The sequence below is a fragment of the Rhodoferax sp. genome (assembly GCF_023700745.1).
Taxonomy (GTDB): Bacteria; Pseudomonadota; Gammaproteobacteria; order Burkholderiales; family Burkholderiaceae_C; genus Rhodoferax.
This window is the reverse complement of the sequence record NZ_JAMPYG010000006.1, coordinates 1-55706: the sequence shown is the minus strand read 5'-3', so window position 1 is coordinate 55706 and position 55706 is coordinate 1. Positions and strand designations below refer to the sequence as shown.

Annotated in this window: 57 protein-coding genes, 1 tRNA gene and 1 riboswitch (1 of these 59 running past the window's edge); of the genes, 35 read left to right on the top strand and 23 right to left on the bottom strand. The window is 60.4% G+C overall.

Annotated features, from left to right (window positions below; genetic code table 11):
* Both aroD and NDJ10_RS07125 read left to right on the top strand, forming a co-directional pair.
* Positions 1-469, top strand: partial view of a type I 3-dehydroquinate dehydratase gene (gene aroD / locus NDJ10_RS07130; RefSeq protein ID WP_296160565.1) — the 3' portion only. Its footprint begins 314 nt before the window's first position; only the last 469 of its 783 coding nucleotides appear in the window; its start codon lies beyond the left edge, outside the window; its stop codon occupies positions 467-469.
* Between the two features lie 92 nt (positions 470-561).
* A riboswitch (yybP-ykoY riboswitch) is annotated at positions 562-741 on the top strand.
* 4 nt (positions 742-745) lie between these two features.
* A complete protein-coding gene (locus NDJ10_RS07125; RefSeq protein WP_296160563.1) occupies positions 746-1321 on the top strand; it encodes a TMEM165/GDT1 family protein in 576 nt (191 codons plus the stop codon).
* Positions 1322-1379: 58 nt separating this feature from the next.
* Here the strand turns inward: NDJ10_RS07125 and aroE are convergent, their stop codons facing one another.
* Genes aroE through NDJ10_RS07105 form a run of 4 tightly spaced genes read right to left on the bottom strand, consistent with a single transcriptional unit; the run spans position 1380 to position 6094 of the window.
* The gene (gene aroE / locus NDJ10_RS07120; RefSeq protein WP_296160558.1) at positions 1380-2207 is read right to left on the bottom strand and encodes a shikimate dehydrogenase; all 828 of its coding nucleotides are present in this window, start codon (positions 2205-2207) and stop codon (positions 1380-1382) included.
* The gene (locus NDJ10_RS07115; RefSeq protein ID WP_296160557.1) at positions 2204-3796 is read right to left on the bottom strand and encodes a CoA-transferase; all 1593 of its coding nucleotides are present in this window, start codon (positions 3794-3796) and stop codon (positions 2204-2206) included. The genes aroE and NDJ10_RS07115 overlap by 4 nt, the downstream gene beginning before the upstream one ends.
* A gap of 18 nt (positions 3797-3814) precedes the next feature.
* Positions 3815-4975, bottom strand: a complete 1161-nt coding sequence (locus NDJ10_RS07110) for an acyl-CoA dehydrogenase family protein (protein ID WP_296160555.1) — start codon at positions 4973-4975, stop codon at positions 3815-3817.
* A gap of 36 nt (positions 4976-5011) precedes the next feature.
* Positions 5012-6094 carry a Gfo/Idh/MocA family oxidoreductase gene (locus tag NDJ10_RS07105; RefSeq protein WP_296160553.1) on the bottom strand — a complete coding sequence of 361 codons (1083 nt, stop codon included), beginning with the start codon at positions 6092-6094 and terminating at the stop codon, positions 5012-5014.
* Between the two features lie 88 nt (positions 6095-6182).
* Here NDJ10_RS07105 and NDJ10_RS07100 point away from each other — a divergent pair, with 88 nt between their 5' ends.
* Positions 6183-7106, top strand: a complete 924-nt coding sequence (locus tag NDJ10_RS07100; RefSeq protein ID WP_296160747.1) for a LysR substrate-binding domain-containing protein — start codon at positions 6183-6185, stop codon at positions 7104-7106.
* A 3-nt stretch (positions 7107-7109) separates the two neighbouring features.
* Here the strand turns inward: NDJ10_RS07100 and NDJ10_RS07095 are convergent, their stop codons facing one another.
* The 3 genes from NDJ10_RS07095 to NDJ10_RS07085 are packed head-to-tail and all read right to left on the bottom strand — an operon-like array spanning position 7110 to position 10980.
* Positions 7110-7907 carry an SDR family oxidoreductase gene (locus NDJ10_RS07095; RefSeq protein ID WP_296160551.1) on the bottom strand — a complete coding sequence of 266 codons (798 nt, stop codon included), beginning with the start codon at positions 7905-7907 and terminating at the stop codon, positions 7110-7112.
* 25 nt (positions 7908-7932) lie between these two features.
* Positions 7933-10146, bottom strand: coding sequence for an FUSC family membrane protein (locus NDJ10_RS07090; RefSeq protein ID WP_296160548.1), 2214 nt, complete (start codon positions 10144-10146; stop codon positions 7933-7935).
* Between the two features lie 36 nt (positions 10147-10182).
* Positions 10183-10980, bottom strand: coding sequence for an IclR family transcriptional regulator C-terminal domain-containing protein (locus tag NDJ10_RS07085; protein WP_296160546.1), 798 nt, complete (start codon positions 10978-10980; stop codon positions 10183-10185).
* A gap of 197 nt (positions 10981-11177) precedes the next feature.
* On the opposite strand from NDJ10_RS07085, the gene NDJ10_RS07080 reads away from it, so the two are divergent.
* From NDJ10_RS07080 to NDJ10_RS07040, 9 genes are all read left to right on the top strand, one after another.
* Positions 11178-12095, top strand: a complete 918-nt coding sequence (locus NDJ10_RS07080) for a shikimate dehydrogenase (protein WP_296160544.1) — start codon at positions 11178-11180, stop codon at positions 12093-12095.
* A gap of 39 nt (positions 12096-12134) precedes the next feature.
* Positions 12135-13124, top strand: a complete 990-nt coding sequence (locus tag NDJ10_RS07075) for a tripartite tricarboxylate transporter substrate binding protein (RefSeq protein WP_296160540.1) — start codon at positions 12135-12137, stop codon at positions 13122-13124.
* A 66-nt stretch (positions 13125-13190) separates the two neighbouring features.
* A complete protein-coding gene (locus NDJ10_RS07070; protein ID WP_296160538.1) occupies positions 13191-13691 on the top strand; it encodes a tripartite tricarboxylate transporter TctB family protein in 501 nt (166 codons plus the stop codon).
* Positions 13688-15187, top strand: a complete 1500-nt coding sequence (locus NDJ10_RS07065) for a tripartite tricarboxylate transporter permease (RefSeq protein ID WP_296160537.1) — start codon at positions 13688-13690, stop codon at positions 15185-15187. The genes NDJ10_RS07070 and NDJ10_RS07065 overlap by 4 nt, the downstream gene beginning before the upstream one ends.
* A gap of 31 nt (positions 15188-15218) precedes the next feature.
* Positions 15219-16115: a VOC family protein gene (locus tag NDJ10_RS07060; RefSeq protein WP_296160536.1), complete on the top strand. Its 897-nt coding sequence runs from the start codon at positions 15219-15221 to the stop codon at positions 16113-16115.
* Between the two features lie 5 nt (positions 16116-16120).
* Positions 16121-17011, top strand: coding sequence for a TIM barrel protein (locus NDJ10_RS07055; protein ID WP_296160534.1), 891 nt, complete (start codon positions 16121-16123; stop codon positions 17009-17011).
* A gap of 14 nt (positions 17012-17025) precedes the next feature.
* Positions 17026-18225, top strand: a complete 1200-nt coding sequence (locus NDJ10_RS07050) for a lyase family protein (RefSeq protein ID WP_296160532.1) — start codon at positions 17026-17028, stop codon at positions 18223-18225.
* A complete protein-coding gene (locus NDJ10_RS07045) occupies positions 18225-19163 on the top strand; it encodes an AEC family transporter (protein WP_363318691.1) in 939 nt (312 codons plus the stop codon). Before NDJ10_RS07050 ends, NDJ10_RS07045 begins: the two co-directional genes overlap by 1 nt.
* Positions 19164-19260: 97 nt before the next feature.
* On the top strand, positions 19261-20790 hold the full coding sequence (locus NDJ10_RS07040) for a potassium/proton antiporter (protein WP_296160528.1): 1530 nt from the start codon (positions 19261-19263) through the stop codon (positions 20788-20790).
* Here NDJ10_RS07040 and NDJ10_RS07035 read toward each other — a convergent pair.
* The 12 genes from NDJ10_RS07035 to NDJ10_RS06980 form a co-directional block, all read right to left on the bottom strand.
* Entirely contained in the window at positions 20750-21508 is a 759-nt protein-coding gene (locus NDJ10_RS07035) for a sulfite exporter TauE/SafE family protein (protein WP_296160527.1), read from the bottom strand. The two genes, NDJ10_RS07040 and NDJ10_RS07035, sit on opposite strands and share 41 nt — an antisense overlap.
* Entirely contained in the window at positions 21505-22164 is a 660-nt protein-coding gene (locus NDJ10_RS07030; protein ID WP_296160525.1) for an HAD-IA family hydrolase, read from the bottom strand. The genes NDJ10_RS07035 and NDJ10_RS07030 overlap by 4 nt, the downstream gene beginning before the upstream one ends.
* 36 nt (positions 22165-22200) lie before the next feature.
* Positions 22201-23037, bottom strand: coding sequence for an amidohydrolase family protein (locus NDJ10_RS07025; protein ID WP_296160523.1), 837 nt, complete (start codon positions 23035-23037; stop codon positions 22201-22203).
* Between the two features lie 11 nt (positions 23038-23048).
* On the bottom strand, positions 23049-23540 hold the full coding sequence (locus NDJ10_RS07020; protein ID WP_296160521.1) for an acyl-CoA thioesterase: 492 nt from the start codon (positions 23538-23540) through the stop codon (positions 23049-23051).
* Positions 23541-23555: 15 nt separating this feature from the next.
* On the bottom strand, positions 23556-24428 hold the full coding sequence (locus tag NDJ10_RS07015) for an AEC family transporter (protein ID WP_296160520.1): 873 nt from the start codon (positions 24426-24428) through the stop codon (positions 23556-23558).
* A 95-nt stretch (positions 24429-24523) separates the two neighbouring features.
* Positions 24524-25456, bottom strand: coding sequence for a hydroxymethylglutaryl-CoA lyase (locus tag NDJ10_RS07010; protein WP_296160518.1), 933 nt, complete (start codon positions 25454-25456; stop codon positions 24524-24526).
* A 103-nt stretch (positions 25457-25559) separates the two neighbouring features.
* Positions 25560-26390, bottom strand: coding sequence for a shikimate dehydrogenase (locus NDJ10_RS07005; protein WP_296160517.1), 831 nt, complete (start codon positions 26388-26390; stop codon positions 25560-25562).
* Complete coding sequence (gene aroQ / locus NDJ10_RS07000; RefSeq protein WP_296160516.1) at positions 26387-26833, bottom strand: type II 3-dehydroquinate dehydratase; 447 nt, start codon at positions 26831-26833, stop codon at positions 26387-26389. The genes NDJ10_RS07005 and aroQ overlap by 4 nt, the downstream gene beginning before the upstream one ends.
* Before the next feature lie 75 nt (positions 26834-26908).
* Positions 26909-27916 carry a TRAP transporter substrate-binding protein gene (locus NDJ10_RS06995; protein WP_296160515.1) on the bottom strand — a complete coding sequence of 336 codons (1008 nt, stop codon included), beginning with the start codon at positions 27914-27916 and terminating at the stop codon, positions 26909-26911.
* 85 nt (positions 27917-28001) lie between these two features.
* Entirely contained in the window at positions 28002-29282 is a 1281-nt protein-coding gene (locus NDJ10_RS06990) for a TRAP transporter large permease subunit (RefSeq protein WP_296160514.1), read from the bottom strand.
* Positions 29283-29295: 13 nt separating this feature from the next.
* On the bottom strand, positions 29296-29871 hold the full coding sequence (locus NDJ10_RS06985; protein WP_296160512.1) for a TRAP transporter small permease: 576 nt from the start codon (positions 29869-29871) through the stop codon (positions 29296-29298).
* Positions 29872-29987: 116 nt separating this feature from the next.
* Positions 29988-30638, bottom strand: coding sequence for a TetR/AcrR family transcriptional regulator (locus NDJ10_RS06980; RefSeq protein ID WP_296160511.1), 651 nt, complete (start codon positions 30636-30638; stop codon positions 29988-29990).
* 304 nt (positions 30639-30942) lie between these two features.
* Between NDJ10_RS06980 and NDJ10_RS06975 the strand changes: the two genes are divergently transcribed.
* The 8 genes from NDJ10_RS06975 (at position 30943) to NDJ10_RS06940 (ending at position 40045) form a co-directional block, all read left to right on the top strand.
* On the top strand, positions 30943-31149 hold the full coding sequence (locus tag NDJ10_RS06975; protein WP_296160510.1) for a formate dehydrogenase: 207 nt from the start codon (positions 30943-30945) through the stop codon (positions 31147-31149).
* Between the two features lie 73 nt (positions 31150-31222).
* Entirely contained in the window at positions 31223-34180 is a 2958-nt protein-coding gene (locus tag NDJ10_RS06970) for a formate dehydrogenase subunit alpha (protein WP_296160509.1), read from the top strand.
* A gap of 10 nt (positions 34181-34190) precedes the next feature.
* A complete protein-coding gene (gene fdh3B / locus NDJ10_RS06965; RefSeq protein ID WP_296160508.1) occupies positions 34191-34823 on the top strand; it encodes a formate dehydrogenase FDH3 subunit beta in 633 nt (210 codons plus the stop codon).
* Positions 34820-35041 carry a hypothetical protein gene (locus NDJ10_RS06960; protein WP_296160507.1) on the top strand — a complete coding sequence of 74 codons (222 nt, stop codon included), beginning with the start codon at positions 34820-34822 and terminating at the stop codon, positions 35039-35041. The genes fdh3B and NDJ10_RS06960 overlap by 4 nt, the downstream gene beginning before the upstream one ends.
* 14 nt (positions 35042-35055) lie before the next feature.
* Positions 35056-36234 carry a formate dehydrogenase subunit gamma gene (locus tag NDJ10_RS06955; protein WP_296160505.1) on the top strand — a complete coding sequence of 393 codons (1179 nt, stop codon included), beginning with the start codon at positions 35056-35058 and terminating at the stop codon, positions 36232-36234.
* 31 nt (positions 36235-36265) lie between these two features.
* Positions 36266-36541 (top strand): hypothetical protein, encoded by a 276-nt coding sequence (locus tag NDJ10_RS06950; protein ID WP_296160746.1) that lies wholly within the window; start codon positions 36266-36268, stop codon positions 36539-36541.
* 2 nt (positions 36542-36543) lie between these two features.
* Positions 36544-37389 carry a formate dehydrogenase accessory sulfurtransferase FdhD gene (locus tag NDJ10_RS06945; protein ID WP_296160504.1) on the top strand — a complete coding sequence of 282 codons (846 nt, stop codon included), beginning with the start codon at positions 36544-36546 and terminating at the stop codon, positions 37387-37389.
* 136 nt (positions 37390-37525) lie between these two features.
* On the top strand, positions 37526-40045 hold the full coding sequence (locus NDJ10_RS06940) for an FtsX-like permease family protein (protein WP_296160503.1): 2520 nt from the start codon (positions 37526-37528) through the stop codon (positions 40043-40045).
* 199 nt (positions 40046-40244) lie between these two features.
* Here the strand turns inward: NDJ10_RS06940 and NDJ10_RS06935 are convergent, their stop codons facing one another.
* Positions 40245-40463, bottom strand: a complete 219-nt coding sequence (locus tag NDJ10_RS06935) for a DUF1059 domain-containing protein (RefSeq protein ID WP_296160502.1) — start codon at positions 40461-40463, stop codon at positions 40245-40247.
* Positions 40464-40730: 267 nt separating this feature from the next.
* On the opposite strand from NDJ10_RS06935, the gene NDJ10_RS15265 reads away from it, so the two are divergent.
* The 6 genes from NDJ10_RS15265 (at position 40731) to queE (ending at position 44584) form a co-directional block, all read left to right on the top strand.
* Positions 40731-41369, top strand: a complete 639-nt coding sequence (locus tag NDJ10_RS15265; RefSeq protein ID WP_363318689.1) for a helix-turn-helix transcriptional regulator — start codon at positions 40731-40733, stop codon at positions 41367-41369.
* 96 nt (positions 41370-41465) lie between these two features.
* Positions 41466-41900 carry a group II truncated hemoglobin gene (locus tag NDJ10_RS06925; protein ID WP_296160501.1) on the top strand — a complete coding sequence of 145 codons (435 nt, stop codon included), beginning with the start codon at positions 41466-41468 and terminating at the stop codon, positions 41898-41900.
* Positions 41901-41950: 50 nt separating this feature from the next.
* Positions 41951-42027 (top strand) — tRNA-Arg (locus tag NDJ10_RS06920).
* A gap of 104 nt (positions 42028-42131) precedes the next feature.
* The gene (queC, locus tag NDJ10_RS06915; protein WP_296160500.1) at positions 42132-42848 is read left to right on the top strand and encodes a 7-cyano-7-deazaguanine synthase QueC; all 717 of its coding nucleotides are present in this window, start codon (positions 42132-42134) and stop codon (positions 42846-42848) included.
* Between the two features lie 2 nt (positions 42849-42850).
* Positions 42851-43945 carry a 6-carboxytetrahydropterin synthase gene (locus NDJ10_RS06910; protein WP_296160499.1) on the top strand — a complete coding sequence of 365 codons (1095 nt, stop codon included), beginning with the start codon at positions 42851-42853 and terminating at the stop codon, positions 43943-43945.
* 3 nt (positions 43946-43948) lie between these two features.
* Positions 43949-44584 carry a 7-carboxy-7-deazaguanine synthase gene (queE, locus tag NDJ10_RS06905; RefSeq protein ID WP_296160498.1) on the top strand — a complete coding sequence of 212 codons (636 nt, stop codon included), beginning with the start codon at positions 43949-43951 and terminating at the stop codon, positions 44582-44584.
* Positions 44585-44606: 22 nt separating this feature from the next.
* Here the strand turns inward: queE and NDJ10_RS06900 are convergent, their stop codons facing one another.
* Both NDJ10_RS06900 and radC read right to left on the bottom strand, forming a co-directional pair.
* A complete protein-coding gene (locus NDJ10_RS06900) occupies positions 44607-45260 on the bottom strand; it encodes a Smr/MutS family protein (RefSeq protein ID WP_296160497.1) in 654 nt (217 codons plus the stop codon).
* A complete protein-coding gene (gene radC, locus NDJ10_RS06895) occupies positions 45257-45958 on the bottom strand; it encodes a DNA repair protein RadC (RefSeq protein ID WP_296160496.1) in 702 nt (233 codons plus the stop codon). The genes NDJ10_RS06900 and radC overlap by 4 nt, the downstream gene beginning before the upstream one ends.
* Before the next feature lie 118 nt (positions 45959-46076).
* On the opposite strand from radC, the gene NDJ10_RS06890 reads away from it, so the two are divergent.
* From NDJ10_RS06890 to NDJ10_RS06870, 5 genes are all read left to right on the top strand, one after another.
* Entirely contained in the window at positions 46077-46541 is a 465-nt protein-coding gene (locus tag NDJ10_RS06890; RefSeq protein ID WP_296160495.1) for an FKBP-type peptidyl-prolyl cis-trans isomerase, read from the top strand.
* Between the two features lie 2 nt (positions 46542-46543).
* A complete protein-coding gene (gene ispH, locus NDJ10_RS06885) occupies positions 46544-47509 on the top strand; it encodes a 4-hydroxy-3-methylbut-2-enyl diphosphate reductase (RefSeq protein ID WP_296160744.1) in 966 nt (321 codons plus the stop codon).
* 55 nt (positions 47510-47564) lie between these two features.
* Entirely contained in the window at positions 47565-48887 is a 1323-nt protein-coding gene (serS, locus tag NDJ10_RS06880; RefSeq protein WP_296160494.1) for a serine--tRNA ligase, read from the top strand.
* A 44-nt stretch (positions 48888-48931) separates the two neighbouring features.
* Positions 48932-49462: an ATP-binding protein gene (locus NDJ10_RS06875; RefSeq protein WP_296160493.1), complete on the top strand. Its 531-nt coding sequence runs from the start codon at positions 48932-48934 to the stop codon at positions 49460-49462.
* A gap of 121 nt (positions 49463-49583) precedes the next feature.
* On the top strand, positions 49584-50360 hold the full coding sequence (locus NDJ10_RS06870) for an IclR family transcriptional regulator (RefSeq protein ID WP_296160492.1): 777 nt from the start codon (positions 49584-49586) through the stop codon (positions 50358-50360).
* A 48-nt stretch (positions 50361-50408) separates the two neighbouring features.
* Here the strand turns inward: NDJ10_RS06870 and NDJ10_RS06865 are convergent, their stop codons facing one another.
* Positions 50409-51836: an FAD-binding oxidoreductase gene (locus NDJ10_RS06865; protein ID WP_296160491.1), complete on the bottom strand. Its 1428-nt coding sequence runs from the start codon at positions 51834-51836 to the stop codon at positions 50409-50411.
* 152 nt (positions 51837-51988) lie between these two features.
* Here NDJ10_RS06865 and NDJ10_RS06860 point away from each other — a divergent pair, with 152 nt between their 5' ends.
* The 4 genes from NDJ10_RS06860 to NDJ10_RS06845 all read left to right on the top strand — a co-directional run.
* Positions 51989-53005: a TRAP transporter substrate-binding protein gene (locus NDJ10_RS06860; RefSeq protein ID WP_296160490.1), complete on the top strand. Its 1017-nt coding sequence runs from the start codon at positions 51989-51991 to the stop codon at positions 53003-53005.
* 80 nt (positions 53006-53085) lie between these two features.
* Entirely contained in the window at positions 53086-53568 is a 483-nt protein-coding gene (locus NDJ10_RS06855) for a TRAP transporter small permease (RefSeq protein ID WP_296160489.1), read from the top strand.
* Positions 53565-54848: a TRAP transporter large permease gene (locus NDJ10_RS06850; protein ID WP_296160488.1), complete on the top strand. Its 1284-nt coding sequence runs from the start codon at positions 53565-53567 to the stop codon at positions 54846-54848. Before NDJ10_RS06855 ends, NDJ10_RS06850 begins: the two co-directional genes overlap by 4 nt.
* 50 nt (positions 54849-54898) lie before the next feature.
* Positions 54899-55706: acetaldehyde dehydrogenase (acetylating) (locus NDJ10_RS06845; RefSeq protein WP_296160487.1), on the top strand; the 808-nt coding region annotated here is incomplete at its 3' end.

The window sequence follows — 55706 nt, the reverse complement described above, 5'->3', positions numbered from 1 at the left end:
GTACACGGCGGTCTGCGAGAGTCAATGCATCGACCTGATCGACTACGAAATGGCCAACGACGCCGCCAATATCGTGCGGGTGCGTGCGGCAGCCAAGGCCAACAACATCAAGCTGGTGCTGTCGTTCCACAATTTCTCTTTCACGCCGGGGATGGAGACGCTGGTGGCCAAGTTCCTGGCCGCCGACCAGTTGGGGGCTGACGTGGCCAAGGTAGCAGTGATGCCACGCGACCTCGACGATGTGCTGACGCTGCTGACCGCCACCCGCGAAGCCAGCAAAAAACTGCGCATTCCGCTGATCAGCATGTCGATGGGGCCTTATGGCGCCATGACGCGCCTGTTTGGCTGGGCCTTTGGTTCCAGCCTGACGTTCGCCGTCGGCGCCAGCAGCTCGGCACCGGGTCAGGTACCGATTGAAGACCTGAACACGGTGCTGGCGATCTTGCAGAAGTCGATTGGCGGCAAGTAAGCGTTCCTTGACGTTCAGATCCGGTGTTGGCCATGGGCCGAACGGATCTTCAAACAGCGTCGGGCCGGATCGCTGATTTTGTCAGTTAAAATCCGACCGTCACTGGGGAGTAGTCTCCTTTCGAGCCCTTCGAAGGGGCTTGCGTCAACATACTTGGTCATCGTTTGACCATGGCGCAAGCGGTTTCAAACTTGACAAGACCTTTGACCATGTTGCTTCCGGTTTGGCCGGGGAGGCGCCATGGTCATTGTTTTTTGTCCGGCCCTGGAACCCCTCATGGAAGCCTTATTTATCTCTACGGGTGTCGTCGCCCTCGCTGAAATCGGCGACAAGACCCAACTGCTTGCCTTCATCCTGGCGGCACGCTTCAAGAAGCCCCTTCCCATCATTGCCGGTATCCTGGTGGCCACGCTGGTGAATCATGGCTTGGCGGGTGCGCTGGGTGCCTGGATTACCTCGGTGGTCAGCCCGGAGGTGATGCGCTGGATTCTTGGCGGCTCATTCATTGGCATGGCCATCTGGACCCTGATCCCCGACAAGATCGAGGAGGAGGAGACGCAGGTGGCCAAGCATCTTGGCGTGTTCGGCGCGACCCTGGTCACCTTCTTCCTGGCAGAAATGGGTGACAAAACGCAGATTGCCACGGTCGCCCTGGCTGCCCACTATGGCGCGCCTTTGCTGGTGATTGCGGGAACCACCTTGGGCATGCTGGTGGCCGACGTACCCGCCGTGTTCGTTGGCAACAAGTTTGCCGCCAGGATCCCGATGAAGTTGGTTCACGCCATTGCAGCAGGGATCTTCGCCGTCATGGGTTTCCTGACCATCTTCCAGGTGGACAAATTGTTTCAGTAGCTACTGATCGCGTTCGACTTCGAGGCGCTGCCTTGCCTGACCGCGTCGAGAGGTGGCGTTACGACCCGGACAGGGGCACCGTCAACTGCGCCATGACCGGCCGGGTGTCAGGTCGCACGCCGCGCCACCATAAAAATGCCTCTGCGGCCTGTTCGGCCAACATGCCGACACCATCGGCAAGCTGAGTCACACCGGCGTCACTTGCCAGCCGCAAAAACGGCGTCAAGCCCTTGCCATAGGCCAACTCGTAAGCCAGACTGCCTGGTGCAAAAACACTGGCGGGCACGGGGGGCAGTTCACCGCGCAAACTGGCCGACGTGGCGTTGAACACCAGATCAAACGCTTGTCCCTCCAGGTCGGCGTAGCCGCAAGCCGTGACCTGCGCCTGAGCGGCGACCTCTGCCGCCAGTGTGACCGCTTTGGACAGCGTGCGATTGGCGATGGTCAGGCTGGCCGGCTGTTCGTGCAGAAAGGGCAGCAAGGCGCCGCGCGCGGCACCACCCGCACCCAGCAGCAGCACGCGCTTGTTGCGCAGCGCAAGGCCCAGGTTGTGCGTCACGTCACGCACCAGACCCACGCCGTCAAAGTTTTCTCCCCAGACCTGGTCGCCCTCGAACTTCAGCGCGTTGACCGCCCCGGCCAGACGCGCCCGCCCGGACAGCGTGGTGGCGTAGGCGCAGGCGTCCATCTTGAACGGCACGGTCACGTTCAGGCCGCGCCCGCCCGCGCCGCGAAAAGCATCGACCGCGCTGGCGAAGCCGCCAAGCGGTCCCTCCAGAGCGGTGTAGGCCATGTCCTGGTCGCAGGCCTTGGCGTACAGCCCATGGATGAACGGCGATTTGGTCTGGCTGATGGGGTTGCCGATCACGGCATAAAGGTCGGTCATGATGCGTTGGTGTTGGCAGTAAACAAATCGGCCGGCATGACGGCCAGCGCGGGGCTCAGCCGAGGCACAAAGGCCATCTGCTCCAGCACGTCGCGCTGCAAGTCAATGCCCGGGGCGATTTCAAACAGCTCGACGCCCAGGGCAGTGAGCCGGAAGCTGGCGCGTTCGGTCAGGAACAGCACGGTCTGGCCGCGCTTGAGCGCCTCACTGCCGCTAAAAGTAATTTGTTCCACCTGGGGCAGCAGCTTTTTGATGGCGCCCTGTTGCAGCACACGCATCTGGCCGTCACCGGTCCGGAGCTGGACACCCTTGGCGGCCATGGTGCCGCAAAACACCACTTTGCGGGCGTTCTGGGCAATGTCGATAAAGCCGCCCGGCCCCACCGTCAGGCCGCCCAATTTGCTGACGTTGACGTTGCCCTGCGCATCAAACTCACCAAAGCCCAAAAAGGCGACATCCAGGCCACCGCCGGCGTAAAAGTCGAACTGCGTGGCGGCGTCGAGCATGGCGGTGGCGTTGCGGGCATAGCCAAACAGCACACCATCCATCAGGGTGCCGCCGTAGGTGCCGTGTTCGATGGTCTGGTAAATGCGGTGCTGCTCGCCGCGTGCGGCAATCAGCTTGGCCACGGCGTCGGGCACACCCACGCCGTAGTTGACGACCGGGCGCGCCTTGCCGGTGTTGAATAGCTCCAGCGCGGCGCGGCGGGCCACCGCCTGGCGCTCGCTGAAAGCGACGTTGGCCGCCGCTTTTTCTGCCGCATGGTCGGCAGCCTCGCTGCGGTCACGGGCTGCGCCCGTCAGCTCGCCGCTCAGGGCCGGGTCGAAGTCAATGTCGTAGCTGGCTTTTTGCTGCGGATCGACCACGATGGCATCGACCCAGGCCGACGGAATGCGCACCTCGCGCGCCTTCAGCGCCCCCTTGGGGAGGCGTTCACGGACCTGCACAATCACCTTGCCACCGCTGTTGCGTGCGGCCAGCGCCAGCGACTGCGCGTCGACGTTGGCGACCTCGTGCTCAAAACTGATGTTGCCGTCTTCGTCGGCGGCGCTGGCGCGCACCAGCGCCACGTTGACCGGAAACGGCTTGTAGCGCAGGTACTCGCGCCCGTCCATCTGCACCACTTCCGCCAGATCGTCCTTGGCCGAGGCGTTCATGCGGCCACCGCCCTGGCGCGGATCGCACACTGTGCCCAGCCCCACATGGGTGAACAAGCCGGGCCGACCGGCACCGATTTCGCGCAGCAACTGGCTGGAGACGCCGCCGGGGAGGATGTAGGCCTCGATCTTTTCGTCCTGCGCCAGTTTCTGCATGGTGGGTGACCAGACCCAGTGGCCGCCAATGACCTTTTTGACCAGTCCCTCATGGGCGAAACAGTTCATGCCCTTGGTTTTTTTGTCGCCTATGCCCAGCGCGTGCACCACCGTGAGATCGCGCGGTGTTTGTGTGCCAAAAAAACGTGCCTGCACCGCCTCGAACAGGCAGGTGGCTTCCATCAGTCCACCGCCACCGCCCATCAGGCCAACCGTATCGTTGTCGTTGATGAGTTCTGCGGCCTGTGCTGCCGTCATGAATTTGGAGTTGCTCATGGTGTGTCGGTCCTGCGCTTAACGGTGCACGTCAAACAGCACGGCACCTTTTTTCATGGCCGTCCTGGCCACCACGGTGCGGTGGATTTCGCTGGTGCCGTCAAAGATGCGGTAGACACGCGCATCGCGGTAGTAGCGCTCGATCGGCAGCTCCTTGCAAAAGCCCATGCCGCCAAAGAGCTGCACCGCGCGGTCCACCACTTTACCCAGCGTCTCGGCGGCCAGCACCTTGACCATGGCAATCTGCTCACGCGCATCAAACCCCTGGTCCAGCATCCAGGCGGCCTGGTAGACCATCCAGCGGGCCGCGTTGACCTCGATCACGCTGTCGGCAATCTGCTGTTGCACCATCTGGAAGTCGCCAATTTTCTGACCGAACTGTTTGCGCTCGTTGACGTAATCCAGCATCAATTCGAGCACATGGCTGGCCTTGCCTACCGCGCGGGCGCCCACCTGTGCCAGCCGTACCACGTTGAGCGCGCCCATGGCCAACTTGAAACCCTGGCCCTGTGCGCCCAGCAAGCTCTCGTCCTCCAGCACTACATCGTCAAAAAACAGTTCCAGGTGCGGGGTGCCGCGCAGGCCCATCATCTTCTGGTCCTTGCCGATCTCGAAGCCGGGCAGACCCTTGTCGACCATGAACATGGAAATTTCTTTTTCGCCGGTCTTGGCCGATACCAGAAAGAAGTCGCTCCACTCGCCGTCGCTGATGAAGCACTTGCTGCCATTGAGCACCCAGCCGGACTCGGTCTTGCGGGCGTTCGTCTTGATGCCTGCCGCATCGGAGCCGGCACCCGATTCGGTGATGGCAATCGAGCAGGTGCGCGCACCCGCCACCGTCGGTTTGAGCCAGCGGTCCACCTGCGCACCCTTGCATTCCAGCAGGGGTTCGTACACATTGCCGAAGGCGCGGCGGATCAGGTAGTCGGAAGTATGGCCAAACTGCTCTTCGCAAATGATGCGGTCCAGCACCGATAAACCGCCACCGCCCAGTTCGGCCGGCATGTTCAGCGCATACAGACCGAGTTCACGGGATTTTTCAAACACCGCCATGGCTTTTTCCCTGGCCAGGAAACCTTGGTCTTCCAGTTCGTCTTCAAGCGGGTGCAGTTCTTCGGCGATGAAGCGACGCAGGGTGTCGATCATCATTTTTTGTTCGTCGTTGAGGGAAAAGTCCATGACTGGGTCTCCGGTTGGTTTGTGATACTTTGCGGGTCAGAGCATTCGCACAGCGACGTGCTCTGACCCCAACTGACTAAGATGAATGGTCTGGCCGGTTTTGGCCGCGTTGGCAATGGCTTCCGTGACGCGCAGGTTCTCCAGGCCATCGCGGGCGCTGACCAGGGGCTCGGCCTCGCCGCGAATGACAGCGCAAAAGTGCGCCATCTGGTGCTTGAGCGGGTCTTCGCGCACCATGCCCACGGTACCCACTTCGAATTCTTTCCACCACGAGCGGTCCTCGGGGCGGGCATAGGTCTTCAGGCGCATGGTCGGTACCGACAGCGTGCCGTTGGTGCCGCTGATCACGTAGCAGTCTTCGTCGTCGTAGCTCGCGTAGGCCTTGTTTTCCTGCGAGGTTTGTTCCCAGCTGCGGGCGCAGGCCGCAGTGTCGGACAGCATGAAGCTGCCCAACACGCCACTGGCAAAACGCAGGTTGATGGCCACGCTGTCCTCCACGGCAAAGCCGCGTGTGGCATGGCTGGCAAAGGCCTGCACCGCCACAATGTCGCCGCACAGCATGCGCAGGTTGTGCACCTCGTGGATCATGTTGATCAAAATCGGGCCCGCGCCCAGCTCCCGCCGCCACGGGGCACTGTCAAAGTAATCGTCCGGCTTGAAAAATGTGGCACTGCCCACGACGGCCACCAGTTGACCGAGCTGGCCCGACTGCACCACCTCTTTGGCCTTGGCCATGATCGGGCTGTGGGCGCGGTGGTGTCCGATCAGCACCTTGGCACCGGTGGCATTCACCACCTTCAGCAGCTGTTCACCCTGGGCCACGGTGGTGGCGATCGGTTTTTCCAGCAGAATCGGCAGACCGGCCTCGATGCACTGCAGGGCCTGCGGCACATGCAGGTGGTTGGGTGTGGCCAGCAACACGCCATCAGGGCGCCCGGTGGCCAGCAGCTCGTCCAAAGAAGTAAACAGCGGCACCTTCGCCGCCTTGGCAACCGCGACCGCCGCCGGCGACGGGTCAACAATGGCGCTCAGCGTGCAGTCCGGGCTGCCTTGCGCCACGGCTATATGGGCCTGGCCGATGGTGCCTGCGCCGGCAATGGCAATGCGAATTTTGTTCATGGGTTTGCGTTTCCTTGGAGTGGTGGAACTTTACTGTGAACAAATAAAAATACAATTCATTTAAAACTACATTGACAATTAACCAATGATGAACAATCAATGGGATATGACCGACTTGCGTGTGTTTTGCCAAGTCGCTCGGCGCTCAAGTTTTGTGGGTGCCGCCACCGAACTCGGCATTTCGCCTGCTTACGTCACCAAGCGTGTCGCCAATCTGGAGAAAGCCCTGGGTGTGGTGCTGTTTCACCGCACAACCCGGCGGGTGTTGATCAGTGAAGCCGGGGAAACGGCGTATGGCTGGGCGCGCAAGGTGCTGGACGCCGCGGATGAACTCAACCAGGGTGTTGCAGGTGCGCACGCCTTGCCGGCAGGGCCCTTGCGCATCAGCACCAGTCTGCGCCTGGGCCGTCACCACCTGGCCCCGATCCTGGCGGACATGCGGCGTGCCTACCCTGAGCTGGACATCTGGCTGGAAGTGATGGACCGCCGGGTGGACCTGCTGGGCGAAGGCTTTGACATTGACGTTCGCATGGGTGAAGTCACCGAACCGCATCTGGTGGCGCATCCGGTGGCCAACAACGTGCGGGTGCTGTGCGCGGCACCCGACTACCTGGCGCGCCGCGGCCAACCAAAATCACTGGCCGATCTGGCCAGTCACGACTGCCTGTTGTACCGCGAACGCCACCAGACTTTTGGCGTCTGGCGCTTGCAAGGGCCCAATGGCCCGGAAACCGTCAAGGTGACGGGCTCGATGGGCTCCAACCAGGCCGATGTGGTGCGCACCTGGGCCTGCCAGGGCCTGGGCATCATCCCGTTGGCGAGCTGGGACGTGGCACCTGACCTGCAGCAAGGGACCTTGGTGCGGGTGCTGCCGCAATACAACCAAAGCGCCAATGTCTGGGCCGTGACCGCCAGCCGGACAAGCCAGTCAGCCAAGCTGCGCGTGTGCACGCAGCAGATCATCAGCCAGCTCCAAAAGGGGCCTTATGCGCTGGACACCTCGGTGGTGTGAGGGCTAGACCATCGGCGTCAGGCCGCCGTCCATCGACAACACCGCGCCATTGATGTAGCTCGCCCGGGACGAAGCCAGAAACACCACCGCGTTGGCGATTTCTTCGGGCTCGGCAATGCGCCCCAAGGGCAAGTGCGCATGGGCCAGCGTCAGGGCTTCCTCGGTGCTGATGTGTTGCAGCCGGGCATCGGCGACCAGGCCTTCCTGCAGCCGTTCGGTCAGCGTCAGCCCCGGGTTGACCACATTGACCCGCACGCCCTGGCGCGCGTAGGCGTTGGCCAGGCCAACACTGGCCAGCATCAGCGCGGCGTTGGCCGAGCCGCCCGGCAAATGGATCGGGCTGGCCACCTTGCCGCCCATGCCGACCACGTTGACAATCACGCCTTGGCCGCGCTCGGCCATCTGTTTGATCAGCGGATCCATGACATGGATGTAGGTGAAGTATTTGGCTTGCATGGCATCAAGCCAGCGCTGGGCCGTGAGTTCGGCCGGCGGTGTGCGCTGTGCGGCACCGGCGCAGTTGACCAACACGTCAACCGGGCCACCCTGGTGCTGGGCTTGGTCCACCATCGCGCTGGCCTGCACCGGGTCTTTCAGGTCAGCACCGATGATGGTAATACGGCCGCTGGCAGCGGGCGCGTCGCGCAACAGCGTCGCCCTGGCGGCCTCCAGGCGCGCCATGTCCCGTGCCACCAGCGTCACTTGCGCGCCTTCCTGAAGAAACAGCCGGGCACAGGCCAGGCCGATGCCCTTGCTTGCGCCGGTGATCAGCACATGCTGGTTCTGAAGTTTTAAATCCATGGTTTTTGATCCTGAGTTTTCCGAGTCAAGGGTGTTTTGCGGTGTTTGCCGCGGCGAGTTTACGCACCACCTGATCCGCATGGCTGCGCAATTCCAGTGCAATGCTTTCGGCCAGGCGCAGGCGGCGCAGCAGCCAAGGACTGAGGTCGCCATCAAAAGGGTCGCCCAGCACCGACCATTCGAGCGCAGCGGTGGCCGGTAGGTCGGTCTGCGCCAGTGCAGACCGTGCCTCAAGAGCGGCTTCGATGGTGTGTGCCGTCTGTTGCAATGGCAGGTCAACCTCATGGGGTGTCAGGCGTTCACGTTGCAACAGCAGCATGGTCTTGACCGTGGTCAGCTGGGCCAGTAGCTGGTAGCTCAGGGCCAGCAAGCGCCCCAGCGGCACCAGCGGTGGACGCACGGCACGTGGCTCGGACAAGGAGCGCTGGGTTGCCTGCACCAGGGCCGAGAGGCTGTCAAAAGCCTCGCGCCGTGCCAGCCGCCATTGCAGCTCGGGCGCGTTGTCCACCGCCTGCAACTGCCAGAGCCCCAAGGCCACGCGCGCATGTCGTGCCTGCGCGGCCAGGGCACGTTTGACCAGGGCGGCAATCTGGCCACGCTCCCAGGACGGCAGCACATAGCTGAAAGCCCAGGCAATCGCGACCCCGATCAGGGTGTCTGCCATGCGCTCCACCACATCAAAGACCGGGCTCGGCCCGGCGTTGAGCATCTGCACTTGCAGCAAGCCCAACACCGTGGCGGCGATGGCCGTGACCAGGTATTTCCTGATCGCAAAGGCGTGGGCCAGGGCTTGTGCCAACGTGACCATGAGCAGCACCAGCAGCGGGGTGATGTGCGCGTACAGCAGCAGGCCCGCCAGCACGCAGCCGATCAGCGTACCCATGGCGCGGCTGTTGCGCCGCTCCAGCGTTTGGGCCAGGCTGCCGCGCAGCACCACCACGATGGTGACCAGTATCCAGTAATCATGGCTGCCCCAGGGCAAAACCAGCGAGACCGCGTAAGCCGTGCCGATGGCCAGTGCCGCCCGGATGGCGTGGCGCAGGGGCGGGGCGTTCCAGCGCCAGAGTGCATAAAAGGGTTCCCAGGACCAGACGGTGGGGCTGACGAACAATTGCCAGTTGGTACGCACCAGACCCACATTGGGCGCCAGTTCGCCGCGTGCCAGGGCCAGCAGCCGCAAGCTGTCGTCATTCAGGTGGCCAATGCGGCTTGACATGCCCATGGCCAATATGGCGGGCGGCGTCCCATCGGCTGGTACCGTGCCCTCATGGCCCCATTGCAGGTTTTCGAGCTGCGGGCGGTGGCTGGCAAACAGCATAGGCGTGCGCCCGCGCATCAGGGCATCGGCCAGCGCGTCAATTTCCTGTGCCAGCGCCTCCAGGACGTCGCTCAGGGTGCGCAGCACCGGTTCATGGCCGGGGTGGTTTCTGAGCGTGTCGAGGTCCAGATTGCAGACCAGCAGGTGGTCGCGCATGTCCAGCACCCCGATCAGCATGTCGGCCAGTTGCTGGCGGCGCGTGGTGCTGGGGGACTCCAGCAAAATATTGCGTGCTGCCTGCAACTGGTCGGCCAGCGCTGCCTGCTGTTGCAGCAGTGTGCCGATCAGCGGCGCGCGCCTGGCTTTTTCAGCCTCTTTCGCTGGGGTGAATTGCTGTGCCTGGGAGCGCATCAGCTTGGCCAGGGCGAACAGGGTATCGGCCAGCATTTGCACGCGGTAGCGGGCATTGAGCACCGCGTTGGCCAGCGTCGCCCAGACCAGGTAGGACACGGCACCCAGCGTGAAATAAAGGCAGGTGGCCAGGTTGGTGGTACTGTTGGTATGGTCAGGCACCGCCATCGAGAACACCATGGCAAACATGACTGACACTGAAATCGGCAAGCCGCGGTTGCCCCAGCCTCCGGCCAGAAACGCCAGAAAGCTGGCGGGCACCAGTAACAGGCCGAGCAGAATGGGGGCGGCATGCAGCACCTGCACCGCATAAAAGAGCGGCAGGCCAATCACAAAGGCCGGCAGCAGTTGCCAGAACTTGCCGCGTTTCGGGGCGGGTTGATCCGGCGGAATACACACCACCACGCCCACCGAGGCGGCGGCTGCGGCAAAGGGCCCCAGCAGCAGGTGAATGCAGCCCGAGATGAGCAGCAAACCCAGCGCTGCCGACAGACCATTGGTCACGTAATGGCTCAGCGCGATGCGCAAGGCATCGCGCTGGTAGCGTTCAAAGTTGCGGTGTGGCTGCATGGTCAGATGGGGGAATGCCGGGCTTGCACCTGCTTGTCAAATCAGATTGCGCATGGCCCGGGAGGTTTCCATCAGCACCGGCAGCACGCGTGCCACCGCGTCTTCACTGCTCTCGTGGCCCATCGGCATGGTCACATTCAGCGCCCCCACCAGGTCCCCCTTGCGGTCAATCAGCGGCACGGCCACACCGCGGTAGGTCAGCTCCAGTTGCTGCTCTGAAATGGCCCAGCCGCGCTGGCGGATACGCGCCAGCTCGATGCGCAGCCTGTCCTTGTTGTTGATGGTGTAGCTGGTGTAGGCCTTGAGTTCGTGGTGGGCCAGCCAGTTCTCCAGCCATTCGGGGTCGCGCAGCGCCAGCATCAACATGCCGGCCGCCGTGACTTGCGCCTGCACGCGCGAGCCCAGCACCACGCCGGTGTTCATGCTGCGCGTGGAGCCGTTGCGTGCGATGTACACCACGTCGTCGCCGTCCATCACGCTCACGTAGGCAATCTCCTGTGTGCCGGAGGTGACGCGCTGCAAAAAGGGTTGCACGATGCGCGGCAGGCGGGCGGATTCAAGGTAGGACTGACCCAGGCGCAGCACGCGGGGTGTCAGCCAGAACATCTTGCCGTCGGTGGCCACATAACCGAGGTAAACCAGAGTCAGCAGGTAGCGCCGCGCCGCCGTGCGCGTCATGGCGCAGCGCGCACCGGCCTGGCTGGCGGTCATGCGCGGGTTGGCATCGTCAAAAGCTTCAATGATCGACAGGCCTTTTTCCAGACCGGCAATCCAGTCGCGCTTGTCGAGGGCGGCTCCCGGCGCCACTTTTTGGGATGAAACAAGGCTTGTCATATTGTTTGCTGGGTTGGATGGAAACAAAATGGACTAAGTGGTTACCCGAATTTCGTACGTTTATCGATTATTGAAGTTCATTTATCGTACGAAAATAAGATATTTGCTTGTTTGACGAAGTTTTAAATGGCTAAAGTTCAGTCGGAAACAAGATTATGAACGATCAACGCAACAACCCTCTCATTAAAGTGGCATCCATGCCGCCAGTCCATGGCGACACCGATGTCTATCTCATTTTGGGCGACCCCATTGAGCAGGTGTTGGCCCCCGAAATATTCAACCCCTTGTTTGCACGCTTTGGCAGAGATGCCGTGCTGGTGCCGGTTCAAGTGGCACCGCAACACCTGCATGCCTTCGTCAAAGCGGCTTTTCTGGCGAAAAATATCAAAGGCATGTGGCTGACGATTCCGCACAAGGTACCGGTCATGGCGGTGCTTGACAGCTGTAGTGATCTGGCCCGCCTGGCCGGCGCCGTTAATGCTATCCGGCGCAATGACGATGGCTCCCTTGAAGGCGGTTTGTTCGATGGCGAGGGGTTTGTCTGTTCGCTGGATTACTTTGACATTCCTTATGCCGGCAAAAAGGTGCTGATGGTGGGCGCGGGTGGCGCTGCTGCAGCCATTGGTGCTTCTCTGGTGCAGCCCCGTGCCAGCGGCAGCGCATCAAGTGTCGCTTTTTTTGATCCCGCCCCCGGCAAGGCCGCCGAGGTCGTTGCCCGGCTGCAAGCCACCGATACCGCCCAACTGCTTGCGGTCACCAGCAGCGATCCCGCCGGATTTGACCTGGTGGTGAATGCCTCGCCCCTGGGCCTGCGGGCCACTGACCCCTTACCTTGCGATGTGGCACGCCTGGAACCGCATGCCGCGCTGGTGGACATTGTGATGAAAAACTACCCGACCCCGGTGGTCCGTGCGGCCCGGACCCGGGGCCTGCATGCCGAGCCGGGCTTTGAGATGCTGATCCAGCAAGCGCACCTGTACCTGGACTTTTTTGGCTTCACCGACATTGCCGCTGCCCTGCGCCAGGACACCGCTACCATCCGGCAACAGATTTATCCACAGACCTTGCTGGATGAAATAAGCCAGGCTTCCAGGCCATTTTTTGTAACCCCGTGAGGCAAACGCCCACATTTTTTTAACCGAGGAGACACTTCCATGAACTTACGTCGTCAACTGCTTGCCAGCGCCGCACTGGCCCTGATTTCAACCCTGGGTCAAGCCCAGACCTACCCTGACCGCGAACTGTCCGGCATCATCCAGTGGGGCGCAGGTGGCGCCACTGACGTGGTGGCGCGCTCGCTGGTGCCTCTGGCTGAAGAAGCCCTGGGCAAGAAAATTGTGCTGCAGAACAAGGCCGGCGGCGTGGGTGCCATTGCCACCAACTTTGTCAACCAGCAGGCCTCTGACGGCTACACCCTGCTGATTGGCGCCGAAAATCCGCAGATTCACCCCATTCTTGGCATCAGCGACCTGGACTACTCCAAGTTTTATCCGGTCAACATCATTGGCCGCGGCAATGTGCTGGCCGTGACCACGGTGGACAAGCCCTGGAAGACCTTCAAGGACCTGTTGAACGACGTGCAGGCCAATCCCGGCAAGATCAAGCAAGGCTCGACCGGTACCGGCGGTCTGCCTTTCACCGTGAGCTCCATGATCTCCACCGTGGCCAAGTTCCCCACGACACCGGTTCCCTTTGCCGGCGACGGCCCCGGTGTGACCGCTCTGCTGGGCGGTCACGTTGACTTCATGTTTGTCGGCGTCGGTGCAGCGGCCGAGCACATCAAGGCTGGCCGCCTGAAAGCGCTGGCTGCCATCAGCTCCGAAGCGTATGAAGGCACACCCCCCATCACCGATGCTTTGCCCGGCCTTGGCAAATACCTGCCCTGGGGTCCGTTCTATGGCGTGTTTGTGAAAAAAGACGTGCCTGAAGCCGCCAAGGCCAAGCTGACCGCCGCCTTCAAGAAAGCCGCCAGTGACCCCAAATTCACCGCCTTCATGAAAGACCGCGGCAATGTGACGATGAACATCTCGGGCGCCGAGGCTGAGGCCTTCCTGAAGAAATGGCAATCCGTGACCTCCTGGACCTACCAGGAAGTCGGCGTGGCCAAAGTTGACCCGGCTTCTTTGGGCATTGCCAAGCCGTAAGGGCGTGAATCCGGGCTGGCCTTGTGCCGGCCCGGTCCGCGCCAAGCAAGTACACCAGGAGACACCATGCATACAAGCCGTCGCCGACTCCCCGGGGAGCTGGCTTTTTCGTTCGTGCTGATCGCGTTCAGCTTTTTCATGCTGTGGCAGGCCTACAGTATTTCGAAATTCGAATCGTTTACTTCAGCCGGCGCGTTTCCGATGTTTGCCGCGGCTGTGATGTTGATCGCCGGCCTGATTGCGGCGGCTGAAACCGTTCGCATGGCGCCCTTGCCGGGTGTCGAGGGCGAGTCGATCTGGCGGCAATTTGTGCGCCAGATCACGCCCGGCGTGCTGGTGCAATTCGTCATTGCGATTGCCAGCTACATGTTCATCCTGGAGCGCGCCGGCTTTTTGCTTTCATCGTATGTGTTCCTGGTGGTTTCGATGTGGCTGCTGGGCAGCCGCAAGCTGTTTCTTAACCTGTGGGTCAGTGCCCTGAGCCTGGCGGTGGTGTACCTGATTTTTCAGACCATTTTTTCTGTGGTGTTGCCCTCTGGCACATGGCTGGTGGGAGTTTTCAAATGAATGAAGCACTGGGTTATTTTTTCATGTCCTGGGTCGATCCCAGTCTGTTGGGTCTGATTGCAGCCGGCACCTTTGCCGGTATCTATATCGGCGCCATTCCGGGGCTGTCGGTGACCATGGCGGTGTCGATCCTGATTTCGTTCACTTTCAAGTGGGACATCAATTCGGCGCTGGCGGTGATTGCCGGTATTTACCTGGGCGGCGTGTATGGTGGCTCGCGCAGCTCCATTCTGCTCAACATCCCGGGCGCGCCCTCGGCCATTGCCACTGGGCTCGATGGTTACCCGCTGGCCAAGCGCGGCGAGGCCGGTGCGGCGATTGGCCTGACCACCATTGTTTCGGTCTTTGGCGGTTTTGTCGGTATCCTGGCCCTGGCGATTGCCGCACCTGCGGTGGCGTCACTGGCGCTCAAATTTGCGCCGCGTGATTATCTGATGCTCGCCATCTGGGGCATCTTGCTGGTGGGCAGCTTGTCGGGCGGGTCGCTGGCCAAGGGTATTTTTGCCGGCGCGGTCGGCGTGCTGATTGGCTCCGTGGGCCTGGACCCGATGACGGCCGAACCCCGTTTCACCTTTGGCAGCCTGCAGCTTACGGCCGGCATCTCGTATGTGGCCGCCATGATCGGCTTTTTTGGTGTGGCCGAAGTGCTGGTGCAATTGCACGAACTGCACCTCAAGGCGATCAAGCAAAACGTCAGCAAAATCATTCCGCCCTGGCATCTGGTCAAAAAATACCTGCCGCTGGCCACCCGCACCTCGGGCATTGGTGTGGTGGTGGGCGCCTTGCCGGGTGCCGGCGGCGACATTGCCGCGCTGATGGCGTATGACCACGCCAAGCGCACCGTCAAGAATCCCTCCAGTCCCTTTGGCGAAGGTGCTTATGAAGGCCTGGTGGCGCCCGAATCGGCCAACAACGCGGCGGTACCCGGTGCCTACATCCCGATGATGACGCTGGGAATTCCCGGCGATGCGGTGACGGCCGTGATCATTGGCGCCATGTACATCCACGGGCTCAAGCCCGGTCCCATGCTGATGATCGAGACACCGCACCTGTTCTGGTTTCAGGTGGGTGCGCTGACGCTGGCCAACTGCTTCCTGCTGGTGTTTGGTCTGACCGGCATCAAGATTTTTGCCAAGATTGTGGAAACCCCCAAACCGCTGCTGCTGCCGTTGATTCTGATGTTGTCTGCCGTGGGTGCCTACGCCATCAACAACAACCCGGCCGATGTCTACTGGATGCTGGGTTTTGGCGTGGTGGGTTATGTCTTCAAAATGTATGGTTTCCAGGTCGGACCCATCATTCTGGGCATGATTCTGGGTCCGCTGATGGACTCGTCCTACCGCCAGGCCATGATCTCGGCCGAGGGCAATGTGGGGCAGTTTGCCGGTGAGTTTTTTACCTCGCCGCTGTCGGCCATCATTTTGGCTGCGTTGACATTCACCATCATCAGTCAAACCCGTTGGTGGCAGCGTTTGCGGGGTCGTGTATCGGCATAATGGCTGTGATTCATTTTTGAGGAATACCACCATGACGGCAGTCACCCTGATCACACCCGGCACCGACCGCGAGCAAATCGTCGAAGGCGACAACCCGCTGGGTCTGGAAGGCATCGAGTTCATCGAGTACGCCACAGCCAAGCCGCAGGCGCTGGGCCAGGTGCTGGAAACCATGGGTTTCAAGCCGGTGGCCCGGCACCGTTCGCGTGAGGTGCTGCTGTACCGCCAGGGGGGCATCAACGTCATTGTCAACGCCCATGCCAAGGGCTCGCCTTTAAGTGACAAACCGGTCATATCCGCCATGGCCCTGCGCGTGCGGGACGCAGCCACTGCCTATCGCCGCGCGTTGGAGCGGGGCGCCTGGGGTGTGCCGACCCATGTCGAGGTGATGGAACTCAACATACCGGCCATCCACGGCGTCGGTACCAGCCGCATTTATTTTGTCGACCGGCACAAACAGTTCTCGATCTACGATGTCGATTTCACGCCCATTCCCGGTGTTGACCAGCACCCGCCGGCCACTGCCGGTCTGCATTTTTTTGGCATCGTGCAGTACATCGGCAATGACCGCTCCGAAGACTGGACCGAGTTTTACCGTGAACTCTTGGGCTTTTCGCCACTACCTGCCGAGCAGCGCTTTGGCATCCTGCCCAAGGGCCGTATTTTGTGCAGCCCCTGTCCACCGGCGTCGCGCTTTTACATTCAACTGATCGAGCCCGAAGCAAGCGTGCTTGATGTGGAAGACGACGAGGGCCTGCACCGCATTGGCCTGGGCAGCGCTGATGTGCTGGCGACCGTGGCCGAATTGAGCCGGCGCGGTGTCGAGTTTGTGTCGTCGCCCAGTGTGCAGACCAGTGAGCGCGGGGCCTTGAGCAAAACCTGGCTTGGCAGTGTCAGCTTCGAGATTGTTCACGACCAGCGCGGCTGACCGTCATGAACAACGCCAACATGAACGATTTCAGCATGGACAGCCGCGCGCTGGCGGGTTCATTGACCGCCAAACTTCGCGCTGTGCGTGAGGCCGGATTTTCACAGATCACACTCTGTGCCCAGGATCTGGTGAACCACCCTGACGGGGTGGATGCCGCCGTCGCCAGCGTGCAAGCCAGCGGCCTGTGCGTGTCCGGTTTTCAGGCCGATTGCGATTTTGAAGGCCTGAGCGGCCCGCTGCACATTTTCAAACTCGACCTGGCCAAGTCGATGCTCATGCTGTGTCAGGCGATGGACTGCCCGCTGCTGGTGTTGCCAGCCTCGCGCCTGGCACCCGCCACGGACGACACCCCAACCCTGGTGCGTAACCTGCGCCAGTTGGCCATGCTGGCGATTCCCTTGAACATCAAAATTGCCTACCATGGCTGGACCGGTGCAGCCATGGCGCAAACCTATTTACAGGCCTGGGATCTGGTATGCGAGGCCGACATGCCCAACCTGGGGTTGAGCCTGGACAGTGAGAATGTGCTGACTGCCAATTTGTCGCAAGACGATCTGCTGGCCGACCTGGAAATGCTCGATGCCGACAGGCTGTTTCTGGTGCAATTGACCGACCTGTTGGTACAGTCCAGGCTGCCCGCCCAGCCCCTGCGCGTACTCCCTGGCGATGGCACATATCGCGTGGCATTGGCCGCGCTGGTTACCAGCCTGCACGGCTTGGGTTACCGGGGCAGCTACAACCTGGCTGCTTTCAATGGCGACTACGCAGCCATGCCGCCACACCATGTGGCGCAGCGTGCCAGGGGCTCTGCCTTGTGGTTGGGCCAGGACGTATTGCAACGCTCGGTACCTCTGCCCAACCAGATCCGCTTGCGAAGGTCGTTGACTGTTTAATTTTTTGAGGTTTCATGAGCAGTCTGTTCGAGAGCTTTGTAGCCACCCCGGAGGTTTCCGAGGCACTGGGTGACCGTGCCGTCATCGAAGCCATGTTGCGTTTTGAGGCTGCGCTGGTGCGGGCACAAGCCAGTGCCGGTTTGCTGCCGCAGGACGCAGCCCAGTCGATCATTGGCACCTGCAAGGTCGAGTTGTTTGATGTCCCCAAACTGGTACGCGAGAGTCGACGCACACTTTGCCTGGCGACACCGCTGGTGGCCAGCCTGCGTGAGACGGTGGCCTTGTTCAACCCGGGCGCGGCTGTCTGGGTGCACTTTGGCTGCAGCGATCAGGAACTGGTGGATACCGCCCTGGTGCTGGTCATGCGCGACGTGCTCAAACATATTGAAACGGACCTTGGCAAAACCATTGAGACGTTGCTGACGCTGGCGGTGCGCCATGAAAGCGACGTGATGCTGGCGCGCAGTCCGTTGCAGGCCGCCACTATCACCAGCTTTGGATTGACCTGCAGCCAATGGGCTGTGCCTTTGGTACGCAACCAGCAACAGCTGCAAGCTGCCAGCGAGCAGGCCTTGCGCCTGCATCTGGGTCATGCCCTGACAACGCTGGCCGACATGCAGGGCAAGGGCCCTCAGGTGATGTCTTTGATGGCCACCGAGTTGCAGCTCCAGACTCCGCCTTTTGCCGGAGATGGCGGGCACGACCAAACCGTGGCATTGGCCTGTGCCTTGGGACTGCTGGTGTGCAACCTCAGGAGGATCGCGTTCGAGATGGCCCACCTGACACAGTTTGAGCTGGGCGAGCTGACGCAGCTTGACGTCGCCCTGGCTGCGGTACCCGGTGCCAAGCCGGCGCCACCGGTCGCGACCAGCCTGCTGTGCATGGTGGCGCAGGTGGCTGCGCAGCGGGTGCCGCAACAGGTGGCCGGGTTGCTGGCTACCTTGTCGCAGCAACATGGCAACGCGCTGGGCAACTGGCAAGCCCAATTGGCGCAGTGGCCCGCTTTGCTGTCGGCCAGCCAAAGCATCACACACGCTGTGGCCCAACTGGTGGCCGGTTTGCGCGCCGAGCCCCAGCGCATGCGCTCCAACCTGGAGGCGGTGCGCGCCAGCCTGCCTGCCAAAGAAGTCAAAGTACGGTTCGCCCCGGAACTGCTGCATCAGGCAAGCGAGCTGACCCGAAGCCAGGTCAAGGCCTTGCGGCATTCCTTGTGATGCCCATCCTGGCCATCACCGGCCCCATTTACATGGCGATCGCGCTGGGGTATGCGACCACCCGCGGCGGCTTGTTCACGCGGGCCGACATGCGCGTGTTTGGCCAGTTTGTCATCAAGCTGGCCTTGCCTGCCATGTTGTTCAACGCTTTGTCACAGCGCCAGATCGGCGAAATCCTGAACGCCAGCTATGTGCTGGCTTATCTGGCGGGGACGCTGGTGTTGATTGCCCTGGGCTTGCTGTGGGGCAAACGAAAGGGGCTTGGCCCAACGGACAGCGTGGTTGTGGTCATGGGCATGACCTGTTCCAACAGCGGCTTTGTCGGTTACCCCATTTTGCTGCTGTTGGTGGCTCCGGTTGCTGCGGTGGCGCTGGCGCTCAACATGCTGATTGAAAATCTGCTGGTGATCCCGCTGCTGCTGGCACTGGCCGAACGCAGTCGCGGCGAAGCCGGCCATTGGACGGTGGTGGTGTTCCAGTCCTTGAAGCGGCTGGCCGTGAACCCGCTCATCATTGGGTTGGCGGCCGGGGTGCTGGTGTCGGTGATGCGCTGGCAGTTGCCGGAGCCGGTGCTGCGCGCCATCAATCTGTTTGCCTTGTCCAGTGCCGGACTGTCCCTGTTTGTGATTGGCGGCACCCTGGTCGGCCTGCCCCTGGCTGGCCTGGGGCAGCAGATCATGCCGATTGCGTTTGGCAAACTGGTGTTGCATCCGCTGGCCGTGTTTGCTGCGGTCATGGCGTTGCCGATGATGGGCCTGGCCGCGCTGGAGCCCTCCTTGCGCATGGCCGCCGTGCTGCTGGCTGCCATGCCGATGATGGGCATCTACCCGATTCTGGCGCAAAGCTATGGCAAGGAAAATCTGGGTGCTGCCGCGCTGCTGGTGACCACCATGGCGTCGTTTTTCAGCCTGAGCTGCTTGATTTGGCTGCTGGGGTAGGCGCGTCAAGCCTGGTTTTTCACCCCAGGTTTTGTCCGTGGATCAACCAGGCTGACCTGTTCTCCGCAGGATGTGCACATGGATAATCCATGGCACGATGAACCTGAACCTCGATTTTCTAAGCCTGCCCTTGCTCGGTGCTTCTGCGCTGATTTTTATCAGCGTGCTGGTTGGTGTGTTCTCGAAAAAGGCTGGGTTCTCATTTCTGCTGGCTTTTCTGGTGACCGGGATACTGGCCGGCGTTGATGGGCCGGGCGGCTGGGAGTTCAGCGACTACCGCCTGAGTTTCTGGGTGGGCAATATTGCGCTGGTCATCATCTTGCTTGATGGTGGTCTTCGCACCGATTACCCACGATTTCGCACCGGTCTGAAGCCGGCCCTGGTGCTCGCCTCGCTGGGCGTGCTGCTGACGGCAGGCCTCACTGCCGTTGCCGCAGTCTACCTGCTCAGGCTGAGCTGGACCAATGCCCTGTTGCTGGGCGCCATCGTCGGCTCGACCGACGCGGCGGCTGTTTTTTCTCTGCTCAAGACGTCCGGCGTGCAATTGAGCGAACGGGTGGCCACCACGCTGGAGATCGAGTCCGGCATGAATGACCCGATGGCGGTGTATCTGACACTCACCCTGATTGGACTGGCTTCAGTTGCAGCCACTGGCGCCGCCGCTGATCTGACGTTCAGCGTCATCGCCTGGTCGCTGCTCAAGCAGTTTGCCTGGGGCGCGCTGCTCGGCGTGGGGATTGGGCGGATTTTTGCCGGGGGCTTGCCCCGCATTTACGAATTGGAAGCTTCCGGGGCCGTCATTGCACTGCTGCTGGCCATGGCAGGCCTGGCAACCTTTGCCTTTGCCACCTGGGTCGGCGGCTCGGGTTTTCTGGCGGTTTACCTGCTGGGTATTGTCTTGAACCGAAGGGTGCCGGGCATTGTTCAATCGGCGTTGTCCGCGCTCGACGGCTATGCCTGGTTGTCCCAGGCACTGATGTTTGTGCTGCTGGGTCTGCTGGTGACCCCCTCGGAGATCGAAGGATTCGTCTGGCCGGCCCTGGGCGTGGCCGCCGTGCTGATGTTCATTGCCCGGCCGCTGGCGGTTGGCTTGTGCCTGGCCCCCTTGCGCTTTAGCCTGAAGGAAATCGCCTATATCGCCTGGGTTGGTTTGCGCGGGGCGGTGCCGATTGTGCTGGCGATCTTTCCTTTCATGGCCGGCTTGCCCGAGGCACGAATCATCTTCAATGTGGCTTTTGTGGTGGTACTCGCTTCGTTGTTGTTGCAGGGCAGCACGATCGGCTGGCTGGCCCACAGGATGGGCGTGGCGCTGCCCGATCAAAACGACACGTCTGCCGTGCGGGCCGTGTTTGGCGACTTCACGCTCCAGGCCAACACCAGGGTGGCAGATGTTTGCGACTTTTACGGTCTGCAGGCACCGGATGATGCTGATCTGAGCGTCGATGCCTGGCTTACCCAGGCCATCAGGCGGCCGCTGGTGGTGGGTGACCACATGGCGTTGGACAGTGCTGAATTGAGTGTGCGCACCATGTCAGACGGCGTCGTCAAAACCGTTGGTCTGAAGCTGCCAATGCCAACAGAGCAGGTCAGGTCAAGCCGAGGTAACTCTGCAAGGCATCGAAGATGAGTTTGAGTGACACCGCGAACAAACTGATCTGTACGATCCGGTAAAACCAGACATCGGCCATGCGCCGCGTCAGATAGGCGCCGCAAACGGTTCCGATCAGGGCAAACGGAATCAACACGGCAGCGCTCCACAGGGTCTCGCCCGAATAGGGCCGCAAATTCTGATAAGGAAGAATTTTGGCGGCGTTGATCACTGCAAAGACGATGGTGGCAGTCCCGGCGAATTCTGTTTTTGGTAATTTTTGCGGCAGCATGTACACCTGAAAGGGCGGGGCACCGGCATGCGAAATAAAGCTGGTAAAGCCTGCCAGGCTGCCCCAGAACCAGCCCTTGACGGTATCTGCGGGCTGTGCCGGCGCATTGTCTTGTTTGCGCAGCCACACATTCAGGCAAAACGCCACCCCCACAACACCAATCAGAAACGTGATGGCCATGTCCGAAACGAGGGAGGCGGTCAGCCATCCGACCAGCACACCGAAGACGCCTGCCGGGATCAGGATGCGGAGGTTGGCTGCACTGTAGTCACGCCGGTACAGCCAGATGCCAACGACATCGGAAATGACGAAGATGGGGAGCAGCAAGACGGCAGCTTTTACCGGTGACATCAGCAGGGACAACACCGGAACGGCCAACATGCCAACAGCGGGCAGACCGCCCTTGGAAAGACCAACGAGCAGGGCCGCGCAGCCCGCCAGCCAGAAATACAGGTCCGCATTCACTGGGCAGGCTCCTGGAAATTCAATTCGGCCAAATCCTTGATGAGGCGAACCTGCTGCGCGACGTCCGGACTCAATGCATCGGGAGGAAGCAGTGCATAAACCTGCATCCCGGCCGCCAGACCCGCCTGGATGCCCGGCAGGCTGTCCTCGACCACAGCACAGTATTGCGGCGCCACGCCCATGGCCCTGGCAGCATGCAAAAACAGGCCCGGATCAGGCTTGTAGATGCCCACTTCATAGGCGCTGAACAGGCGGTCCGGGAAAAACCCGAGCAAACCTGTGAGGCCCAGTGTCAGTTCAGCTTTTTCCCGTGGTCCATTGGTGGCCACGCAAAACGGAATCTTCAGCGTCTCCAGCAACTCGAATGCGCCAGGAATGACCGCCAGACCTTCATTGAAGCGCTCAGCCTGCGCAGTGCGGACACTGCGCGCGAAATCCAGTTCAAAACCATCCGGCTTGTGCTGCAGTTGCGCGCCAATCCAGGTTATGCAATCGGCCATGCGCACACCGCGAAACTGCTGGTGGGCCTGTTCACGCGTGAAGTCAAGGCCCAGCGCACGGGCATGGGCGTGCAACACGTCCATGCTCGGCACTTCGCTGTCTACCAGTGTGCCGTCGCAGTCAAAAATGACAGCCTGAATGTTGTTTTTCACCATGGGATGGCGGTCATGATGGGCTTGTTTTTTTGTCATCTACAGCGACTCTGCAAACCCGAACAAGCGGCGCGGGGTGTCATACCCGATGGCTTGACGGTCGGTGGCATCGGGTACCAGTTGTGCAAACAATGCCAGCAACGGGCCATAGTCGATGCGCGCCGGTGCCCGTAGAAACGGCCAGTCGGAGGCCCACACCAGGGCCTGTGGTGTGTAGGCCTGCAGCAGCGCCTGCACATAAGGCCACGCATCCGGGTAAGGATAGGGCAGGGTGCTGCATTTGGCCAGGCTGGACAGCTTGACGCAGGCACGCCCGGTCTCTGCCAGGGACAGCAAGGCTGTAAAGCCGGCCTGGCCCACGCCCGCCTTCGGGTCCGGGCGGCCGCAGTGGTCGAACAGCAGCTGGGCACCGCTGTCCTGCAGCAAGGGTTTCAGGGCCACCAGGTCATCGGCCTGCACCTGCACCTGCGCCCACAGGCCCAGATCGCGCAAATGCTGCAGCAGTGGCCCGGTGTCGCGGTAAAAATCCACACCGAGCAACGCCACGTTCATGGCCACGCCTACCACGCCCGCCGCCTGCAGGTCCTGCAACTCGGCACGACTGGCGTCATTGCGCACCACGGCCACGCCCTTGAAGCGTCCCTTGCCCTGTGCCAGCGCGTCCAGCAGGCAACGGTTGTCCAGACCGTAGCCCGAGTTGGGTCCGACGATCAGTGCGTGCGAGACACCGTGGGCATCAAGCACATGCCCCAGCTGGATCGCCGTGCCGGTCTCGCCAGCGGCCGGGCGATACCAGGTGTCTGGCGCATAGGGAAAACGGTCCGGGTCAAAGATGTGGACGTGGCAGTCGATCATGGGGTTGTGCAGGGATGTCATGGGGTTACCAATCAGGTGGATTCCGGGCTGGTCCGGGTCGCGGCAAAGCGCTGTTCCATCTCGCGGCGCATCTGTTTGCGCAGTTCAGCGGCAGCATGGCGGCGCAGTTCGTCAGGCGTGGTGGGTTGCAGCGGGGTCACGAGTGCCGGTTTTTTGTCATCATCGACCGCCACCATGGTGAAGAAGCAACTGTTGACGTGGCGCACCACGCGGTTCTGGATGTTCTCGGCAATCACCTTGATGCCGATCTCCATCGACGAAGAACCTGTGTGGTTCACCGACGACAAAAAGGTGACCAGCTCGCCGACATGAATCGGCTGGCGAAACATCACCTGGTCGACGCTGAGCGTGACCACGTAGCGTCCGGCGTAGCGGCTGGCGCAGGCAAAGGCCACCTGATCCAACAATTTCAAAATGGTGCCGCCATGCACGTTGCCGGAAAAATTGGCGGTGTCGGGGGTCATCAGCACCGTCATCGACAGCTGGTGAATCGGCAAATCCATGGGGAGGGGCTCCGGTTACAGGCGCAGCGCGAGCGCCAGGGGGATAAAAAACAGCGCTGCCGCATTGCCGATGATGACAATGCTGGCCACCTTGTCGGGTTCCTGCTGGTAGCGTTCGGCAATGATAAAGCTCGACACCGCTGGCGGCAGCGCACCAAAGACAAACAGCATATCTTGCTCCAGCAGGCTCAAGCCGGTCATCAGACCAAATGCCCAGGCCACCAGCATGCCGGTGAGCGGTGTCACGCAGGCGCCCACCAGACCGGTGCGCCAGGCACCCAGGTGGGCGGACGACAAGCGTACACCAAGAGAAAAAATCATCAGACCCAGGGCAATGTCACCGAGCATCCTGGCAGCGACCATTAGCGGTGGCCACACCGTCAGGCCGCTCAGGCTGACAAAAATACCGACACCGGCGGCTGCCAGCAAAGGTTCACGCCAGAGCATTGTTGCATTGAAACGCCCACTCAGCAGCCAGATGCCCACGGTGAACTGCAACACCGTCACCACCAGCATCAGCACCACGGCGGCCCCCAGCGTCTGTTCGCCAAAGGTCAGCAGCAGCAAGGGCAGACCCATGTTGCCAACGTTGTTGAACATGGACGGCGGCACCAGGGTCCTGGGGTCCATGCCGAGCAGCCGGGCCACGAGCCAGGTCAGGACACCCGATCCCAGCACCACGACGGCGCAGCCCAGGGCGATGGGAATGTGGTCTGCCAGATTGAACGATTTGCCCGCCAGCGCCGAAAAAAACAGCGCCGGCAAAAACACCGAAATGTTGAGGCTGTTGGCCACCTGCATGTCAGGCCGGTGCTTGCGCCCATAGGTAAAGCCGATCATCACAATGATGAAGATCGGGAAGACGATGCTGACGATGCGCAGGAGCATGGGGCTTTCGCCTCAATCCTTCGCGGCGAGGGCGCCGCTCCCACAAGCCGCAGCTTCTGCAGGAGGGCGGACCCGGGCCGGTGGCTGTCCTTGCGTCAAGCCGCCAGTTTCCAGTTTTTGGGCAGGCCGGCCAGTGGTGTCATGCCGTAGACCGGTTCGCCCGGCAGGCCGGCCATCAGGGGTTCCCGGGCGGCGATGAGTTTTTCAATGTCGACACCGGTGCTGATGCCCATGGCCTCGAACATGAAGACCAGGTCTTCGGTGACCACGTTGCCGGAGGCGCCGGGCGCATAAGGGCAGCCGCCCAGGCCACCCAGCGACGCATCAAAGGTGCGCACGCCCACGTCATAGGCTGCCAGGCAATTGGCCAGGCCCAGGCCACGCGTGTTGTGCATGTGGGCGGCGCCGGTCTTGTCGCCAATGGCTGCGCGCACCTTGTTGAAGAGACGGCGCACCTGGGCCGGGTTGGCCATGCCGGTGGTGTCGGACAAACCGGCTTCGTCGACCCCGGCAGCGACCACCTGTTCGGCCATCCAGACCACATCGTCGTCGGTCACTTCACCCTGGATGGTGCAGCCAAAGGCGGTCGAGAGACCCGCTTCGATCTTGACCCCCGGCGCGATCTCGTCGCGCAGGTGCACGATGGCGCGCACTTCCTCGACCATGTCCTTGCGGCTCTTGCGCACGTTGGCCAGGGAATGCGCTTCGCTGGCCGAGCACGGGATGGTGAGCTTGTGCACGCCCGACTTCAAGGCCGCCTCAGCACCACGCAAATTGGGCACCAGCGCCATCACCGTGACACCGGGGTATTGCAGGGCGTGACGCACCACCTCGGCCGCATCGGCCATTTGTGGTAACAGCTTCGGCGGAACGAACGAGCAGACCTCGATTTCGCGCAGGCCAGCGGTCACCAGTGCGTCGATCCAGCGAAATTTGTCGGCGGTGGGCATGGTCGCCTTGACCGATTGCAAGCCGTCGCGCGGGCCGACTTCAGAGATCAGGACATCTGGGGTGGTGGGTTGGGTCATGGTGTTGCTTCCAATACGTTTAACAAATGTATCTCGTCACTGTGAGCGAAGCGCGGCAGTCCATGTGTTGATGGATTGCTTCACTTGGTTCGCCATCACGGATTCATGTTTGCGCCACGGCACGCAGGGCTTCGGGCGTGGTGCTGGGGTAGCCAAAAAATTCCAGGTAGGCCGGAATCTGCTCAAACAGCATGTCCGAGCCGATCTGAATGCGGCAACCCCGTGCCTGCGCGGCTTTCAAAAAGGCGGTCATGTCGGTTTTCATGACCACTTCACCGACGAAGGTGGACGGGTCCACCCGCGCCATGTCGACCGGCAGCGGGTCGCCGTCGTTCATGCCCATCGGGGTGGCGTTCACCAGCAGTTCGTAACCCGCCGGGTCCTTGGAGCCGGTGCGTACCGACATGCTCGGGTAGTGTTGTACCAGGCGCTGGGCCAGGCCGGTTGCGGCTTCGTCATGGACATCGAACAGATCCATTTCCAGCACGCCCGCAGCAGCCAGCGAGGCGGCAATGGCGCAACCGACACCACCGGCGCCCACCACCAGGGTGCGGCGGCCTTTGGGGTCGAAGCCCTTGCGCTTGAGGCCGCGGACGAAGCCTTCACCGTCAAACATGTCGCCCTGCAAGCGACCATCGGCCAGGCGACGCACCGCGTTGCACGAGCCGGCGATGGCCGCCGTCGACAGCACTTCGTCGAGCAGGCCCACGGTGGTCACCTTGTGCGGCATGGTGATGAGGGCGCCGCGGATGTTGACCAGCTTGAAGACGGTGCGCAAAAAATCGGGGTAGTCGGCCGCCTGGCAGCCCATGGGCACCACGATGGCGTTGATGCCGGAGGCTTCAAACCAGGGGTTGTAGATTTTCGGGGCCTTGAATGCGAAGGTCGGGAAACCGATGTGCGCAATGATTTCGGTATTGCCGTCGATCTTCATTTTTTTGCAGCCTTTGCAGCCGACACGCCAGCGCGCAAGGCCAGCAGATAACTGTCCACGCCAAAACCACAAATCTGGCCCATGACGATTTCGCCGAACACCGAGTGGTGGCGGAATTCCTCGCGCGCATGGATGTTGGACATGTGCAACTCCACGACCGGGCAGGTCAGGATGGCCAGCGCGTCACGAATGCCATAGGAGTAATGCGTCCAGGCGCCGGCATTGATCAGCACGGCATCGACACCGTCCTGGTAGCCCTGGTGGATGCGCTCGCACATCTCGCCTTCACAGTTGGTCTGGTAAGCCTGGACCTCGACACCCAGTTCCTGGCCGAGCGCGCTCAACGAGGCATTGATCTCGTCGAGCGTGATGGTGCCGTACTGCTTGGGGTCGCGCTTGCCAAACATGTTGTGGTTGATGCCGTGCAGCATGAGAACTCGCATGAAATTTCCTGTGAAGTTGTAAAAAGATGAGCACATGGATGACCAGCGCCTCTTGGGACGCTGGTCATGACACCCTTATTTGCGCATCTTGGCCAATTCGGCCTGGACTTCCGCCACCGTCTCTTCGCCCACGTTGGCGCTGAACTGGGCAATCACCGGTTTCATCTTCTCGCGCAGCTTGGCCACTTCAGCCGGTGCAAACTCCGACACGGCCATGCCATTTTTCTTCAACAGCTCCATGTTCACGGCCACTGCAGCACGCGCCTGTTCGCGCTGGTACTTGGTCGCCTCGTCGGCCGAGTCATCCAGAATTTTGCGTTCGGCCGGGCTCAGACTGTCCCAGATCTTCTTGCTGAAGATCACCGACTGCGGGTTGTACTGGTGATTGGTCATCGTCATGTACTTCTGGACTTCCCAGAACTTGCTGGTGGCAATCACCGACACCGGGTTTTCCTGACCGTCAATGGCTTTTTGCTCCAAGGCGCTGTACACCTCGGGGAAGGGCAGCGGGGTCGGGTTGGCGCCCAGCGCCTTGACCCAAGCCACGTTGATCGGGTTCGGGATCACGCGCAGTTTCAGGCCCTCAATGTCTTCCACCTTGAGCAGTGGACGCTTGCTGTTGGTGATCTCGCGGTAACCCAGCTCCCAGTACGACAAGCCGATCAGGCCTTTGGCTTCGAGTTTCTGGTGCAGTTTCTTGCCCACCGGGCCATCCACCAGCGCGTCAGATTCCTTGTTGTTGGCGAACAGGAACGGAAAGTCGAAAATCGCCAGTTCCTTGGCCACGCTGGCCAGAATACCGGTATTCATGACAGCCATTTCCAGCGTACCGCCCTGGATGGCCGAAATGTTGGCCTGGTCGCTGCCGAGGATGCCGCCGACGAACATCTTGACCTGCATCTTGCCACCCGACTTGGCCGCCACCAGCTCCGAGAATTTTTTCATGCCAGCCACCGAGGGGTGCTCGCCTGCGCCATTGGTGGCGAACTTGAACGTGCGCTCCCTGATGTCCTGCGCAGAGGCCATGCCGAAAGCGGCCAGGGCTACGGCGGCAACGAGCGATTTAAGTACGAGTCGTTTCATTTGTCTCTCCATCTACAGTGCAATCGGGACGCCGTTAAAGGGGTTGAAGTGGTGGCGTGCCCAGCACCGCAACAACCCGGGAAAATCATTTGTAGAAGAATTCCAGGGGCGCCAGCACGAGGGCCGGGAAGAACACCAGCAGGAATAAAACAATCACGTCGGCGATCAGGAACGGCATGACACCACGTGCCACCTGGTCCATCTTCATCTTGCCGACACCGGCCACCACATTAAGCACCGTGCCCACGGGCGGCGTGACCAAGCCAATGACGCCCACCAGCACAAACAGTACGCCAAAGTACACCGGGTCAATGCCTGCGGCCTTGACCACCGGCACCATCACCGGTGCCAGAATCAGGATGGTCGGCGTCAGGTCCATCACCATGCCGACCAGCAGCAGCACCAGCATCAAAATGCACAGCAAGGTGGTGGGGCTTTGCATGAAGGGTTCCAGGATGCCGATGAGTTGTCCCGGCAGGTCGGCCACGGCAATCAGCCAGGCACTGACTGCTGCAGCTGCCACCATGAACATGATGACGGCGGTGGTTTTGGCCGAAGCCGCAAACACCTCGTACAACTGCTTCAGGCTCAATTCGCGGTACACCACGGTCGCCACAAAGAAGGCGTAGACAGCAGCCACCACGGCGGCTTCGGTCGGCGTGAAGACACCAAACTTCAAACCGACCAGGACGATGAGCGGTAACACCAGCGCCCAGGTCGACTCGCGGAAGGCCTTGACCAGGTTGGCGCGCGTGGCTTTGGGTGGGGTCACCACGGCTTCGGCGCGTGCCGTGAGCCACCAGGCAATCGCACAGGCGATGCCCATCATGAGGCCGGGCACGATACCTGCCAGAAACAGCTTGCCGATGGAGACGTTGGCAGTGACACCAAAGATCACGAACGGGATCGATGGGGGGATGATCGGGGCAATGATGCCGGCCGAGGCGATCAGACCGCCCGAGCGGGCCTTCTGGTGGCCGGCACGCACCATCATGGGCAGCAACAAGGCGGTCAGCGCGGCCGTGTCAGCCACCGCCGAGCCCGACAGCGAGGCCATCAGACAGGCCGCGATGATGGTCACGTAACCCAGGCCACCACGCACATGGCCGACCAGGGCAATCGCCAGGTCCACAATGCGCCGCGACAAGCCGCCAACGTTCATGATTTCACCGGCCAGCATGAAGAAAGGCACGGCCAGCAGCGGGAAGCTGTTGGCGCCTTCGAGCACGTTTTGCGCCAGAATTTGGGCGTCAAAATTACCCAGATGCACCATCAGGGCAACACCGGAAAGTAACAGGGAATAGGCAATCGGAATACCGAGCGCAACCGCCCCGATCAAGGCGGCTAGGAAAATGGCAATGGTCATTGAAAGCTCCGTATCAGTGGGTGGACGTCGATTTGGCGTTCTGTGCTTCGGCGGCACGTGCCTCGACTTCAAACTGTGCCAGCTCGGCAGCATGGTGCGCTTTACGGAGCTGTACCGGGGTGAGTTGGCCGCGCAGCGTGAACCACATGTCACTGAGCAGCATGAGCCCGGTGGAAACCGCAAACACCACCCCAGTGCTGTAGACCCAGGCCATGGAGTATTCGGTCACGGGGGCCTGCACGTCCCAATTGATCTTTGTTTGCGCCAAACTGCCAGAGAAAATCAGCCAGGTCGCCCATAGCATCAGCAACTGGCCGACCACCACAGCCACTTTTTGCAGCTTGGCTGGCAGCAGTTCCAACACCATGTCGCTGCCCATGTGGGCCTGCTCATGCACCGCAATGCTTGCCCCCAGAAAGATCAACCACAGGAACAGCCATCGCGACAATTCTTCGGACACCGCAATGCCGGAGTTAAAGGCGTAACGCATCACCACGTTGCCAAACACCATCAGCACCATGACGCCCAAGCAGATGACGATGATCATCGTCATCAACTGGCAATAGCGCCCAATTAATTTTTGAACCATATGTGTCTCCAGAACATGCTATTGCATTAATGTACTAACTGGTTAGTTTTTGATAATTAGGGTTTACCCTAATTTCTGCAAAAAACCCAGTTCGCCGTGCGATAAATTGAACCTGCTCAGGCGAGCATGAACCGGAGCACCATGTCGATGATGTTTTTTCGACGCACGGCAATGGCTTTGGGTGACGCTGGATCGTGATTGAAAATCAGGCCAAAGGTATGCTGGTTGGAGACATTGAAAAATGTCAACGCCGAGATGGACGCATGAATATCGACCGGGTCGAGTCCGGCGCGAAATACCCCGGACGCCACACCCCGGTCGTACAACTCCTGGATGGCTGCAATGGCAGGCACGTTAAGGCCCTGAATGCTTTTGCTTTGCGACAGGTAGGCGCCGCGCTGCATGTTTTCTGACATCACCAGGCGGATGAAGTTCTCGTTGTCATGGTGATGGTCGAAAGTAAAGCCCACCAGTTTTTGCAGCGCTTCCACGGGCGGTAAATCGGTCAGATGCAAACTTGATTCGATGCTTCGCATGCGGCGGTACATGTCCTCCAGTACAGCCCGGTACAAACCTTCCTTGCTGCTGAAGTAGTAGTAAATCATGCGCTTGCTGGTCTTTGTGGCCGCGGCAATCTCGTCAATGCGTGCCCCGTCCAGCCCTTTCTTGGCGAATTCGACAGTGGCTATTTCCAGAATCCCCGCCATGGTGCGCTCCGGGTCGTTGGTGCGGGTGAGCGCCCGCGCTGACGGTTTTGCGTCGGCCATTTGGATTGTGTGTGTTTTCTTGGGCGGTAAATGTACGGTTTGGTTCATTTGCAAAGTATAGGACAGTACGCTGCATCAGCGCCAGCCGGGCCCTTGCCGCAAGGCGTCACATTTGCCTTGCGGCAGACGGGTGTCGGGAGTACTTGCATAAATGACCAGGCGTTGAGAAAAATCATGAATCGTTCTTTGGTTCAAGTCTAGGCTGGGGTTTTCCCCCTTGAACAGCAGCACGGATGTTGTTAGATTGACCCTTATCAAAGCTATGTCGTTGTGTTCATAAGTATTTCACCCGAGGAGACTTCTCATGCCTTCATCCCCCTCCAGACTGTCACGGCGCACCCTGTTTGCCGGTGCGGGTACCGCGGGTGCGCTTGCTGCCGCGGTGAGCGTTTTGCCGGCAGTTCAAGCGGTGCCTGAAGCCGCTGCGCTGACCCGGACCAAGCCTGAAAAGGGCGGCGGCTACGCTCTGAGCGAGCATGTCAAGCACTATTACCAGACCGCGCGGGTTTAATCAGTTGGGGTCAGAGCACATCGCTTTGCGAGTGGTCTGACCCACAAAGAACCCAATTTTTTCGGAGACTTCCATGTTGTTAACCAAGAAATCTGATCGCCCGGGTGCAGCGCGTACGCCCTTTGTGCACAGCCTGCGGCGTGGCTTGTCGCAAGCTTTGCCCACCATGGACCGGCGTGCTTTTTTGCGTCGTTCGGGGCTGGGGGTGGGTGTCGGGCTGGCGGCTTCGCAACTGGCGCTGGTTAAAAAAGCCGGTGCTGCCACAGGCAATGTGGCGGTGGGTGAAGGCAAGATCGAGATCAGGCGCACGGTCTGTACCCACTGCTCGGTGGGCTGTGCGGTGGATGCTGTGGTTGAAAACGGCGTATGGGTGCGCCAGGAGCCGGTGTTTGATTCGCCTATCAACCTCGGCGCGCACTGCGCCAAGGGCGCTGCCCTGCGTGAGCACGGTCATGGCGAGTTCCGCCTGCGTTACCCGATGAAACTGGTCAATGGCAAGTACCAGCGCATCAGTTGGGACACGGCTTTGAACGAGATCAGCGCCAGGATGCTGGAGCTGAAAAAAGCCAGCGGCCCGGACAGCGTCTATTTTGTCGGGTCAAGCAAACACAACAACGAACAGGCCTACCTGTTGCGCAAGTTTGTCAGCTTCTGGGGCACCAACAACTGCGACCACCAGGCGCGCATCTGCCACAGCACCACGGTGGCTGGCGTGGCCAACACCTGGGGTTATGGCGCCATGACCAATTCGTACAACGACATGCAAAACAGCAAGTGCGCCTTGTACATTGGATCGAACGCCGCTGAGGCGCACCCGGTCAGCATGCTGCACATGCTGCACGCCAAGGAAACCGGCACCAAGATGATCGTGGTGGACCCGCGTTTCACCCGCACGGCGGCCAAGGCCGATGAGTACGTGCGCATCCGCTCCGGCTCCGACATCGCCTTTTTGTTTGGCGTGCTGTACCACGTCTTTCAAAACGGCTGGGAAGACAAGCAGTACATCAATGACCGGGTCTACGGCATGGAGAAAGTGCGCGAAGATGTGATGTCCAACTGGACCCCCGACAAGGTAGAGGAGGTCTGCGGTGTCAAACCAGAGCAGATGCTGCGTGTGGCGCGCATGATGGCCGAGAACCGCCCCAGCACGCTGGTCTGGTGCATGGGGCAGACCCAGCACACCATTGGCAACGCCATGGTGCGTGCCTCGTGCATTTTGCAGCTGGCGCTGGGTAATGTCGGCAAGAGCGGCGGCGGCACCAACATCTTCCGCGGTCACGACAACGTGCAGGGTGCCACCGACGTCGGCCCCAACCCTGACTCGCTGCCCGGCTACTATGGCATCGCAGAAGGCTCCTGGAAGCACTTTGCCAAGGTCTGGGGCGTGGACTTCGAGTGGATCAAGAAGCAGTTCGCCACGCCGGCCATGATGACCAAGCCCGGTATCACGGTGTCACGCTGGATCGACGGCGTGCTCGAAAAAAACGAGCTCATCGACCAGGACAGCAACCTGCGTGGCGTTTTCTACTGGGGCCACGCGCCCAACTCACAAACCCGTGGTCTGGAGATGAAACGGGCCATGGACAAGCTGGACTTGCTGGTGGTGGTCGACCCGTATCCGTCGGCCACGGCGGCCATGGCGGCCATGCCTGGCAAGCCCGAAGACCTGAACCCGAACCGTGCCGTCTACCTCCTGCCGGCAGCCACCCAGTTCGAGACCAGTGGTTCGGTGACGGCCTCGAACCGCTCCCTCCAGTGGCGCGAAAAAGTCATCGAGCCGCTGTGGGAAAGCCGCTCCGACCATATGATCATGCAGCAGTTCGCCGACAAGCTGGGCTTTGGCAAGGAGCTCTCGGTCAATTACAAGATGCAAAAGGTCAACGGCATGGACGAGCCGGCGCCGGAAGACATCCTGCGCGAAATCAACAAAGCCACCTGGACCATCGGCTACACCGGCCAGAGCCCGGAGCGCCTGAAAGCGCACATGCGCAACATGCACCTGTTTGACATCAAAACCCTGCGTGCCAAAGGCGGCAAGGACAAGGAAACCGGCTACGACTTCACCGGCGATTACTTCGGTTTGCCCTGGCCCTGCTACGGCACACCAGAGTTGAAGCATCCGGGTTCGCCCAACCTCTATGACACCTCCAAACATGTCATGGACGGCGGCGGCAACTTCCGCGCCAACTTTGGCGTTGAAAAAGACGGCGTCAACCTGCTGGCTGAAGACGGCTCGCATTCGCTGGGCGCCGACATCACCACGGGCTACCCCGAGTTCGACCATGTGCTGCTCAAAAAGCTGGGTTGGTGGGACGATCTGACCGACGCCGAAAAAGTGGCTGCGGAAGGCAAGAACTGGAAGACCGACCTGTCGGGCGGTATTCAGCGCGTGGTGCTCAAGGTGCATGGTTGCCATCCTTTTGGCAACGCCAAGGCGAGGGCTGTGGTGTGGAATTTCCCCGACGCCATCCCCAAACACCGTGAGCCGCTGTACGGCATTCGCCCCGACCTGGTGGCCAAGTACCCGACGCACGACGACAAAAAAGCCTTCTGGCGCCTGCCCACGCTGTACAAGACGGTGCAGGACAAAGCGATGGCCGACAAGGTGCACGAGAAGTTCCCGTTCATCATGACCTCGGGCCGCCTGACCGAGTACGAGGGGGGCGGCGAAGAAACCCGCTCCAACCCCTGGCTGGCCGAGTTGCAGCAGGAGATGTTCATCGAGATCAATCCCAAGGTGGCAGCCGACAAGGGCATTCGCAATGGTGAGCGCGCCTGGGTGTCCACACCCACTGGGGCACGCATCAACGTGCAGGCGCTGGTGACCGAGCGCGTCGGGCCCGACACGGTGTTCCTGCCTTTCCACTTCTCGGGACGTTGGCAGGGGGCTGACATGCTGGCTTATTACCCTTCTGGTGCGGCACCCGTCGTGCGCGGCGAAGCCGTCAACACGGCCACCACCTATGGTTACGACAGCGTGACCATGATGCAGGAAACCAAAACCACAGTGTGTAACGTGGAACGCGCATAAGGAGCACAACATGGCACGAATGAAATTTGTCTGCGACGCCGAGCGCTGTATTGAATGCAACGGTTGCGTCACTGCCTGCAAGAACGAACACGAAGTGCCCTGGGGCGTGAACCGGCGCCGCGTGGTTACCCTCAACGACGGCGTGCCCGGTGAGAAATCGATCTCGGTGGCGTGCATGCACTGCAGTGATGCCCCCTGCATGGCGGTGTGCCCGGTCAACTGCTTTTACCGCACCGATGAGGGTGTGGTGCTGCACGACAAGGACGTGTGCATCGGCTGCGGCTACTGCAGTTACGCCTGCCCGTTTGGCGCGCCGCAGTTCCCCAGCCAAGGTACCTTCGGCGTGCGCGGCAAGATGGACAAGTGCACGTTTTGCGCGGGCGGCCCCGAAGCCAACGGCAGCCAGGCCGAGTTCGAGAAATATGGCCGCAACCGGCTGGCCGAGGGCAAGTTGCCTGCCTGCGCCGAAATGTGCTCGACCAAAGCGCTGCTTGCCGGCGACGGCGATGTGGTGGCCGATATCTTCCGCAACCGGGTGCTGCGCCGTGGCAAGGGCGCTGAAGTGTGGGGCTGGGGCACGGCTTACGGGTCCAAACAGGCAGGCCAACCCGGCGTGGCTGCACCAGAAGGAGCGAAATCATGAAACGCGCCATTTTTTCGGTCGTTCTGGTGGCCGGTCTAATGGCCTGTGGCGACAAACCGCAGGTTCTTGAGAGTAGCAAAAAAGACAGCGCAGCTTTCACCGGTACCGGCCAGCCGTTTGCCAATCAAGACTGGAAACAAGGTGACAAGGCCAGTTGGGAGTCGCATCTAAAAGCCCGCAACCAGTACGGCCAGAACGACTACACCCGAATGAATTGAGCAGGAGGCCGAACATGATCAAAGCCTTTTCAGTCGTTGTCGCAATGGCCCTGTGCTGGAGTGCTGCCGTGGCGCAAACCGCACCAGCAAGCGTTGCCGCACCACCTGCAGTGCCTGCAACCGCCATCTCCGGCATCCAGAGCCAGAACATCCTGGACGTCAAGCCCGATGCCAGCGAAGAACCCGGCTACGCCAGCCAGACCAATGGCGAACGCGCGAAGGTTCAACCCGGCAACAACGCACCCATGTGGCGTCAGGTGAACTCGGGTGTGGCGGGCTACAGCAGCTTGCCAAAATCCGAGGCACCCGAAGCCGGGGTGCTGATCCAGCCCTTCGTGCAATACCCCGGCTCGCGCCTGACCAATGCCGGCGAAGCCTGGCGTCAGGTGCGCAACAACTGGCTGATTCCCTATGGTGGCTCGCTGCTGTTGATCGTGCTGGGTGCGATTGTCCTGTTTCATGTCAAGGTGGGCCCCATCAAGGTCCATGGGGAGCCGACCGGGCGTCTGATTGAACGTTTCTCTGTTTTCGAGCGCTCAGCGCACTGGGCCAATGTGGCGGCTTTTATCACCCTGGCGGTATCCGGGCTGGTGATGGCCTTTGGCAAGTTTTTCCTGCTCCCGGTCATGGGCGCCACCCTGTTTGGCTGGCTGACCTATGTCCTTAAAAATGCGCACAATTTTGCCGGGCCGCTGTTTGCGGTGTCCTTGCTGGTTGTGATCGTCACTTTCATGCGCGACAACCTGCCGGCCAAGGGCGACCTGGCCTGGTTGCTCAAAGGTGGTGGTATTTTTTCGGGCCATGAAATTGACTCGGGCCGCTACAACGCGGGTGAAAAAGTGGTGTTCTGGGGCGGGGTCTTTGTGCTGGGCATCACGGTGGTCGTGTCCGGTCTGGCGATGGACAAGTTGTTGCCCGGCCTCAGCTATGACCGCGGCACCATGCAAATCGCCCACATGGTCCACTCGGTGTCCAATTTGCTGATGCTGGTCATGATGATGGGCCACATTTACCTCGGTACACTGGGAACCAAGGGCGCTTATGAAGGCATGAAGACGGGTTATGTGGACGAAATCTGGGCCGAACAACACCACAAGCTCTGGCTGGATGACATCAAGGCCGGCAGAATCCCGGCGCAGCGCAGCCCTGGTGCCGCCGCATCGGCGCGGGCGGGCAATGCGGTTCAAGCTTGAGAGGTCTGGAGACACTTCTATGACAAAGATGATGAAAACCCTGTGTACTGCCGCCGTGCTGGCCTTGCTGAGCTCAGTGGTGGCTGCCAAGTTGCCAGCGCCGGAACTCTCGGATGAGGCCAAGGCCAAGGCGGCCGAGGCCGCAGCCAAAGCCGCCTGGGCCGGCAAGGTGGAAAGTTTCCTGTTGTGCAAGGCGCAGGATCGGGTGGTGGCGCATTACATGAAGAGCACGGCCAAGGGCGCAGCCCCGGCCAGCGCTTGTGTTGACCCCGGGCCGTTTGTTCCTGCCCCACCGCAGAATTCCTGAACTTGCTGCCCCGTCTTACCCAGGCGCGCGCGCCGCTCACCCGCGAGGTGTTGGTCGTCAACGAGTTTGGCGACACTGATACCGTGTCCGTCCCGGCCGAGCGTGCGCTCACCGTGTACGTGGACAAGCGTGAACTGGTCACGCTCATGACACTGGGTGCGCAACCCGAACTGCTGGTGCTGGGCTTCCTGCGCAACCAGCGGCTGGTGGCCAGCGTGGCCGAGGTTGACTCCATCACCGTGGACTGGGAGGTGGGTGCTGCTGCGGTCAAAACCCGCCAGGGCATTTCAGACATCGAGACGCGCACTGCCAAACGGGTCGTGACCACCGGTTGCGGCCAGGGCAGTGTCTTTGGCGACCTGATGGCCGAGGTGGACCGCCTTACTCTGCCCGCTGCCACGCTTTCGCAAACCGATCTGTACGGCATCGTCAACGCCATCCGGCTGCAGGAAACCACCTACAAATCGTCGGGTTCGGTGCATGGCTGTGCGCTGTTTCATGGCGCAGACATGCTGGTTTTTATCGAAGACGTGGGCCGGCACAACGCCATTGACACGATTGCCGGCTGGATGTGGATGAACCCGGAAGAAAAGATGTCTGGCGCTGACAAGGTTTTTTATACCACCGGGCGCTTGACCAGCGAAATGGTCATCAAATCGGCGCAAATGGGGGTGCCGATCGTGGTGTCGCGCAGTGGCATCACACAAATGGGGCTGGAGGTGGCACAGCGTCTGGGCCTGTGTGCCATTGGGCGGGCCACCAACAAGCGCTTTCTCTGCTACAGCGGGGCCAGTCGCCTGGTGTTGCAGCCCGAACTCGCAGGAACGCGTATTGCGATGCCAACTTAATCAGTTGGGGTCAGAGCACGTCGCGCTGCGAGTGGTCTGACCCGCAAGGTTTCAGAATCGTGCAAACACGCCCGCGGCGTCGGGTTGCTGAGCCCGTCCGGCGCCGCCTTGTCGCCGGGTGCGCTATCGTTGCAGCATGAAGATTTCATTTTTGCAATTGGGCTGGCGCTCCCTCACGCGCGATTTACGCGCCGGTGAGCTACGTTTGTTGATGGTGGCCGTGACGCTGGCGGTGGCGGCGCTCACGGCGGTGAGTTTTTTTGCCGACCGGCTCAAGGGCGGCTTGCAGCGCGATGCGCGCCAGTTGATGGGCGGCGATGCCGTGGTGTCCAGCGACAACCCGATTCCTGAGGCCTTTCTGGCGCAAGTCAGGGCCCTGGGTTTGCAGCAGACCATCAACCTGAGTTTTCCGACCATGGCGCGCGCGCCCGAGCTGGCTGGTGGCAGCATCAAGCTGGTGTCGCTCAAGGTGGTGACCGAGGGCTACCCCCTGCGCGGGCGTATGCGCGTGAGCGAGCAGCCAGCTTCAAACGGGGCCTTGACCAGCGACATCCCCCAGCCCGGTCAGGCCTGGGTCGATGCCGCCTTGCTGGACGCGCTTGAAGTGCCGCTCGGGGGCGATCTGCTGCTGGGTGACAGCACTTTTAAAGTCAACCGCATCATCGTCAATGAACCCGACCGTGGCGCCGGCTTCATGAATTTTGCGCCGAGGGTCATGATCAACCATGCTGATGTGCAGGCGACCGGCCTGATCCAGCCCGCCAGCCGCTTGCGTTACCGCCTGGCGGTGGCGGGCGAGGACCGTGCGGTGCAGATGTTTGTCGACTGGGCGCAAGCGCAGGTCGAGTCGCGCGCCGTGCGCGGCGCCAGGGTGGAGGCGCTGGAGGGCGGCCGCCCCGAACTCAGCACCACGCTGTCGCGGGCTGAAAAGTTCCTGAACCTGGTGGCCCTGCTGGCGGCCCTGCTGAGCGCGGTGGCGGTGGCGCTGGCCGCCCGTGGTTTTGCCGCCAGCCATCTGGACGACTGCGCCATGCTGCGCGTGCTGGGCTTGCCGCAGCGCACCATTGCTGCGGCTTACAGTTTTGAATTTGTGCTGGTCGGCTTGCTGGCCAGCGCCTTGGGCGTGTTGCTGGGTTTTCTGGTGCACTATGGTTTCGTTGCCTTGCTCGCGGGTCTGGTTGAGTCTGGTTTGCCCGCACCGGGCATCTGGCCGGTGCTGTTTGGCCTGGGCATGGGGCTGACGCTGTTGCTGGCCTTTGGCCTGCCGCCTGTGTTGCAGTTGGCGCAGGTGCCGCCGCTGCGCGTGATTCGCCGTGACGTGGGCGGGCTCAAACCAGCTTCCCTCATGGTGCTGGGATTAGGTGTCGCGGGTTTTGCTGCCTTGCTGCTGGCGGCCAGCAGCGACCTCAAGCTCGGTCTGATTGCCGTCGGTGGCTTTGCGGTGGCGACGCTGCTGTTCGCCGGCTTGAGTTGGCTGGCTGTCAAGCTGCTGCGCGCGGTTGTCAACGATGCCACGGCGCCCACGGCCGTGGTGCTGGCCACGCGCCAGATTGCGGCACGCCCGGCGTTTGCCGTGGTGCAAGTCAGCAGTCTGGCGGTGGGCTTGCTGGCGCTGGTGCTGCTGGTGCTGCTGCGCACCGATCTGATCAGCAGCTGGCGTGCGGCCTCGCCGCCCGGCGCGCCCAATCGATTTGTCATCAATGTCATGCCCGAGCAGGGTCCGGCGTTCACGCAGGCCCTGAAAGACGCAGGCGTGGCCCAGTTTGACTGGTTCCCCATGATCCGGGGCCGTCTGGTGTCAGTGAACGGGCGCAACGTAAGCCCCGAGGATTACCCCGATGAGCGCGCCCAGCGCCTGGTGGACCGCGAGTTCAACCTGTCGCACAGTGCCACCCAACCGAACCAGAACGTGGTGGTGGCGGGGCGCTGGCAGGCCAACGAGGCCGGCGCCATCAGCGTTGAGCAAGGTATTGCCGACACCCTGGGCCTCAAGCTTGGCGACACGCTGGGCTTTGACGTGGGTGGTATGCAAACCGTGTCAAAAATCACCTCGCTGCGCAAGGTGGACTGGGCCTCGATGCGGGCCAACTTTTTTGTCATGTACCCGGTCGACAAGCTCGAAGGTGTTCCTGCCACCTACATGAGCGCGTTCAAGGCGCCCGAGACGACCGGTTTTGATGCCGCCCTGGTACGCCAGTTTCCCAACATCACCAGCGTCAACATGACCGCCACCATTGCCCAGATCCAGCGCGTGCTCGACCAGGTGATTGGCGCGGTGGAGTTTTTGTTTGCCTTTGCCCTGGCCGCCGGTCTGGTGGTGCTGTTTGCCGCTGTGACCGCCACGCGCGAGGAGCGCGCCCGTGAATACGCCATCATGCGCGCCGTCGGCGCACGCGCCAGCCTGTTGCGTCAGGTGCAGCGCCTGGAACTGGCTGGCGTGGGTTTGCTGGCTGGCTTTCTGGCCTCCATCGTGGCCAGTGCGGTGGGCTGGGCGCTGGCGCGGTATGTCTTTGAATTTGACTGGGTGGTGTCGCTGTGGGTGCCGGTGCTGGGCGCGCTGGCCGGTGCCGTGCTGGCGTTGGCCGCCGGCTGGTGGGGGCTGCGCGAAGTGCTGAATCGCCCGGTAGTGCAGACGCTGCGCAGCGCGGCGCAGTGATGGCTGCTACTTGATTTGTAGCTTTTGAGCATGATTGACATGTGCCAGAAGCCGATGTCATTAACCTAGTTAGCTCGTGTAAAAATCCACACCTGCACCCTCATGGCTGACCGTGCCCTACTGGCCGCTGCGCACCATCCCGTCATGGCAGCCACTGTTGCCATCTGCACGCCTCGTTGCGCACCGACGATAGTCGCCTCTAGACCGTCTTGGCGTCCGCTACCGTCAGCGGCGCCGTTCCCGACTTGAACATGGATGCCAGCTGCTTGCGCAGCTCTGGCGTGTCGGTATGGCTGTGGATGGCCACCGCATGCTGCACGGCGGCCTCCAGCAGTTCCTGGTCGTTGTCGGCCGACAACGCGACGGTGCAGTTCATGGTGCTGGGGTATTCGCGGCAATCGATGTATTTGCGTGACATGATGTTTCCTTTCAGGGTTGAGCTTCGTCAATCAGGTTGAAAGGTGTCTCGCCGGTTTGGACATCCAGACATGGCCCCACCTTCTGCGCGCGAAGCGGGCGTGCAGATTGTTCCCCTTGACTTCATCCGTGCGGGCGAGCTTGCATCGGACAGGCGCTGTATCTACACTGAATCACAAAAGGACCGCCCACATTGACATCCTGAAGCAGCCATGGCAAAGCATCAATACGCAGCAATGCGTATGCATGATTCTTGAGGAGCAGCAGCATGACCCACCTCACCCGAAACGACTTTGCCAATGCTTTGCAGTTGTTGGCGCGGATTGAGACGCAGGCGGGAAATCTCAACAGCTTTGCGCGCGCAGTGGTAACAGAGCTGGGCGACTATGTGGCCAGCGAATTGACGACGCTCTCGGTTTGCGATTTGTTCACCGGCCACCGCCAGCTGGTCAGCGCACTCTATGGCGACGACTATCGGCGCAGCCGGCTTGAGTATGCGATTGCGATGCCGCTTTTCAGTGATCTGCACACGCTGGTGAGCGTGGTGCTGAACCGGCGCAGACTTGATTTCAGCGAGCGCGACCGTGAGCGGCTCGAATTGGTGCGCCCGCATCTTGCTTTCCTGTATCGCCACGCGCGCAAGGGGGTTGCCACACCGTCTGGCGACAGTGTGCTGCCGAGTCCGGTGCAGGCGCCAGCCGTGAGCCCGTCGGGCCTGACGACGCGCGAAGGCGAGGTGATGTATTGGCTGGCGTGCGGCAAAACCGATGCGGAGATCGCGGCGTTGCTTTCTATCAGTCCACGCACCGTGCAAAAACACCTGGAGCATATCTACGTCAAGTTAGGCGTGGAAACGCGCACCGCCGCGGTGATGCGCTCCGCAACATCGTTGGCTATCAAGAAATAGCTGCTGACGCCCGCGCCTGAAGGCTTGAAATACGGTTTCGTCCAACAAATCATGCTGGTCGTTCGCTATGACTGCTTCCCGTAAAATTTGCGATCAATGAATATTGAAGAGAAACCAGCCTTTGACACCCCGTTCGCGTGGATCGGTGGCGAAGAGCGCGTGCACGCCCTGGTCGAGCGTTTTTATGACCTGATGGACCTGGAGCCGCGTTACGCCGAGTTGCGTGTCGTGCATGGCTCGGTGCTCGACGATGCGCGGCAAAAGTTGTTCTGGTTCCTGTGCGGTTGGCTTGGCGGCCCGCAACACTACACCGACCGTTTTGGCCACCCGCGCCTGAAAGCGCGGCACATGCCGTTCAAGGTCGGCGTGGTCGAGCGCGACCAATGGCTGGCGTGCATGGACCAGGCCATGACCGAGACCGGTGTGCCTTCCGGGTTGCGCGAGCGTCTGAACCAGTCGTTTTTTCAGACGGCGGACTGGATGCGCAATCAGGCGGAAGCGCAAAAAATACCAAATTTTTCTGCGTCCTGAGCAAGAAAACACGAGAAACAGACTTTTTCCTTGCTAGAATACACAGCTCAGCGGCTGTAGCTCAGTTGGATAGAGTATCTGGCTACGAACCAGAGGGTCGTGGGTTCAATTCCTGCCAGCCGCACCAAATGAATCAAGGACTTAGAGTAGAAATGCTCTAAGTCCTTTCTTCTTTCTGGCGTTTGTTTTTGCCATGGTTGCCGTTTTTTGGTTCTATTGGAGATCATTTAAATGACGAATGCGCTGTCCTCAAGGCCCAGAGCTGTCGTTTTACTCAGTGGCGGGCTGGACTCGACAACGGTTCTGGCCATCGCAAAAGAGCAGGGTTTCGAGCCTTATGCACTGAGTTTTCGCTATGGGCAACGCCATATCCAGGAATTGGTTGCTGCTGAATCTGTGGCGCGTTCCCAAGGCGTGGCAAAACATGTCGTGGCGCAAATCGATCTTCGTGAGTTTGGTGGCTCCGCGCTTACGGCAGATATCGCTGTGCCCAAGGGCCGGACTGCCGTTGACATGTCAGGCGGCATACCGGTTACTTATGTTCCGGCTCGAAATACGGTTTTCCTGAGCTTTGCACTGGCCTGGGCTGAAACCCTGGGGGCCTCGGATATCTTTATCGGCGTCAATGCGCTTGACTATTCTGGTTACCCTGACTGTCGTCCGGAGTACATTGCCGCTTACGAAACCATGGCCAACCTGGCGACCAAGGCGGGCGTTGAGGGCCTTCAAAAATTGAAGATACACACGCCACTGATCAGCCTGACCAAGGCGCAAATCGTACAGGAAGGCATGCGTCTGGGGGTCGACTATTCAGAAACCAGCAGTTGTTATGACCCGGCTGAAGATGGCAAGCCTTGCGGTCAATGTGACTCTTGCGTATTGCGCGCGAAAGGCTTTGCCGAAGCCGGTCTGAAAGACCCGCTGTACATGCGTTTCGGGATGGTTTGAAAATGCAAGTCAAGACCCTCTTCAGTGCCTCGGCCGGGTTTGAGGCGGCAAGGCATGTCGACGTCCTGCCGGCAGGCCACCGTTCCCGTCGTTTGCACGGACACAGTTTTCTGGCAACGGTGAGGTGCGCGCCTCCTGCAGGATGGGCACATTTCCCGGGAGGTGAAGTTGACCGGCTCCGAGCCGACCTTGAGTTGGCCATTTCACAACTGGATTACCGTTTGCTCAATGAGCAGCTTGCGCAACCTACCGACGAAAACCTGGCGCGCTGGGTTCGCCAAAACCTGAAGGTTCCCGGGATTGAGCGAATTGGCATCCAAAGCACGGCGCATGAAGGTGTCGATCTTGACCTCGCCGGTAACGCGCATGTTTGGCGGCGATACATTTTCCAGTCAGCGCACCGATTGCCCAATGTGCCTGCAGGACATCAATGCGGGCGCATGCATGGGCATGGGTTTGAGGTCATCGTTCATGCCAATCAGGATCTCGGCAGTCGTGATCTGAGCATTGATTACGACCGGCTTGACGAGGTATGGGCGCCGTTGCAAAGGCAACTTGATTTTGCCTGTTTGAACGACTTGCCAGGCTTACAGAATCCAACCAGCGAAATCTTGTCGAGTTGGTTGTGGGAGCGAATCAAGCCTGAGTTGCCTGAACTTTCCTGGATCACGGTTTTTGAAACGGGTTCGTGCGGCGCCAACTTTGATGGAAAAAATTACCGGATCTGGAAAGAACTGACCCTTGACAGTGCCTTGCAGCTCAAACGTGCGCCCGATGGCAGCCCGTTGCGGCGGATTCATGGGCATACCTACACCCTGCGTCTTCACCTTTCTGCGCCGTTGGATCAGGTGATGGGCTGGACGGTCGACTTCGGGGACGTGAAAGAGCTGTTCAATCCCATTTTCAAGTCTTTGGACCATCGTCCATTGCATGAGATCCCAGACCTTGCTGATTGCGACACTGCCAGTATTGCCGCATGGATACTCCAAAAGGCGCGCATCCAACTCCCCCAACTCGACCGTGTGGATCTTTACGAAACACGAGGTTGCGGCGCCATCGTTGCTGTGGGCGGTGAGGGGCCGGCATTGCCGTTGTGACTTATGACATACACCGTCAAAGAAATTTATTACACCTTGCAAGGCGAGGGCGGCCAAGCGGGTCGCGCGGCTGTTTTTTGCAGATTCACGGGTTGCAACTTGTGGACGGGGCGCGAAGAGGACCGGTCTAAAGCGGTCTGCCAATTTTGTGACACCGACTTTATTGGAACGGATGGTCCCGGCGGAGGGAAGTTTGCATCCGCTGAAGTGCTGGCGCAGGCGGTCCTCAAGCATTGGCCCGCAGGCAGGGGAGGCAAACCACTGGTTGTTTTTACCGGGGGTGAACCGCTACTGCAACTGGATCAAGCCTTGGTTGACGCGCTGCATGCAGCAGGCTTTGAGATCGCCGTTGAAACCAATGGCACACAGCCAGCGCCGCAAGGGCTCGACTGGATCTGTGTCAGCCCCAAGGCCGATGCCGAGCTGGTGCTGCAGCGCGGCACAGAACTCAAGTTGGTGTTCCCACAACCCAGTGCCATGCCGGAACGCTTTGCTGATCTCGACTTCCAGCACTTCTTCCTCCAGCCCATGGATGGGCTGGAAGGCAAAAAGAATACGCAGAAGGCGATCGAATACTGCTTGCAGCACCCCCAGTGGCGCTTGAGCATCCAAACCCATAAGGTCATCGGCATTGCCTGACTGGAAAATAAAGCGTGTTCTTTTAGACCGCTTTCGACGCCATCAGCAGCACCACCAGGGCGCCCGCGCCGCCATCTGCCGGTTTGGCCTGCACAAAGGCCAGTACCTCGTTTTTCTGCACCAGCCAGCTGTGGACGCGGCTTTTTAAAACCGGAGCCTTACCGGGTGAGCCCAGACCTTTGCCGTGCACCACGCGCACACAGCGAATGCCTTGTTTGTGCGCTTCGCGGATAAAAAGGCTCACGGCTTCGCGGGCGTCGTCGCGGCGCAGGCCGTGCAGGTCGATCTGGCGCTGGATGCTCCAGTCGCCGCGGCGCAGCTTGCGCGTCACATCCGGGCCGATGCCGGGGCGGCGAAAGCTCAGGTGTTCGTCGCATTCGAGCAATGTTGAGACATCAAATTCGTCGCTGATGGCTTCTTTTAAAACTGCTTTTTCATCGCGCTGGTATTGCATGGCAGGCGGGATTTTTGGCGCTGGTTTGTGATGCAGCTTGCGCTTGTCGGGCAGCGGTTTGACGGCACCCGCCGCCCGGATGAACAAGTCCTTGTCGCTGGCGGCTTGCTGGACTGCCTTGACCTGCTGGCTCGCCTGCAGGATGCGTTGTTGGGCTTGTTCGGCGATGGCGCGCTTGACCACCTTGAGGTCGCCCAGGGCCTTGACCTTGACTGGCTTCACAGCAAGCCCCGCTCGGCCATCGACAGCGCCTCGCCCGGGGCCACGATGACGTGGTCGAGCACGCGCACGTCGATCAGGGCCAAGGTGGTTTTCAGGGTTTGCGTCAGCATTTCGTCGGCCCGTGATGGTTGCACCGAGCCGCTGGGGTGGTTGTGCGACAGCACCACGGCGGCGGCCTGGTGGTGCAGGGCGCGCAGCACCACCTCGCGTGGATAGACGCTGGTCTGGCTCAGGGTGCCACGAAACAGCTCTTCCATCGCCAGCAACCGGTTTTGCACGTCCAGAAAAAGGACGGCAAACATTTCGTAGGGGCGTGCCGCCAGATGCAACTGCAGGTAGTGCTTGACCGCATCTGGTGTGGCAAAAACGGTTCGCTCCTGCAGCCGCTGCGTCAGGGCACGGCGCGCCAGCTCCAGTACCGCCAAAAGCTCGGAACGTTTGGCCGGACCCAGTCCCTTGACCGGCTTGAGGTCGTCCGCGGTGGCGTTGAGCAGGCCGGCAATGCCATCAAAGCCATTCTGGCCGTCGGCGCCAGGCCGGATGTCGAGCAACTCCCGGGCCAGTTGAAACACACCTTTGCCCTTGATGCCGGTGCGCAGCAGCAGCGCCAGCAACTCCACGTCACTTAAGGCGCCAGGGCCGCGAGCCAGCATTTTTTCACGCGGACGGGCATCGGGGGGCAGGTCTTTGAGGGGCATGGTGTGGGCTTTTACAATGTCACCCAGTTTATGCCAGCGCCCCGAGGATTTTGACCTGGGGGTTATTGCAGGACATGATCGGCCCACCTACATCGCGACACTGACGCACAGGATTTTCATGACAAGCACTTGTTCCACGATTCAACCCGGCTCTTTTTTGACCCTGCACTACCGTCTGAGCGGTCCAGCCGGTGATGTGGTCAATACCTTTGCCTCCGCGCCTGCCACGCTCACCCTGGGCACGGGTGAACTCGCACCAGCGGTCGAAGCACGCCTGATCGGGCTGGCCGAGGGCACCCGCACCACCATCGAATTGTCGGCGGGCGAAGCTTTTGGCCCGCGCAGCCCCGACATGCTGCAGTGGATGGCGCGCAAGGAGCTCACTGATCTGGGGGCGGCCGATGAAACCTACGCCGTGGGGGATGTGGTCAAGTTTGTGACACCTGACGGCCAAGGCGAATTTGCCGGTGTGATTGTGGATTTTCGCAGTGATGACAAGGGTGAGGCGGTACGGTTTGACTTCAACCACCCGCTGGCGGGGCACCCGGTGACGTTTGAAGTACAGGTGATCGGGGTGTTATGAACATGAATGCAGGCGTTGAGGTTCTGTTGGCCGAGCCACGCGGCTTTTGCGCCGGCGTGGACCGCGCCATTGAGATTGTGGAGCGTGCGCTGGCCAAGTTTGGCGCCCCCATTTATGTGCGCCATGAGATCGTGCACAACACCTATGTGGTGAACGACCTGAAGGCCAAGGGTGCCATTTTTATTGAAGAGCTTGATGATGTGCCAGCGGGTGCCACGCTGGTTTTTTCTGCCCATGGCGTGAGTCGGGCGGTGCAACAGGAAGCCGCTGCGCGTGGTTTCCAGATTTTTGATGCCACTTGTCCGCTGGTGACCAAGGTGCATGTGGAAGTGGCCAAGCTGGCCAAAGAGGGGTACGAGTTCATCATGATCGGCCACAAGGGCCACCCCGAGGTGGAAGGCACCATGGGCCAGTTGGACAGCGGTATTCATCTGGTGGAAGATGTGGCCGATGTGGCATGCATTCAGCCGGCGCAGACCGCCAAACTGGCCGTGGTCACGCAAACCACCCTCAGCGTCGATGACGCAGCGGCCATTGCGACGGCTATCAAGACCCGTTTTTCGAATGTGCGCGAGCCCAAGCAGCAGGACATTTGCTACGCCACACAAAACCGCCAGGATGCCGTCAAGCTGATGAGCCCGCAGGTCGATGTGGTGGTGGTGGTGGGCAGTCCAACAAGCTCCAACAGCAATCGCCTGGCCGAGGTGGCGCGCAAGCTGGGCACGCCCGGCTACATGGTTGACAGCGCCGACGAACTGCAGCCGCAGTGGTTTGAGGGCTGCAGCCGGGTCGGCTTGACCGCCGGTGCTTCGGCGCCCGAGATTTTGGTAACCCAGGTGATTGAACGCCTGAAAGCGCTGGGCGCTGTGTCTGTTCAGCGCATGGCCGGTGATCCCGAGAGCGTCAAGTTCCCGCTGCCCAAGGGCCTGCGCCTGAACCAGAATGAAGAAGACCAAGCAAAAGAATAGCTGTCATTGCGCGGCTCGCAATGACAGCGCCCCCACCCAACCCAATTTTTAAATCATGCTAGACATTACCCTGCTGCGCAAAGACCTGGCCCAAGTGGTGGCCCGGCTGGAAACCCGCAAAACCCCGCAAGCCTTTCTCGACGTGACCGCTTTCACCCTGCTTGAGATCGAGCGCAAAACTATCCAGATTCGCACCGAGGCGCTGCAAGCCCAGCGCAACACGTCGAGCAAGCAAATCGGTCAACTCAAGGCCAAAGGTCCGGCGGGCGCCGCCGAGGTGGACGTGGTGATGGCACAGGTGGCGGGCATCAAGGACGAGCTCGACGCATCGGCCAGGCGGCTGGACCAGATTCAGGCCGAGATGCAAACCCTGCTACTGGCCGTGCCCAACCTGCCGCACGACAGCGTGCCGGTGGGTGCCGATGAACATGGCAACGTGGTGGCGCGCACCTGGGGTACGCCCAGAACCTTCGACTTCGACATCAAGGACCATGTGGATGTTGGCACGCCGCTGGGACTGGATTTTGAAATGGGCGTCAAGCTCACCGGCGCGCGTTTTACCGTGATGAAGGGCACGGTGGCCCGCCTGCACCGTGCCCTGGCGCAGTTCATGCTGGATGTGCAGACCCAGGAGCACGGCTACACCGAGTGCTACACGCCCTACATCGTCAACGGTGAAACGCTCAAAGGCACCGGCCAGCTGCCCAAGTTCGAGGGCGACCTGTTTGCTGCCAAAAAAGGTGGTCAGGAGGGCGAGGAACAGCCCGACAACACCGCGCTCTACCTGATCCCCACCGCCGAGGTACCGCTGACCAACTTCGTGCGCGATGTGGTGCTGGCTGAAAGCGAACTGCCGCTCATGCTGACCGGCCATACGCCTTGCTTCAGGTCCGAGGCGGGCAGCGCCGGACGCGACACCCGCGGTCTGATCCGCCAGCACCAGTTTGACAAGGTTGAGATGGTGCAGATCGTGCATCCCGACAAAAGCTATGAAGCGCTGGAGGTCATGACCGGCCACGCCGAAGCCATCTTGCAAAAACTCGGTTTGCCCTACCGCGTGATGAGTCTGTGTACCGGCGACATGGGCTTTGGCGCCAGCAAAACCTACGACCTTGAGGTCTGGCTGCCGGCGCAAAATACCTACCGCGAGATCAGCTCGGTGTCCAACTGCGAAGCTTTCCAGGCGCGCCGTCTGCAGGCTCGTTTCAAGAACACGCAGGGCAAGAACGAGCTGGTGCACACGCTCAACGGTTCTGGCCTGGCGGTGGGTCGCACGCTGGTGGCGGTACTGGAAAACTACCAGAACGCCGATGGTTCGGTGACCGTGCCCGAGGTCTTGTGGCCTTACCTGGGTGGCCTGCAAAGCCTGCGGGCCTGAGGTCAAAATGATCGTCATTGCGAACGCAGTGACCTCCTGCTTTTATGCCTAGCCCGCAACTCATCTGCCTGATCGGTGCCGAGTGCACCGGCAAATATACCTTGGCGCAAGCCCTGGCGGCGCATTTTGGTGGACTCTGGGTGCCCGAATATTTGCGCGCATTTTGTGAAAAAAATGGCCGCACGCCCAGGATGGACGAGCAGGCGGGCATCATGCGGGCCCAGTTTGAGCAGGAAGAACAAGTGGTCACTCAGGCCCGGCAAGCAGGCTGCGCTTATGTGTTTTGCGACAGCCCACCGCTGCTCACGGCCGTCTACAGCGACCATTATTTTTCGGACCGGTCACTTTTTGACTGCGCCCATGCCCTGCACGCGCGTTATGCGCTGACGCTGGTGTTGTGCCCGGACATGGCCCGGTTGCCCGATGGCCTGCAGCGCGAAGCCGTGCGCGCCGCCGTCCACAGCCAGGTGCAACACGTGCTGCAAGCCATGCATGTGCCCCATATTGAAGTGGGGGGTCAGGATGACGCACGCTTGCAGGCTGCGATTCTGGCGGTGGAGACGCTCACCCGCTGAAAAAATAATGAGGTCAGAGTCCAATAAATTCTGGCTTCCCTCGTTTTTGGGTTTGTTGGCAGCAACATAGAATCACAACGCCTGCCGTTTTTCGTGCGGCAAAGGACGTGGAGGTGTCAGATTGACGAATAGCATCGGGAAAGAAAATACCAAAAAAGCCTTGACCAGCCAGACTTTGCTGCGTGGCCTCGACGTGGTTGAAGCCGTTGCCGACGGGCCGCTCAGTATTTCCGACATCGCACAAAAAACCGGTATCACTTACGGCACGGCGCACCGGATCGTGTCGGTGCTGCTGCAGCGCCATTATCTGAAACCAGATGGCGGCAAGGGCTATTCCTTGGGCCGAAAAGTCCTGGAACTGGGCTTCATGGCTTTCCATCAAACCGGACTGACGCGGATTTCCCACCCTTTCCTGGAACAACTGGCACGCGACACGCTGGATACCGTGCATCTGGCACGCATCGAGGGGGACTCTGTTATCTATCTGGACAAGATCTCCAGCCAGCGCTCATTGGAAATCAGCTCGCGTATCGGTGGGCGCAAACCGCTCATTTCGACTGGCGTGGGCAAGGCGCTGATGCTGGACTGGACCGAAAAAGAATGGGCAGAGCTGTATCACCGGGATGCGCCCCTGTTGCGTGAAGAAACAACGCTGGCGCAATGGTTGGGCTTGATGCGTGGCTATGCACAGGGCGGCTATACCTTTGACCTTGGCGAAGACGTACACGCCATTCGCTGTGTCGCTGCCCCCTTGCGTGATGGCAGCCGCAAGATTGTGGCCGCCATCAGTGTTTCCAGTACCCTGGAGTACATGGATGCCGAGCGCATGCATGCCTTGATTCCCGTGGTCAAGGGTGTGGCCGCGCAAATCAGCGCCGAGTTGGGAATGCGTGCCTGAAGACGGGCTGCCGGCACATCAGGATGACGCGGCTGCCAGGTTTTTGACTTACAGTATTTTTCCGGGATTCAGGATATTGCCCGGATCCATGGCGTTTTTCAGGACTTTCATCAGCGCCATTTCTGCCGGACTGCGGCTATGGCCAAGCCACTGTTTCTTGTGCAAGCCAATGCCATGCTCGGCCGACACCGAGCCGGAGAAGTCACGAATGATGGTATAGAACGCCTCTTCCACCTGGTGTTCCGTGACGCCGTCTTGCGGGATGGGGCCGACCACCGCATGGATGTTGCCATCTCCCACATGACCAAAGAAAACGACTTTCAAGTGTGTGAAACGCGCCGTCATGACTGCCATGAGTTTTTCAACGCAGTTTCCAATTCTGGAAATCGGCACGGACAGGTCGAAATTGATGGTTGGTGCGTTGACTTGCAGCATCTCCGACACCGAGTCACGCAAGGCCCAGAAGTCTTGCGTTTCGGCATGTGATTGCGCTATGGCGGCATCCACGACCCAGCCTTGCGCCATGGCCTCTTCCAGCATGGCCTGAAAACGCGCCGCCTCGGTTGCGGGTGTCGCCCCCTGCATGTCCAGCAACACATAAACCGGATGGTGGGCGGGCAGTGGCGCCCGGGTGCCTGGAACTGCTATGGCGGCGCGGTAAAAATCAGGCCACATGACTTCAAAAGCACTGACCTGGCCCGAGAGGGATTGCTGGGCATGGCGCAGGAATTGCACCACGGCATCAAAATCGGTCAGGGCGACCAGCGCCGTGTTGGCACCGGACACCCCCGGGTGCAGCCGCAGCACGGCCTGGGTAATGACACCCAGCGTGCCTTCACTACCAATGAACAAATGCTTCAGGTCGGGGCCCGCATTGTTCTTGACCATCTGGTTCAACATGGACAGCACCGTGCCATCGGCCAGCACCACCTCCAGACCCAGTACCAATTCCCGCGCCATGCCATAACGGATCACGCGATTGCCACCCGCATTGGTTGAGAGGTTGCCGCCAATCTGGCAAGAGCCGCGCGCTCCCAGATCAAGCGCGTAAATAAATCCTGCTTGCTGTGCTGCTTCCTGGATGACTTGCAGGGGTGTGCCGGCGAGCACGGTCATGGTGGCCGAGCCGGTGTCGATGGCGGTAATGCCACTCATGCGCTCCAGCGACAAGACCACGCTGCCCTGGCTTGGAACCGCACCGCCAGCCAGGCCTGTCAGGCCACCTTGTGGCGTCACGGCTTGCCCATGGGCATGGCAGATGCGCAGAACCTGTGCCACTTGCTGCGTGTTGCGTGGCCGCACCAGCGCCAGCGGCGTGCCACCGCGTTCATCGCTCCAGTCTTTCAGGTATTTCGGACTGATCTGGTCGCCGGTGAGAACTTCGGTTGCCCCAAGTTCCTGTTGGAGAGCCACCACCACCGGGGCAGTGGGGGCGGTCGGCGTCGAGTCGGCAGGGGGGGTCAGATGGGAGGTCATAAGTATAGCTTTCTGGTGATTAATTTGCACATGTTGAAAGAAGGTTTTAATAGTTGACAGAATTTTAGACCAGCAACTAAAATTCTGTCGATGAAATCATCAACCAGCATGATTCACCTTTAGCCAATTTCACAACCCTGGAGTCAATCAAAATGATTTTTAAATCACCTCAACAGCTGTCGCGCCGCGTTGCCATGGTGCTCGGCCTCTGTGCCTTCTCTTTTGGCATGTCAAGCCCGGCAATGGCTGCTGACAACATCGTGCTCAAGGTAGGGCATGCCGCTACGGCCACCAATACCGGCCACCTTGCCCTGGAGTTTCTGGGCAAGGAACTGAAGGACAAGACCAAGGGTCGTGTCAGCATGGAAATCTTTCCGAACTCGCAACTGGGCAGCGAACGTGAACTGATCGAAAGCATTCAGTTGGGCAATGTCGACATGGCATTTGTTTCCTCCGCCTTGCTGGGCAACTTCAACAAGCAATTTTTTGCGATGGACATTCCTTTCATGTTCAAGGACCGTTCGAGTGTTTACCGCGTGCTGGATGGCGAAATCGGTCAGGGTCTGCTCGGCAGCCTGAGCAAGGTCGGCATTCAGGGCGTGGGTTACTGGGAAAACGGTTTCCGCCAGTTGACCAACAGCAAAAAAGTCATCAAGAGCCCCGAAGATTTGAAGGGCATGAAGATGCGCACCATGGAAAACGAGGTGCACATCGCCGCCTGGAAAGCCATTGGCTCCAACCCCGCACCGTTGGCTTTTGGTGAACTGTTCACCGCGCTGCAACAAGGCACTTTTGACGCGCAGGAAGGCCCAATCAATCTGTTCTATGACATGAAGTTCCAGGAAGTCCAGAAGTTCATCACAAAGACAAACCACGTCTACTCGCCGTTTGTGGTCTTGATGAACCCGGCCGTGTACAAACGCTTCAGCGAAGAAGACAAGAAAATCTTTGCCACCGCATTCAACAATGCCAAGACTTACCAGCGTGACCTGGCCCAGAAGGCAGATGCCAAGGCCGAAGCCGCCATGCCCAAAGTGACCTTCACCACCCTGACCCCGCAAGAGTTCGCCAAGTTCTCGGAAAAGATGGGCCCGATCTATGACCAGGTGAAGAAAAAAGTAGGCCCGGAAATCGTTGACAAGATCCTCGCTGAAGTCAACAAGAAGTAATTTCGTTTCATCGCTTCTTCATGTCCGGATGCGTCGCGGCAAGCTGTTTGCTGCGACGCCTGACGGGTCAAGGAAATCACATGTTCAAAATCATTGACAACAATCTGGAAGAAGTGCTTCTGGTGTTTCTGCTGTCGCTCATGTCCGTGCTCATTGGTGTGCAGATCGTCATGCGCTACGTGGTGGGGGAGTCCCTGACCTGGTCAGAGGAGCTGGCCCGCTATTGCTTCATTTGGGCCACGTACATCGGCGTGAGTTACGCCGTCAAGGTGGGCGCCCACATCCGCGTGGATGCCGTCACGAACATGTTGCCAGTCTCGACCCGGCGTTACGTGAACCTGTTCTCGTATTTCATGTTCATCGTCTTTGCGGCGCTGGTCATGAAGGAAGGTTACGCCTTGACCGCCAAAATCTTCAGTTTTGGCCAGGAGTCGTCGGCCTTGGGACTGCCCATGGGTTATGTCTACATGGCTCCCACGGTAGGTTTTGGCTTGGTGGTCTTTCGAATTCTCCAGAAGATGTTTGAAGAAGTACAAATGATTCGCAAGGGAGATCAAGCATGATTTCACTTTTGCTTTTTGGGCTTTTTGTCGTCCTGATGCTGACCAGCGTTCCAATTGCCATTTCCCTGGGACTGGCGGCCACCGGGGCACTGTTATACAGCGGCAAGGTGAGCAGCAGCTTCATCGCCCAAGGCCTGGTCACCTCAATTGACTCATTTCCCCTGATGGCGGTGCCGTTCTTTATCCTGGCTGGCGACCTGATGGGCCATGGCGGCCTGTCCAAGCGTTTGCTCAATGTCGGCAATGTTCTTTTTGGCCGCTTCACCGGTGGTCTGGCCATCATCGCCGTAGTGACCTGCATGTTCTTTGCAGCCATTTCCGGCTCGGGTCCAGCCACCGTGGCCGCTGTCGGCACTATTCTGTTGCCTGCCATGACGCGCGACGGTTATCCCAAGGGTTTCTCGATCGGCCTGGTCGCGTCTGCCGGTTGCATGGGCATCATCATTCCGCCCAGTATCCCGATGGTGATCTACGCCACCTCTTCCAACGTGTCAATCAGCGAAATGTTCCTGGCTGGTGTCATCCCCGGGCTGTTGATTGGCCTGTCCTTGATTCTGGTGGCCTACTACAAATCGAAAAAGAACAACTACCGTGGCGCGCACAAAAAATATACGGGCAGGGAGATCATGGCGGCAATCAATGATGCCAAGTGGGCGCTGTTGGTGCCGGCCATCATTCTGGGCGGCATTTATGGCGGTGTCTTCACGCCAACCGAAGCCGCCGCCGTGGGCGTGATTTACGGCTTCATCGTCGGCGTCTTCGTCTACAAGGAACTCCAGTTCAAGGACTTGTACAAAATCATTGCCGGTTCGGCGCTGACCTCGGCCTCCGTCATGATCATCGTGGGTACCGCCACCATCTTCGGGCGCGTGCTGGCCATTGAGCGCATTCCGGTCATGATTGCCGAGTCCATTGTGCAACTGACGGACAGCCCCATGTTCATCTTGCTGCTGATCAACCTGCTGCTGTTGTTTGTCGGCATGTTCATGGAAACGCTGGCGGCCATCATCATCCTGACGCCCATCCTGTTGCCGGTGGTAGTGGCTGTGGGCGTAGACCCGGTGCACTTCGGCATTGTGATGATTGTCAATTTGGCCATTGGCCTGGTGACACCGCCTGTCGGCGTGAACCTGTTTGTAGGGGCCAGGGTCGGGGGATCGACGCTGGAAATCGTCTCCAGGGGTAGTTTCCCCTTCCTGATCGCGATGTTCGTCGTGCTCATCCTGCTGACCTACGTGCCATCGCTGACGCTGTTCCTCCCCAATCTGATGGGCATGTAAGGCCAGGGCCAGAACACACCCTTTAACCAATTTAATCTATAGGACAAACCATGTCTCAAAAAATCAAATGCGCCCTGATCGGCCCTGGCAACATTGGCACCGACCTGCTGGCCAAACTGCAACGCAGCCCGGTGCTGGAGCCGGTGTGGATGGTCGGCATCGACCCCGAATCCGACGGCTTGAAACGCGCCCGCGAAATGGGCATCAAAACCACCTCTGACGGCGTTGACGGCCTGGTGCCGCACATGAAAGCCGACGCCGTGCAAATCGTCTTCGATGCCACCAGCGCCTACGTGCACGCCGACAACAGCCGCAAAGTCAACGCCCAGGGCGCCTTGATGATCGACCTCACCCCGGCGGCCATCGGCCCCTTCTGCGTGCCCCCGGTCAACCTCATCGAACACGTCGGCAAAGGCGAAATGAACGTCAACATGGTCACCTGCGGTGGCCAGGCCACCATCCCGATGGTGGCCGCCATCAGCCGCGTACAGCCCGTGGCCTACGGCGAAATCGTCGCCACCGTGGCCAGCAAATCGGCCGGCCCCGGCACCCGCAAGAACATCGACGAATTCACCCGCACCACCGCCAGCGCGGTGGAAAAAGTCGGTGGTGCAAAAAAAGGCAAGGCCATCATCATCCTGAACCCGGCCGAGCCCCCGCTCATCATGCGCGACACCGTGCACTGCCTGACTGAAGCTGAGCCCGATCAGGCCAAGATCACCGAATCGATCCACGCCATGATCAAGGAAGTACAAAAGTACGTGCCCGGCTACAAACTGGTCAACGGCCCGGTCTTTGACGGCAAGCGCGTCTCGGTCTTCCTGGAAGTCGAAGGCCTGGGCGACTACCTGCCCAAAT

What these genes read in the sequence shown, in the direction of transcription:
- NDJ10_RS07125 (WP_296160563.1), top strand. Translation starts at nt 746, where the DNA reads ATGGAAGCCTTATTTATCTCTACGGGTGTCGTCGCCCTCGCTGAAATC.
- aroE (WP_296160558.1), bottom strand. Translation starts at nt 2,207, where the DNA reads ATGACCGACCTTTATGCCGTGATCGGCAACCCCATCAGCCAGACCAAA.
- NDJ10_RS07115 (WP_296160557.1), bottom strand. Translation starts at nt 3,796, where the DNA reads ATGAGCAACTCCAAATTCATGACGGCAGCACAGGCCGCAGAACTCATC.
- NDJ10_RS07110 (WP_296160555.1), bottom strand. Translation starts at nt 4,975, where the DNA reads ATGGACTTTTCCCTCAACGACGAACAAAAAATGATGATCGACACCCTG.
- NDJ10_RS07105 (WP_296160553.1), bottom strand. Translation starts at nt 6,094, where the DNA reads ATGAACAAAATTCGCATTGCCATTGCCGGCGCAGGCACCATCGGCCAG.
- NDJ10_RS07100 (WP_296160747.1), top strand. Translation starts at nt 6,183, where the DNA reads ATGAACAATCAATGGGATATGACCGACTTGCGTGTGTTTTGCCAAGTC.
- NDJ10_RS07095 (WP_296160551.1), bottom strand. Translation starts at nt 7,907, where the DNA reads ATGGATTTAAAACTTCAGAACCAGCATGTGCTGATCACCGGCGCAAGC.
- NDJ10_RS07090 (WP_296160548.1), bottom strand. Translation starts at nt 10,146, where the DNA reads ATGCAGCCACACCGCAACTTTGAACGCTACCAGCGCGATGCCTTGCGC.
- NDJ10_RS07085 (WP_296160546.1), bottom strand. Translation starts at nt 10,980, where the DNA reads ATGACAAGCCTTGTTTCATCCCAAAAAGTGGCGCCGGGAGCCGCCCTC.
- NDJ10_RS07080 (WP_296160544.1), top strand. Translation starts at nt 11,178, where the DNA reads ATGCCGCCAGTCCATGGCGACACCGATGTCTATCTCATTTTGGGCGAC.
- NDJ10_RS07075 (WP_296160540.1), top strand. Translation starts at nt 12,135, where the DNA reads ATGAACTTACGTCGTCAACTGCTTGCCAGCGCCGCACTGGCCCTGATT.
- NDJ10_RS07070 (WP_296160538.1), top strand. Translation starts at nt 13,191, where the DNA reads ATGCATACAAGCCGTCGCCGACTCCCCGGGGAGCTGGCTTTTTCGTTC.
- NDJ10_RS07065 (WP_296160537.1), top strand. Translation starts at nt 13,688, where the DNA reads ATGAATGAAGCACTGGGTTATTTTTTCATGTCCTGGGTCGATCCCAGT.
- NDJ10_RS07060 (WP_296160536.1), top strand. Translation starts at nt 15,219, where the DNA reads ATGACGGCAGTCACCCTGATCACACCCGGCACCGACCGCGAGCAAATC.
- NDJ10_RS07055 (WP_296160534.1), top strand. Translation starts at nt 16,121, where the DNA reads ATGAACAACGCCAACATGAACGATTTCAGCATGGACAGCCGCGCGCTG.
- NDJ10_RS07050 (WP_296160532.1), top strand. Translation starts at nt 17,026, where the DNA reads ATGAGCAGTCTGTTCGAGAGCTTTGTAGCCACCCCGGAGGTTTCCGAG.
- NDJ10_RS07045 (WP_363318691.1), top strand. Translation starts at nt 18,225, where the DNA reads ATGCCCATCCTGGCCATCACCGGCCCCATTTACATGGCGATCGCGCTG.
- NDJ10_RS07040 (WP_296160528.1), top strand. Translation starts at nt 19,261, where the DNA reads ATGAACCTGAACCTCGATTTTCTAAGCCTGCCCTTGCTCGGTGCTTCT.
- NDJ10_RS07030 (WP_296160525.1), bottom strand. Translation starts at nt 22,164, where the DNA reads ATGGTGAAAAACAACATTCAGGCTGTCATTTTTGACTGCGACGGCACA.
- NDJ10_RS07025 (WP_296160523.1), bottom strand. Translation starts at nt 23,037, where the DNA reads ATGACATCCCTGCACAACCCCATGATCGACTGCCACGTCCACATCTTT.
- NDJ10_RS07020 (WP_296160521.1), bottom strand. Translation starts at nt 23,540, where the DNA reads ATGGATTTGCCGATTCACCAGCTGTCGATGACGGTGCTGATGACCCCC.
- NDJ10_RS07015 (WP_296160520.1), bottom strand. Translation starts at nt 24,428, where the DNA reads ATGCTCCTGCGCATCGTCAGCATCGTCTTCCCGATCTTCATCATTGTG.
- NDJ10_RS07010 (WP_296160518.1), bottom strand. Translation starts at nt 25,456, where the DNA reads ATGACCCAACCCACCACCCCAGATGTCCTGATCTCTGAAGTCGGCCCG.
- NDJ10_RS07005 (WP_296160517.1), bottom strand. Translation starts at nt 26,390, where the DNA reads ATGAAGATCGACGGCAATACCGAAATCATTGCGCACATCGGTTTCCCG.
- aroQ (WP_296160516.1), bottom strand. Translation starts at nt 26,833, where the DNA reads ATGCGAGTTCTCATGCTGCACGGCATCAACCACAACATGTTTGGCAAG.
- NDJ10_RS06995 (WP_296160515.1), bottom strand. Translation starts at nt 27,916, where the DNA reads ATGAAACGACTCGTACTTAAATCGCTCGTTGCCGCCGTAGCCCTGGCC.
- NDJ10_RS06990 (WP_296160514.1), bottom strand. Translation starts at nt 29,282, where the DNA reads ATGACCATTGCCATTTTCCTAGCCGCCTTGATCGGGGCGGTTGCGCTC.
- NDJ10_RS06985 (WP_296160512.1), bottom strand. Translation starts at nt 29,871, where the DNA reads ATGGTTCAAAAATTAATTGGGCGCTATTGCCAGTTGATGACGATGATC.
- NDJ10_RS06980 (WP_296160511.1), bottom strand. Translation starts at nt 30,638, where the DNA reads ATGGCCGACGCAAAACCGTCAGCGCGGGCGCTCACCCGCACCAACGAC.
- NDJ10_RS06975 (WP_296160510.1), top strand. Translation starts at nt 30,943, where the DNA reads ATGCCTTCATCCCCCTCCAGACTGTCACGGCGCACCCTGTTTGCCGGT.
- NDJ10_RS06970 (WP_296160509.1), top strand. Translation starts at nt 31,223, where the DNA reads ATGTTGTTAACCAAGAAATCTGATCGCCCGGGTGCAGCGCGTACGCCC.
- fdh3B (WP_296160508.1), top strand. Translation starts at nt 34,191, where the DNA reads ATGGCACGAATGAAATTTGTCTGCGACGCCGAGCGCTGTATTGAATGC.
- NDJ10_RS06960 (WP_296160507.1), top strand. Translation starts at nt 34,820, where the DNA reads ATGAAACGCGCCATTTTTTCGGTCGTTCTGGTGGCCGGTCTAATGGCC.
- NDJ10_RS06955 (WP_296160505.1), top strand. Translation starts at nt 35,056, where the DNA reads ATGATCAAAGCCTTTTCAGTCGTTGTCGCAATGGCCCTGTGCTGGAGT.
- NDJ10_RS06950 (WP_296160746.1), top strand. Translation starts at nt 36,266, where the DNA reads ATGAAAACCCTGTGTACTGCCGCCGTGCTGGCCTTGCTGAGCTCAGTG.
- NDJ10_RS06940 (WP_296160503.1), top strand. Translation starts at nt 37,526, where the DNA reads ATGAAGATTTCATTTTTGCAATTGGGCTGGCGCTCCCTCACGCGCGAT.
- NDJ10_RS06935 (WP_296160502.1), bottom strand. Translation starts at nt 40,463, where the DNA reads ATGTCACGCAAATACATCGATTGCCGCGAATACCCCAGCACCATGAAC.
- NDJ10_RS15265 (WP_363318689.1), top strand. Translation starts at nt 40,731, where the DNA reads ATGACCCACCTCACCCGAAACGACTTTGCCAATGCTTTGCAGTTGTTG.
- NDJ10_RS06925 (WP_296160501.1), top strand. Translation starts at nt 41,466, where the DNA reads ATGAATATTGAAGAGAAACCAGCCTTTGACACCCCGTTCGCGTGGATC.
- queC (WP_296160500.1), top strand. Translation starts at nt 42,132, where the DNA reads ATGACGAATGCGCTGTCCTCAAGGCCCAGAGCTGTCGTTTTACTCAGT.
- NDJ10_RS06910 (WP_296160499.1), top strand. Translation starts at nt 42,851, where the DNA reads ATGCAAGTCAAGACCCTCTTCAGTGCCTCGGCCGGGTTTGAGGCGGCA.
- queE (WP_296160498.1), top strand. Translation starts at nt 43,949, where the DNA reads ATGACATACACCGTCAAAGAAATTTATTACACCTTGCAAGGCGAGGGC.
- radC (WP_296160496.1), bottom strand. Translation starts at nt 45,958, where the DNA reads ATGCCCCTCAAAGACCTGCCCCCCGATGCCCGTCCGCGTGAAAAAATG.
- NDJ10_RS06890 (WP_296160495.1), top strand. Translation starts at nt 46,077, where the DNA reads ATGACAAGCACTTGTTCCACGATTCAACCCGGCTCTTTTTTGACCCTG.
- ispH (WP_296160744.1), top strand. Translation starts at nt 46,544, where the DNA reads ATGAATGCAGGCGTTGAGGTTCTGTTGGCCGAGCCACGCGGCTTTTGC.
- serS (WP_296160494.1), top strand. Translation starts at nt 47,565, where the DNA reads ATGCTAGACATTACCCTGCTGCGCAAAGACCTGGCCCAAGTGGTGGCC.
- NDJ10_RS06875 (WP_296160493.1), top strand. Translation starts at nt 48,932, where the DNA reads ATGCCTAGCCCGCAACTCATCTGCCTGATCGGTGCCGAGTGCACCGGC.
- NDJ10_RS06865 (WP_296160491.1), bottom strand. Translation starts at nt 51,836, where the DNA reads ATGACCTCCCATCTGACCCCCCCTGCCGACTCGACGCCGACCGCCCCC.
- NDJ10_RS06860 (WP_296160490.1), top strand. Translation starts at nt 51,989, where the DNA reads ATGATTTTTAAATCACCTCAACAGCTGTCGCGCCGCGTTGCCATGGTG.
- NDJ10_RS06855 (WP_296160489.1), top strand. Translation starts at nt 53,086, where the DNA reads ATGTTCAAAATCATTGACAACAATCTGGAAGAAGTGCTTCTGGTGTTT.
- NDJ10_RS06850 (WP_296160488.1), top strand. Translation starts at nt 53,565, where the DNA reads ATGATTTCACTTTTGCTTTTTGGGCTTTTTGTCGTCCTGATGCTGACC.